Here is a 55,810-nt window from a genome sequence, read left to right as displayed (position 1 = left end):
GGACGCCGCCCGGGCGCAGCTGGCCCAGCAGAAGGCCCGGTTCGAGGTGGCCCGCGCCAACCTCGCCCGTGTGAAGCCGCTGGCGGCGCGCAACGCGCTCTCGCAGAAGGATCTCGACGACGCCAACGGCAACTTCCACGAGGCCGCCGCCGGCGTGGAGCAGGCCCAGGCCGAGGTGAAGACCCAGGAACTGAACCTGTCCTACACCTACGTGCGCTCGCCCGTGGATGGCGTGTCCAGCTTCGCCGTGCTGCCGGTGGGTGCCTATGTCAGCACGTCCAACAGCCTGCTGACCACGGTCTCCACGCTCCAGCCGATGCGGATCAACTTCAGCATCTCCGAGCCCCAGACGCTCGAGTTCCGCGCCCAGCGCGAGGCGAAGTCGCTGGTGGTGCCGCACGACGATCAATACACGGTGACCGTGATCATGGCCGATGGCAGCGAGTACCCACAAAAGGGCCGCATCACCTTCGCCGATGCCACGTACAACCAGAACACCGGCACCTACCTCGTGCGCGCGCTGATGCCGAACCCGGGCGGCCAGCTGCGGCCCGGCCAGTTCGTGCGCGTGCTGGTCAGTGGCGCGAGCCGGCCCGGCGCCATCGTCGTGCCGCAGCGCGCGGTCATGCATGGCCCCAAGGGCGATCTGGTCTACGTGGTGGACAAGGACAACAAGGCCCAGCCGCGGCCGGTGATGGTGGGCGAGCTGTCCGGCTCGATGTGGCGCATCGCCAAGGGGCTCGAGCCGAACGAGACCGTGGTGGTGGACGGCGCCGGCAAGCTGGCGGCCGGCGCACCGGTGCGCGTGACCGGCGAGGCCCCGCCGGCGGCGGTCGGCGAGGGCAGCCGCCCCGTCAGTGCCCCGGCCAGTGCCCCCCCGGCCCCGGCCAAGACCTGAACCGGAGCGCCCCATGATTTCCGCCTTCTGCGTCAAGCGGCCGATCTTCGCGGTGGTGATGTCGATGATCATCGTCATCGGCGGCGGCGTGGCGATGTTCGCGCTGCCGATCGCCCAGTACCCGGACATCACCCCGCCCCAGGTCACGGTCAGCGCCACCTATGCGGGCGCCGACTCGGACACCGTCGCCCAGACCGTGGCCGCGCCCATCGAGACCCAGGTGAACGGTGCGGACAACATGATCTACATGCAGTCCACGTCATCGCCCACCGGCTCGATGACGCTCAACGTCTACTTCGACATCGGCACCGACCCGGACACCGCCCAGGTGCAGGTGCAGAACCGAGTGAACCTGGCGCTGCCGCAGCTGCCCGAGGCGGTGCAGAAGACCGGCATCAACGTGGAGAAGCGCTCCACCAGCTTCCTGCTGCTGATCGGGATCTATTCGCCGGATGGCCGCTTCGACCAGCAGTACATCAACAACTACGCGAACCTGTACGTGCTGGACGCCATCAAGCGCGTCAACGGCGCCAACCAGGCGCAGATCATGGGCTCGGCGGACCTCGCCATGCGCATCTGGCTGCGGCCGGACCGCATGGCGGCGCTCGGCATCACCAGCAAGGACGTGCAGAACGCGGTGCAGAGCCAGAACGAGCAGTTCGGCGCCGGCAGCGTCGGCCAGTCGCCGAACGCCAACCCGGTGGAGCTGTCGTTCCCGCTGGTGACACCGGGCCGGCTGACCACGCCCGAGCAGTTCGAGAACATCATCCTGCGCGCCGATGCCACGGGCGCCGCCATCGTGCGGCTGCGGGACGTGGGCCGCGCCGAGATCGGCCAGCAGCAGTACATGCTGCGCTCGGCCCTGAACGGCAAGCCGGCGACGATCATCGCGGTCTACCAGCAGCCCGGCTCCAACGCGCTCCAGGTGGCCAACGACGTGCGCAAGACGCTCGACGAGATGGCCAAGACCTTCCCGGCCGGCGTGGCGTACAAGGTCTCGCTGGACACCACCGAGTTCGTCAGCGCCTCCATCGAGGAAGTGGTCCATACGCTGGTCGAGGCCGTGATCCTGGTCGTGCTGGTGGTCTTCATCTTCCTCCAGAACATCCGGGCGACGGTGATCCCGGTGCTGGCCGTGTTCGTGTCGATCATCGGCACCTTTGCCGGCCTGCTGGCGCTGGGCTTCTCGATCAACCTGCTGACGCTGTTCGCGCTGGTGCTGGCCATCGGCATCGTGGTGGATGACGCCATCGTGGTGGTGGAGAACGTCGAGCGGAACATGGCCGAGTTCAAGCTCTCCCCACGCGAGGCCACCCTGCGGGCGATGGAGGAGGTCACCGGGCCGGTCATCGCCATCGTGCTGGTGCTCTCGGCGGTGTTCATCCCGGTGGCCTTCGTCTCGGGCACAACCGGGCAGCTCTACCGGCAGTTCGCGCTGACCATCGTCATCTCGGTGGTCATCTCGGGCTTCTGCGCGCTCACGCTCTCGCCGGCGCTGGCGGCGCTGATCCTGAAGCCGGGGCACCACACGCCGTGGCGCGGCTTCGTCTGGTTCAACGAGCGGTTCGACCGCCTGGTGCACCACTACGGCGGCTGGGTGCGCACGATCATGCGGCGCGCGGTGGTCGCGCTGGCGATCTTCGGGGCGATGCTGCTGGCTACGTGGCAGCTGTTCGCGCACATCCCCACGGCCTTCGTGCCGTCCGAGGACCAGGGCTACATCCTCGTGGCGGTGATCATGCCGGACTCCGCGAGCCTGGACCGCAGCGAAAAGGTCACCTCGCAGGTGGCCGAGATGTTCCGCAAGCACCCGGCCGTGGAGGATGCCTCCGCGCTGACCGGCTACAGCTTCATCGACAGCCAGTACAAGACCAACGCCGGCACGGTGTTCGTCGGCATGAAGAGCTTCAAGGATCGCGGTTCCGCCGATCTGGGCGTGCCGGCGATGCTGGCCGAGATGACGCCCAAGCTGCGCGCGATTCCCGAGGCGGTGATCATTCCGGTCAATCCACCGTCGATTCCCGGGCTGGGCTCGCAGGGCGGCTTCGAGTTCTGGATCCAGAACCGGGGCACCGGCAACACGGCCGAGCTGGAAGGCGTGACGCGCCGCTTCATCCAGGCAGCGGCCGCGCACAAGGAACTGGGCCGGTTGACCAGCACGATCCAGTCGGCCTCGCGCCAGATGCGGGTGGAGGTGGACAAGGAAAAGGCCGAGACCATGGGCGTGCCGATTGCCGATGTCTACGGCACGCTGCAGACGCAATTCGGCTCGCTCTACGTCAGCCAGTTCACGCAGTACAGCCGCGTCTGGCAGGTGATCCTGCAGGCCGAGCCGCAGTACCGGGCCACGCCGACGAATCTCGAATACCTGTACGTGCGCGGGCGGGACGGCAAGATGGCGCCAGTCTCCGGGCTGCTGAAGACCTACTACTCCAGCGGGCCGGACCTGCTCTCGCGCTTCAACAACTTCCCGGCGGCCAAGATCACCGGCGATGCCGCGCCCGGCCACAGTTCCGGGCAGGCGCTGGCGGCCATGGAGGCGGTGGCGCGGGAGGTGCTGCCCGCCGGCTACAGCTTCGCCTGGAGCGGCGAGGCCTTCGAGCAGAAGAAATCCGGCAATACCACCACCATCGTCTTCGTGTTCGGCATCGTCATGGTGTTCCTGATCCTGGCGGCACAGTACGAGTCGTGGTCCTTGCCGCTGTCGATCCTGACCGCCGTGCCGTTCGGCATCTTCGGCGCCCTGATGGCGATCCTGTTGCGGGGCTTGTCGAACGACGTGTACTTCCAGATCGGCATGGTGACGCTGATCGGGCTGGCGGCGAAGAACGCCATCCTGATCGTGGAATTCGCGGTGATGAAGCACAAGGAAGGGCTTTCCCACGCCGATGCCGCCGTGGAGGCCGCCAAGCTGCGGCTGCGGCCGATCGTGATGACCTCGCTCGCCTTCATTCTTGGCGCGGTGCCGCTGTTCATCGCCTCGGGGGCGGGGTCGAATTCGCGGCATTCCATCGGCACCGGCATCATCGGCGGGATGATCGCGGCCACTTCGCTCGCGCTGCTGTTCGTGCCGCTGTTCTCGTGGCTGGTGGGCACGGCCGCCGACAAGTGGGCGGCGCGCCGCCCGCGCAAGGTCGCGGCGCCATCCACTTCGCATCCTTCACCGAGCGCCGGGGAGCCATCATGAATGCCGTACTGCGTAGCACTGCGATGTCGGCCGCCTGTCTGGCGATCCTGGGCGGCTGCGCCATCGGCCCGGACTACGCGCGGCCGGAGGCGGCCGAGCCGCCCAACTACCGGATCGACAGCGGCGTGCTGACCGTGGCCGCCGACAGCGACTGGTGGAACAGCTTCAACGACCCGGTGCTGACCGCGATGGTCGAGGCGGCGCTGCGCAGCAACTACGACGCGCGCATCGCGGCGGCCCGCATCGACGAATTCCGGGGCCAGCTGATGGTGGCGCGCTCGGGCTTCTATCCGCAGCTGAACGCCACCGCCTCGGCGGCGCGGCAGAAAAGCGGCTCGTTCAACGGCACGCCGTTCGCGGCGCTGGGCGGCCCGCGCAACAGCTACGAGGCGCTGCTGAACGCCAGCTGGGAGATCGACCTCTGGGGCCGCATCCGCCGGCAGGCCGAGTCGGCCGAAGCCAGCCTGTGGAATGCCGAGTACACCCGGCGCGGCGTGGTGCTGGCGCTGGCGGCCTCGGTGGTGCAGGGCTACGCCACGCTGCGCGGGCTCGATGCGCAGCTCGAGGTGGCGCGCGCCACGCTCGACGCACGCGGCCGCGCACTCGACATCTTCCAGCAACGCTATCAGGGCGGCGTGATCTCGCAAGTGGAGTTGTCCCAGGCCGAGAACGACTTCTATTCGACCGAGGCGACCATCCCGCCGCTGCGCACGTCGATCGCCCAGACCGAGAACGCGTTGTCCGTGCTGCTGGGCCGCGAGCCGGGGCCGGTGGAGCGCGGCAAGCCGGTGAACGAGCTGACGGCGCCGGCCATCGGCGCCGACCTGCCTGCCGCGCTGCTGGCGCGCCGGCCGGACGTCCTGCAGGCCGAGCAAACCGCCGTGGCCGCCAACGCGCAGGTGGGCGCCGCGCTGGCGCTGTTCCTGCCGTCGGTCAATTTGTCGGGGTTCTTCGGCGCGCTGGCCACCTCGCCGGCGGGCCTGTGGCAGAGCGCCTCGCAGATCTGGGGCTTTGGCGCCAACCTCGCCCAGCCGGTGTTTCAGGGCGGGGCGATCCGGGGGCAGGTGAATACGGCCGAAGCGGTGCGCGACCAGGCCATGCTCGGCTATCAGTTCAGCGTGCTCAATGCGCTGGCCGATGTGAACAACCAGCTGTCCAACGGCATCGAGACCCGTAACCGGCTCGGCAGCCTGCGCCGGCAGGAGCAGAGCCTGCTGATCTACGCGGACCAGTCCAGCGCGCGCTACGAGGGCGGCTATTCCAGCTATCTCGAAGTGACGGACGCCCAGGAGAAGCTGTTCACGGTGCAGTTGGCGGCGATCCAGGGGCAGGTCGATGTCCTGACCGGCACCGCCTCGCTGTACAAGGCGCTTGGTGGCGGCTGGCCCGCCATCCCGAGCGATGTGCGGGACGCCGGCCTGACCGGCGACGCCCGCGCTACTGTGCCGCCTCCGCCCCCTCCCGCTAAATAGAAGTCCCTTCCCTCAGCGCGGCGACCACTCGCCGCGCCGCACGCCCAGCGCCGTCACCAGCCCGTAGGCCGTGATGCCGAGCGCCACGCCGAGGAAATGGCCGTCGATGCCCATCCCCGCCACATTGGCGAGCAGCCAGCCGCCACCGGCCGCCAGCGCGATGCGGCACAGCCCGGCGGCGATGGGGCCGCGCATCCGCCCGGCGCCCAGCGAGGCGAAGTAGAGCGCCATGCCCAGCCCGAAGCCGCCGAAGGCCGGCCCCACCCAGGACAGCGCCCGCGCGGCAATCTCGCGGACTTCGACATCGTCGGTGAACAGCGACGCGAACGACATCGGCGCCAGTCCCACGGCGGCGCCCACGGCCCCCGCGATGACCAGTGCGATCAGCGCGCCCACCCACGCCGTGCGGCGCGCGGTATGCCAGTCCCCGGCGCCTACGGCACGGCCGACCAGCGCGGTCAGCGCCGAGCCCACGCCGAACGCGAGCGGAATCATCAGGAATTCCAGGCGCGCCGAAATGCCATACGCGGCCACCACCGAGGTGCCGTAGTGGCGCAGCTGCGCGGTGACGAGGATGGTCGTCAGGTTGGCCACCGAGGCCAGCGCGCACGCCACCAGCCCGACCGACAGGATGCGATGGAACAGCGCGCCCGAGGGCCGCACGCGCAGCGTCGGCACAAAGCCGGCGCCCCCGCGCATCACCACCCAGGCCATGGCGAGCGAGGCCGCCCAGGACACCGCCGCCAGCGCCGCGCCGATGCCGGCGAGACCCATGCCCATACGCTCGGCGAAATACCACGACAGCACCGGGAACACGATCCACATCACGCACAGCACGCGCGCGGCCAGCGCGTGGCGCCCGCCGCCGCGCAGCACCGAGGCCAGCGTGTTGGTCAGCCAGGCGGGAATCGCCCCCACGCCGAACAGCCAGATCGCGTAGGTCGCGGCGGCCTCGGCGGCGGTGGGGCCGGCCACGGCGCCGAACACGGCATGCGGGAAGCCGGCCAGCGCCACGGCGAAGACCAGCCCGGCCACCACGGCGATGATCACCGCGTGCATGACCAGCGACGAGGCGTCCTCGCGCTTGCCGGCCCCGAGCGCGCGGGCGATGGCCGACACCACGCCGCCGCCCATCGCGCCGGCGGACATCTGCTGGAGCAGCAGCGCAAAGGGCAGTACCACGGCCCAGCCGGCCAGCGAGGCGGTGCCCTGGCGCGCGGCCAGCCAGGTTTCGATCAACTGCGCGCCGGCCTGGAGGAAGGCCACCAGGCTGGTCGGCGCGGCCAGCACGGCGATGCGGCGGGCGAGTTCGGAGGCGGGAACGGGGTCGGCAGGGGCCTGGGCGCTCGCGCCGAGGGTGAGGGCATCGGGCTTATTCATGGTCGATGGCCTCGCTGCCTGCGCCGGCTTCGATCTGGTCGTCCGCGTCGCCGAAGCGCGCGCGGATGTAGCGGCCCGCGCCGGGGCCGGGCCGCACGCGCAGGTCGTCCGCGGTGATCGTGCTGCCATCGGGCCGGGTCAGGCCGCCGGCGACGATCTCGCCGCCGTCGCGCTCGTCCTCGAAGATCGTCGGCGGCCCTTTCTCATCGGCCAGCCAGCGCTCCGCCCACTGCTTGAGCGACACGTACACGGGGAAGAAGTCGCGGCCCATCTGGGTCAGCGTATAGATATGGCGCGCGCCGCCGCCCGGCGCGGGCGACTTCTCCAGCAGGCCATGGCTGACCAGCGTCTTGAGCCGCGCGCTGAGAATGTTCGGCGCAATGCCGAGGTGCCGTTCGAATTCGTCGAAGCGCGTGCTGCCGTAGTAGGCCTCGCGCATCAGCAGGATCGCCCAGCGCTCGCCGAGCATCGCCATCGAGCGCGCCACGGGGCAGGGCATGTTGGAAAAATCGGTGGGGGCCATGTCTCCTCTTTTACTTTTGATCTGCAAGTTGAGGAGAGAATAGCTTGCAAATTGAAAGTTTGCCAGCCCGTTTTCTAGGAGGTGCGGAAGACGTCGAGCCCGGCCACCGCCTCCCGCAGGAACGAAATCAGCGCCCGCGTGGCCATCGACGGATGCGGATTCGGCGTGGTGATGATGTAGAGCCGATTGCCCAGTCCTTCGGGCTTCCAGTCTGGCAGCACCGGCACCAGTGAGCCGCGCCGCACATCCTCCCAGCCGGCGTAGACCGGCAGCAGGCTGATGCCATGGCCCTCGCGCACGGCCCGGATCAGGAAGGGAAAGTGTTCCGATTGCAGGTAGGGGGTGATCTCGACGCTACATCGTTCCGGCCCATTGCAGCTATCGCGGCCCAAGGTCAATGAGAATCGTCTGGTTGTGTAGGGCGGACAGAGAAATCGGCATGCGGCGAGATCGGCCGGCTCCCGCACGGGCGGCACCTGAGCGAGGTAGCCCGGCGAGGCGCACAACTGCCAGCGGATGGCGCAGACCTCGCGCGCCACGGTGTCCAGCGGCGGCTCGGAGGTCACGCGCAGCGCCACGTCGATCTCGGCGGCAATCAGGTCCGTCACGCGGTTGGCGAAGAACACGCGCAGCGAGATGCCCGGGTGCCGCTCGGCAAACTGCAGCAGCAGCGGGGCGATAAAGGCGTCCCCCAGCCCGGTGGGCACGCTGACCCGCACATGGCCGCGCAGCGTCTTGCCCAGGCTGTCGATCTCGGCCTGCGCCGCCGCCACTTCCTGCAGGATGCGCAGGCCATGCTCGTAAAGGGACTGCCCCGAGTCCGTCATCTCCAGCCGCCGCGTGGTTCGCCGCAGCAGTTGCGTGCCGGCCTGATCCTCGAGCTGCCCGAGTTGCCGGCTGATCTGCGAGCGCGTGACGCCGCGCCGCCGGCCCGCCTCGGCGAGGTTGCCGGCTTCCACGATATCGACGAAGGCCTGAATCAGGTTGAGGTCCATGCGAGGTGTCTGAAAGATTGTAAAGTCTGGCGCAACATTGTGATTCCGAACTACCGGATTGTCGATCTCAGCGATGGGCTTTACGATGGACCGCTTGTCGAATGTTGAGATGGAGACCGCATGCCCGCAGACCTTTGGTTCGAATCGCTGCACCGACCCGGCGCGGAGGTACTGGCACGCGGCACGCACCTCGCGGGCGGCTTGCGACGGCTGGGTTTGCAGGAGGGCGACGTGGTGGCCGTGCTGCTGCGCAACGACCCGGTCTTCGCCGATGTGATCTTTGCGTGTCGTACCGCCGGCACCTATTACTGCCCGATCAACTGGCACTTCACGGCCGAGGAAGTGCGCTTCCTGCTCGAAGACAGCGGCGCGCGCGTGCTGATCGCCCATGCGGACCTGCTGCCTGCCCTCAACGCGGTGATCCCCGCCGGGGTGGCCGTGCTGGCGGTGGGTGGCACGCATCCCGGCACCTCCGCTGATGCCATCGAATACGAACCCTGGCTTGCCAGCCAGACCCCGTACGACGGCCCGCGTGTGGCCCCGCGCGGCCATCTGGCCTACACCTCCGGCACCACCGGCCGCCCCAAGGGCGTGTTGCGCGAAGCCGTGCCGCTGGACCAACTCGACGACCAGCTCACCCGCATGCGCTCGGTGGTGGCCAAGGCCATCGGCGTGGTGCCCGGCTGCCGCGCGCTGATGTCCGCGCCGCTCTATCACAGCGCGCCGGGCGTGTTCATCCAGAACGCCCTGCAGATGGCCGAGCGGCTGGTGCTGACGCCGCGCTTCGACGCCGAGCAGGTGCTGGCGCTGGTGGAGGAACACCGCATCGACGTGCTCTACCTCGTGCCAATCATGTACGTGCGGCTGCTGAAGCTGCCGGCCGAGGTGCGCGCGCGCTACGACCTGTCGTCGATCCGCTTCGTGGCATCTACCGGCTCGCCGTGCTCGCCCGAGGTCAAGCGGGCGATGATCGAATGGTTCGGGCCGGTGATCCACGAGACCTATGCGTCGAGCGAGGCCGGCATGATTACCGTCGCCACGCCCGAGGACGCCGCGCAGCGCCCCGGCACGGCGGGCCGGCCTGTCGATGCCGCCAGCGTGCGCATCCTCGACGAAGCCGGCCAGCCGTGCGCGCCCGGCGAAACCGGCCTGGTCTACGTGCGCCAGCCGGCCTACCCGGACTTCACCTACCTGAACAACGACGCCGCGCGCCGGGCCATCGACCGAGAAGGCCGGGTCACGCTGGGCGACCTCGGCTACCTCGATGCCGATGGCTACCTGTTCATCTGCGACCGCGCCTCGGACATGGTGATCTCGGGCGGCGTGAACATCTACCCGGCCGAGATCGAGCATGAACTGGTGCGCTATCCGGGCGTGGCCGACTGCGTGGTGTTCGGCGTGCCGGACGACGAATACGGCGAGCGGCTCCACGGCGTGATCGAGCCGATGCCGGGCGCGGAGATCGTGCCGGCGGCCGTGATCGACTGGCTCAAGGCGCGGCTGTCGGGCTTCAAGGTGCCCCGGACGATCGAGATCACCGCGCGCCTGCCGCGCGACGAGACCGGCAAGCTGGCCAAGCGCCGGCTGCGCGACCAGCACTGGGCGGGGCGCCAGCGGCGGGTCTGAACCCCGGCCCGGCGCACCCGCCCTCTATATAAATACAACAGGAGACAACCATGCATCGCACATTCGCCCAACTGGCGGCGGGGGCGTTCGGCCTTGCGCTGGCCATCGGCCACGCACCGGCCACCTTCGCGGCCTGGCCCGAGCGGCCGGTCAAGCTGGTGGTGCCCTACACCCCGGGCGGCTCCACGGACCAGTTCGGCCGGGCGCTGGCCGAAGGCATGGCGCGCGACCTGAAGCAGCCCGTGGTGGTGGAGAACCGCCCCGGCGCCAACACCATGGTCGGCACGCAAAGCGTGGCGCGCGCGCAGCCGGACGGCTACACCATGCTGATGGGGACCAGCGCGAGCATGGTGCTCAATCCCATGCTGTACAAGAAGACCGGCTATGACCCGAAGGACTTCAAGGTCATCGCCATCGGCATCGAGGTGCCGCTGGTAGTCGTCACCAACACGCAGGTGCCGGCGGCCAATATCCGGGACTTCGCGGCCTACGCCAAGGCGGCCGGCGGCAAGCTCAACTACTCGTCCGTGGGGCTCGGCAACCCGCTGCAGCTGGCCACCGAGATGCTGAAGTCCGAGCTGGGCATCGACATGACCCACGTGCCTTACAACGGCAGCGCGCCGGCGTTGTCGGCGCTGCTGGCCAATGACACCCAGTTGATGGTCGATGTGGTCAGCACCTCGCTGCCCCATATCAAGGCTGGCAAGCTCAAGGCGCTGGCCGTGACCAGCAACGCGCGACTGGACGTGCTGCCCAACGTGCCGACGGTGGCCGAAAGCGGCTATCCGGGCTTCCACGCCGCCACGTGGTTCGGGCTCGCCGTGCCGGCGCAGACCCCGCCCGAGGCCGTGGCCCGGCTCCAGGCCGCCGCCGCGCGCGTGCTGGTCGATCCGCAGTTCCGCAGCACCTTCGGCGCCTTGGGGCTGGTCGTGCAGGCGCCGCGCACGCAGGCCGAGATCGACCGCTACGTGGCCGCCGACCGCGACAACTGGGGCAAGGTCATCCGGGCCAACCACATCAGCCTGGACTGAGCCAACGGGGCGATCGGGGGCAGCTTGGGGGAGGGTGGGGGCGTATAGTACGGGGACGTTTCGATCCTCACCGCCCCCGCCATGACCGATTCCGCCGAGCCGCCAGATCCGTCCGCTTCGTCCGATTCGCCTGCATCGCCGCCTTCGTCCGCTTCGCCTCCCTCGTCAGATTCCCCGACGTCCCCCCCGTCCGCCGATTCCCGCGCCGCCGCCGAGACCGGCCGCCTGCGCGCGCTGCACCTGCAGGCCCGCCACGCGGCCCGGCGCAAGACCCGCCAGGTCAGCCGCATCTCGCGCACGTCGCTGCGCTACGGCGTGTTTATGTGCGGCGCCGGCTGCGTCGCGCTGTTCTCCATCGTCTTCGCCTATATCGCCGAACTGGCGTTGCGCTGGAACGCGCAGGTGACCACGGCCACGCCGTGGCTGGCGTTCGTGCTGCTGCCGTTCGGGCTGGCCGCGTTGCGCTGGCTGACCATCCGCCTCGCCCCGCAGGCGCGCGGCAGCGGCATTCCGCAGGTGATTGCCGCCGTCACGCTGCCGCCCGATGGGGTGGCGCAGGGCGTGCTGGTGTCGTTCCGCCAGTCGATGTGGAAGGTGCTGCTGACCACTGGCGCGCTGATGGCCGGCGCCTCGGTGGGCCGCGAGGGGCCCTCGGTGCAGGTCGGCGCGGCGGCGATGCTGGCCTGGGGCCGCTGGTGCCAGGACAAGTTCCGCTTCCGGATCGGCTTTCATCCCAATGCGCTGATCGCCGCCGGCGCGGCGGGCGGGCTGGCCGCCGCGTTCAATACCCCGCTGGCCGGTGTGGTGTTCGCCATCGAGGAACTCGGACGCGGTACCGCCGTGCGCTGGGACCGCCTGGTGCTGTCCGGCGTGCTGACGGCCGGGTTCCTGTCGCTGGCCGTGCTCGGCAACAACCCGTATTTCAACGTGAAGGTGCCGATGCTGGTGCTCCACGACGCCTGGGGCCCGGTGCTGCTCTGCGCCGTGGTCAACGGCGTGTTCGGCGGGCTGTTCGCCAAGGTGTTGATTGCGGGCGTGCCGGGGCTCACGCCGTCGCGCTGGCGCGCGTGGGTGGTCGACCATCCCATCTGGGTGGCATTCGGCTGCGGGCTGGTGGTGGCGGCGCTAGGCTGGGCCACGGCCGGCGCTACTTTCGGCACTGGCTACGAGCAGGCGTCCGCGCTGATCAATGGCGAATCCCACCACACGCTGTGGTTCGGGCTGGCCAAGCTGGGGGCCACGGTGGTGTCGTACTTCGCCGGCATTCCGGGCGGGATCTTCACGCCGGCGCTGGCCATCGGGGCGGGCATCGGGGAGACCGTGTCGCACTTCCTCTCGGGCATGACCGAGCCGCGCGTGCTGGCGCTGGTGTCGATGGCCGCCTTCCTGGCCGCCGCCACGCAGGCGCCGATCACCGCCAGCGTGATCGTCATGGAGATGACGCGGACGCAGGACCTGACGCTGTTCCTGCTGGCGTCGTCGCTGCTGGCGTCGTTCCTGTCGCGCCAGTTCAACCCGCATCCGTTCTATCACCACATGGGTCACGCGTTCCGGCGCGAGGCCATGGCGATCGGCCGCAAGGCCGCCCCGGGCTGACCTCCTGGCGGGCGCGTTTCCGCGGGGGTGTCTCAGTTTCGCATCGCCCCCCTTGGCCGTTGTGGCGTGGGGGCTGGCGATGGCATACCATGTGCCGCGCGCGGACCGGCAGCAGCAGACTTCCCGGCCGCGCTGTGTACCGGCGGCACACCGCGATGCGTCGGGAATCTTCTGAGGGGGAGCTGGAATGGGATCGCAACGACCGGCCGGCACGCGCCCGGCCACCAAGCCGACGACATCGACCGCCACACATCGTCCGATCGTGCAGGATCTGGGCGCCGACACGGCGATCTGGCACACGCGCGGGCTGCAAACCAATTCCCGCATGCGCACGCCGCTGGTCCAGCGCACGCCGTCGACGCAACTGCCGCCGAGCATCGTGCCGCGCCTGATGCTCTGGGCCGTGGTCATCGGCATCGCCCTGGTCGGCTGCCATTACCTGAAACAAGTGCTCTATTAAGTGCGTTATTAAGCGCTCTTGCGCGCCGTGGTAAGGTCGCGGCTGGAACCCCTGCCACGGGGTGGGCTCCAATGCGGAGCCGATTTCAGGAGTCAGTTTTGAGAGTTTCCCTCGCCGGGCTGGCCGCCGCCGCCCTGCTGGCGGCCACGGCCGCCCATGCCGCACCGAAGGCCGCTGCGTCGCAGCCTGCCGCCACCCCCGCCGCCCCCGCCGCTCCGTCCACATCCGCCACGCCGTCCGCCAATGACTTGCTGGCGCCGATGCTCCACGTGCTGGAGATCGGCAATCCGCTGCCCACACTGCCCGATTGCGCCGACCATCGCACCCCCGATGGCCGCGACGTGACCGCGTTCTGCGTGGAATTGCGCGGCGACGGCGTGATGCGCCAGGTGGGCGTGCCGCGCGACAAGCGTCCCGCGTTCATGGATGGTGCGCGCCTGGTGGCGTTCGTCGATGGCAACGCGCTGGTCGGCGTAATCGTGCCGACCGACGGCATCCGCTCGCAGGACGCCGCGGTCCAGTCGCTGACCGCGCGCTATGGCAAGCCGTTCCGGCAGGAACAGGAAGACATGAAGGACAAGGCCGGCAAGCCCGTGAAGGCGATCCACGCCGGCTGGATGCGTCGCCCGCTCACCGTGGAGCTGTACGCGATTCCCGAGAATCCGAACGAGGGCACCATCGAGCTGATGCTGCCGCAGGCGCGTGCGTTGATGGCGAACCGCGATGCCGAGGTGGACAAGGCGCTCGCCCCGCCGGCTTCGGCGCCGGGCGCCAAGAAGCCGGAAAAGTCCGAGAAGTCCGACAAGTCGAAGAAGGAACCGGCCAAGCCGGTGAACCCGGGTTCCTGGTGATTGGGGGGTGATAGGGTAGCGGGCGCCGGCCCTCTCCCCCGACCCCTCTCCCAAAGGGAGAGGGGAGGAACACCGCCGGTTTGCTCCCCTCGCCCGCTTGCGGGAGAGGGGCCGGGGGAGAGGGGCGGCGCATCCAATTCGCGCCGGCCTTCCCCGGTGCCTACAGCCCCTCCATCACCTTATCCAGCCCCCGCACCAGACCGCGCAGGCCGCGCACCTTGCGGATGGCCAGCAGCGCGCCGGACACATACGGCTTCGAGCCATCGCCCGCCTCGTGCTTGAGGTGCAGGCGCTGGCCGTCCGCGCCGAAGATCACTTCGACGCCCAACTGGTACCCGGGCAGCCGCACGGCATGGACCTGCGAGCCGGACATCGTCGCGCCGCGCGTTTCCTTCGGCCCGTTGACCTGATCCACCGGCACGACCTGCGTGGCGGCCTTGATCTCGCCGAGCCGGAAGGCCAGTTCGCGCACCGTGCCGGACGGCACATCGACCTTGCCCGCCTTGGCGTAGTCGATGATTTCCCAGTGGTCGAGGTGGCGCGCCGCCAGCTCGGCGAACTTCTGCAACAGCACCACCGTGATCGCGAAATTGCCGCAGGCGAGCACGCCACGGTCGGCCTGCCGCGCGGCGGCGTCGATCTCGGCGTAGTCGTCGTCGGTCAGCCCGGACGTGCCCACCACCACGTGCGCGCCATGCGCCAGCGCCTGCAGGATGTTGTGCTTGGCGATGTTCGGCTTGGTGTACTCGACGTAGACATCGTAGGGCGTGGCGCCCAGCGCCTCGATGCTGGCGGCGGCCACGCCGGGGGTGTCCGCATGGCCGGTCACCTGCGCCAGCGGCTGCCCGGCGGCGCCGCGCGAGAGGCCGGCCACGAGCGTCATGTCCGGCGCGTGCGCCACGCCGCGCGCCAGTTCACCGCCCGCCCAGCCGGTGACGCCGCCCACGGCAACGCGAATCCGATCGCTCATCGTCATCTCCTTAATGTTGGCCAAAGCGCCTGACCAAAGCGCCCAAGCATAGCGCGCTATCCGGCCGCGCGCCGGCGGTCGATCTTGCGCGCCAGCACGATCGACGTGGTGGTGTGATTCACCCCATCGAGCATGCCGATCTCGTCTAGCAGTTTGTCGAGGCGGGCGTGGGTATCGCAGCGGATCACGGCCATGTAGTCCACCGGGCCGCTGACCGAGTTCAGTTCCTCGATCTCCGGAAAGCGCTGCAGCGCCCGGACCACCGTGGGCGCGGCCTTCGGCTGCACGGACAGGCCGCAGAAGGCCAGGATCGCGTTGTCCTCCATCCGCCCGCCCAGCCGCACGCCAAAGCCGGCGATCACGCCGGACTTTTCAAGCCGGGCGATGCGCGCCACCACTGTGGTCCGGGCGATGCCCAGCACGCGGGCGAGATTGGCTGCGCTCTCGCGCGCGTTGCCCTGCAGCAGGGACAGCAGGTGCCGGTCGGTCTGGTCGAGGTCTGCCATGGTGTTCGCTCGGGGTGACGTTTCGTCAGGATGGATCGTCGATACGTCCGATTATGGGGCGTTTTCGTCGATCTTGCAGCTACAAAACGTGCGCGCCGCTGCCCATACTTCCCTCACGGATTCACGCATTTTTGACGGGGGAGCCATCATGCAACCATCCAACCTCGGTCCCGGCGCAGCACGGGACCTGACCCAGTCGCCCCGGCCGCTGTCGGTCGTCGTGCTCGGCGCCGGCAAGATCGGCCGTGTGATCGCGACGATGCTCGCCGACACCGGCGACTACCGCGTCTGTCTGGTCGACCATGACCCGCACCGGCTGGACGGCCTGCCGCGCCAGATCGCCGTGCGCGCCGGGGACCCGACCGAGCCCGGCACTTGCGCCGCCTTGCTGGCTGGCGCCGATGCCGTGCTCAACGCGCTGCCGTTCCACGCGGCCATCCACGTGGCCACCGTGGCCGCGCGGCTCGGCGTGCATTACTTCGATCTGACCGAGGACGTGGCGGCCACCCACGCCATCCGCCAACTGGCCCAAGGCGCGCGCTCGGTGCTGATGCCGCAGTGCGGCCTGGCGCCGGGATTTATCGGCGTGGTGGGCAATGATCTGGCGCGGCGCTTCCTGCGGGACGGCGGCGACCTGCTCGACCTGCGCATGCGCGTGGGCGCGCTGCCGCGCTACCCGAGCAACGCGCTCAAGTACAACCTCACCTGGAGCACGGAAGGGCTGATCAACGAGTACTGCAACCCGTGCGAAGCCATTGTCGATGGCCGCCGCGTGGAGTTGGCGGCGCTGGAGGGCCAGGAGTCCTTCGCGCTGGACGGCATCGAGTACGAAGCCTTTAATACCTCAGGGGGCCTGGGCACGCTGCCGGATACCCTGGCGGGCCGCGCGCGCCATGTCGATTACAAGTCGATCCGCTACCCGGGGCACTGCGCCCAGATGAAGCTGCTGCTGAACGACCTGCGGCTGCGCGAGCGCCGGAGCTGGCTGCGCGAGATCTTCGAGCACGCCATTCCGGTGACCGAGCAGGATGTGGTGATCGTGTTCGCGAGCGCCACGGGGCATCCCGGCGCCAAAGCCGGGCAGGGTGGCCATGGCGGACAGGGTGGGCGGGGGCCGCTGACGCAGGCGTCCTTCTCGGCGCGGATCGGCGGGATGGAGGATTTTGGCGGCATCGGCCACGTCAACGCCATCCAGCTCACCACGGCCGCTGGCATCTGCACCGCGCTGGACCTCGTGGCGACGGGCGTGCTGCCCCGGTCCGGCTTCGTGCCGCAGGAAGCCATGCCGCTCGATCGCTTCCTGGCCAACCGGTTCGGCCAGCATTACAGCCACCACCCGCTACAGGAGACGCTCGCATGAAAGCGCAGGACATAGCCGCATGCTGGCAGGCCATGGGCCTGCGCCAGCCTTGGGACGATTCGCATGGCGCGGGCGAGGCCCTTGCGCTGCGCTCGCCCGTCGATGGGGAAATCTTCGGCCACCTGCCGGCCTGCCCCGTGGCCGACGCCGATGCCCGCATCGCCCGCGCGCACGCGGCGCAGACCACCTGGGCGCTGACCCCGGCCCCGGCGCGTGGCGAGGTGGTGCGGCGCTTCGGCGAGGCGCTGCGCATGCACAAGGCCGCGCTGGGGCGGCTGGTGGCGCTGGAGTCCGGCAAGATCCTCCAGGAAGGACTCGGCGAAGTGCAGGAGATGATCGATATCTGCGACTTTGCCGTCGGACTCTCACGCCAGCTTCACGGGCTGACGATTGCCTCGGAGCGCCCCGCGCACGCGATGCGCGAGACCTGGCATCCGTTCGGGCTGTGCGGGGTGATTTCGGCGTTCAACTTCCCGGTGGCGGTGTGGGCGTGGAACGCGGCGCTGGCGCTGGTCTGCGGCAACGGCGTGGTCTGGAAGCCGTCGGAGAAGACGCCGCTGTGCGCGCTGGCCGCGCAGGCGCTGCTCGATCGGGTATTCGATGAGGCGGCGCCCCAGCACGCCGGCCTCTGCGTAGTGCTGCCGGGCGGGCGCACGCTCGGCGCGCAGCTCGTGCAGCATCCGGCCGTGCGGCTGATCAGCGCCACCGGTTCCACGCGCATGGGCCGCGAGGTGGGCATGGCCTGCGCCGGGCGGTTCAAGCGCACCATCCTCGAGTTGGGCGGCAACAACGCGGCCATCGTCGCGCCATCGGCCAACCTGGAACTGACCATCCGCGCGATGACCTTTTCGGCAGCCGGCACCGCCGGCCAGCGCTGCACCACGCTGCGACGCGCCTTTGTCCACGTCGACCTGATCGAGACCGTGACCAACCGGCTGCGCCAGGTCTACGCGCGGCTGCCGGTGGGTGATCCGCTGCAGGCGGGCACGCTGGTCGGCCCGCTGATCGACATGGCCGCCGGCGACACCATGGCCAACGCGCTGGCCGCCTGCCGCGCGCAGGGCAACGTCGTGCACGGCGGCGAACGGCTGCTGGCGGACCGCTATCCGCACGCCTGCTACGTGCGGCCCGCACTGGTGCTGACCGACACCCAGCACGACACCATGCTGACGGAGACCTTCGCGCCCATCCTCTACCTGATGCCGTACACCTCGCTCGACGAGGCCATCGCGCTGAACAACGCGGCGTCGCACGGGCTGTCGTCCTGCCTTTTCACCGAGTCCCTGCGTGAGGCCGAACTGTTCGTCTCGGCGGCGGGCAGCGACTGCGGCATCGCCAACGTGAACATCGGCACCAGCGGCGCCGAGATCGGCGGCGCCTTCGGCGGGGAGAAGGCCACCGGCGGCGGGCGCGAGTCCGGCTCCGATGCGTGGAAGGGCTACATGCGCCGGGCGACCAATACCATCAACTACGGCGATGCATTGCCGCTGGCACAAGGCATTCGCTTCGATCTGTAATCGCTCCCGTGCCGATCGCGTCCATCGCTGTTCGCCGATTTACGTGCAGGAAGATGTTGCGACTCGTAACACGGGTTACAGCAAGTTGACGCTGTATTACCAGACCGGCCCGTATAACGTTTATGAGGGTAGGCGCTGCCGCAGGCAATGCCTGGCACTCTCAAGGACGATGCGATGGGAACGACAAGAACGATTGTGATGGGTCTGGCCGCCGCAGGCGCGGCGCTGCTGGGTGGCTGCGCGGTGTATCCCACGCCGTATGGCCCGGCCATCGAGCCAGCCCCGGTGGCCGTGGCGCCAGCGCCGGTCTATGTGGGCCCGCCCGCCGTGGTGGTGCGCCCCGCGCCGTACTACTACGGCGGATACGGCGGTGGCTACCATCGCGGCTACTACGGTGGCGGCCGACGCTACTATCGCGGCGGCTGGTAAGCCGTCGCCAAACTAGCAGGTGGAAGAAGCGGGTAGAAGAAGAAGCAGAAGAAGCAGAAGCAGAAGCAGGTAGAACAAGCAGAAGCGGGCAGAGCCCTAGTTGCCGGCGTCGGCCGCAGCCGGGTTCAGCCCGCCCCAACTTGGCGTGAGCGACTGACCGATCTCTGGCAGATCGACGAGATCGAGCACGCGCCCGACCGTATGGTCGACCAGTTCCGCAATCGTCTGCGGCTTCTGGTAGAAGCCGGGCACCGGCGGGAACACGATCCCGCCCATCTCCGTGACCGCCGTCATATTGCGCAGGTGCGCCAGGTTCAGCGGCGTTTCACGCACCATCAGTACCAGCTTGCGCCGTTCCTTGAGCGTGACGTCCGCCGCGCGGGTGATCAGGTTGTCGGAGAGGCCATGGGCGATGGCGGCCAGCGTGCGCATCGAGCAGGGCGCCACGACCATCGCATGGGCGCGGAACGATCCGCTGGCGATGGTCGCGCCGATGTCGCGCACGTTGTGCACCACGCCTGCCAGCGACTCCACCTGGGCGCGGCTGATATCGAGTTCGTGCTGGAGGTTCATCACGCCGGCGGGCGAAATCAGCAGGTGGGTTTCCACCCCCGCCACGCCTTGCAGCACCTGCAGCAGCCGGACGCCATAGATGGCGCCCGTTGCGCCCGTGATGGCGACGATCAGCCGTTGCGGCACGGCGCCATCCGGTACGGGCATGATTACGACTTCAGCAGCGATTGCAGTTCGCCGTTCTGGTACATCTCCATCATGATGTCCGAGCCGCCGACGAACTCGCCGTTCACGTAGAGCTGCGGAATCGTGGGCCAGCTCGCATATTCCTTGATGCCCTGGCGGATGCCTTCGTCCTCGAGCACGTTGACCGTGGTCGGGGTGTCCACGCCGCAGGCCTTCAGGATCTGGATGGCACGGCCGGAGAAGCCGCACATCGGGAACTGCGCCGTGCCCTTCATGAACAGGACCACGGGGCTGCCCTTCACGATCTGGTCGATCTTCTGTTGTACGTCACTCATGGTGTGTAGCTTCCGGTTGCGCGCGGCGCCGTGTGGCGTCGCCAGTGTCTGGGGATGGGGATTTCCGCCGAAGCGGATGTCAGGTCGGAATTTTACCGGATTCGCCCGACCATCGCCCGCCGCTGCACCGCTCCTGCCCGGCGAGGTCGCGGGCGGTGGCCACCTCGGTAAATCCACCCGCCTCAAGCAGCGCCCGCGTGGCCGCGCCCTGGTCGTAGCCGTGCTCCATCAGCAGCCAGCCGCCGGGCAGCAGGCGATCCGCCGCGCCGGCCACGATGGTGGCCAGGTCGGACAGGCCGTCCTCGTGGTCGGTGAGGGCGTCGATCGGCTCGAAACGCAGGTCGCCCTCCACCAGATGCGGGTCGCCGGAGGCGATGTAGGGTGGATTGCTGACGATCAGGTGGAAGCGCAGGGTGTCCGGCACGGCTTCGTACCAGTCCGACACCAGGAAGTGGATGCCATGCGCCTCGAGCGCGCGGGCGTTGTCCTGGGCCACCATCAGCGCACCCGGCGAGATATCGGTCGCCCAGACCTCGGCGTCGGAGCGCTCGCGGGCAATCGTCACAGCCAGGATGCCGGAGCCGGTGCCGAGGTCCAGCACACGCGGCGCGTGCACATGGGCCACGCGCGCCAGCGACATTTCCACGGCTATCTCGGTATCAGGACGCGGAATCAGCACATCGGGCGTCACGCGGAAAGTGCGGCCGAAGAATTCGCGCTCGCCCAGCAGGTAGGCCATCGGCTCACCGGCCAGCCGCCGCGCCATCAACGTGGAGAATGCATCACGTTGTGCTGCATTGAGATGGTCGGTATCACGCGTGATGAGTTGCGTACGCGTGAGGCCGGTCACGTGGGACAGCAGCATGCGGGCTTCGAGCGCCGGCAGGCCGGTCATCGCAGCCAGCGTCTGGGCTTCGCGCAGCGTGGGGGCGGGCGACAGGGCGCCCGACGGTGTGGAAGACATCGGAAATAGATGGCTGAAACTGGGAGAGCGGGTGCAAAAAACCCCGTCGGGGCCTGGCGCGACGGGGTTCTTTGCTGGCGCCACAAGGGCGCCCGGTATTAGCCGCTCAGTGTAAGCCGATTTGGCAACGCGCGGGCGCGCGAGCGGCGTGATTCCATATGGACCAATTACTTATTGACGGTTTCCTTGGCCTTGTCTGCCGTGGTGTTCACGGCATCGCGTGCGGCTTCCTTGGCGTTGGCCATGGCGTGGCCGGCATCGGTCTTGGCCTGTTCGGCGGCGGCCGAGACATCGGCGGCGGCACCGCTCGCGGCGGCCTTGGCGGCGTCCGCGGCGTTTGCTGCGGCGGCGGCGGCATCGCTGGCGGCGGCCTTGGCCGATTCGGCAGCGCTCTGCATGGCGGCGTCGGCGTTGGCGGCCGGGGCGTCTTCCTTCTTGCTGCAAGCCGCCATGGCGGCGGTGATCATCAACAGGGCGAGCAGTTTCTTCATGATTTCATCCTTGGTGTCTGTTTTGAGGAGTCGACTTCAGCCCAGACTTCGTATGCCACCAGGTGCGGAAAGTGACGCATGGGGGCGGTCTGGTCGAATCGATTATAGACACCGCCTTTTGGCGGGCCAGTGCTGTTTCAAGCATTTACCTCCGTTACAAACACTTGCCCACGGGTGATGAAATCATCACTGCGAGATGAAAATCAGCCCTCGTCGCCGAGTGCGGCGAGCTGGTCGGCCTGGTGTTCGGCGGAGAGCGAGGCGAGCAATTCGTCGAGGTCGCCGTCCATGATCATGTCGATCTTGTAGAGCGTGAGGTTGATGCGGTGGTCGGTCACGCGGCCCTGCGGGAAGTTGTAGGTGCGGATGCGGTCGCTGCGGTCGCCCGTGCCGATCAGGTTGCGCCGCGTGCTGGCTTCCTTGGCCTGCGCCGCGCGCAGCTGCATGTCCTTGATGCGCGCCGCCAGCACCTTCATCGCCTTGTCCTTGTTGCGATGCTGGCTGCGGTCGTCCTGGCACTCCACCACGATGCCGGTGGGCAGGTGGGTCAGCCGCACCGCCGAATCGGTCTTGTTCACGTGCTGGCCGCCCGCGCCGGACGCGCGGAAGGTATCGACGCGCAGGTCGGACGGGTTGATCTCCACCTCGCCCACCTCGTCCGCCTCCGGCATTACCGCCACGGTGCAGGCCGAGGTGTGGATGCGGCCCTGCGCCTCGGTGGCCGGCACGCGTTGCACGCGGTGCCCGCCCGACTCGAACTTCAGCTTCGAGAACGCCGCGTCGCCGGCAATCCGCACGATCACTTCCTTGTAGCCGCCCAGGTCCGACTCGGACTCGCTCATCACCTCCACCTGCCAGCGCTGCCGTTCCGCATAGCGCGTGTACATGCGGAGCAGGTCGGCGGCGAACAGCGCGCTTTCCTCGCCGCCGGCGCCGGCGCGGATTTCCAGCAGCAGGTTGCGGTCGTCGTTGGGATCCTTCGGCAGCAGCAGGGTCTGAAGGCTGGCGGCGAGGTCTTCCAGCCGCTGGCGCGCCGCGTCGATCTCGTCGGCGGCGAACTCCTTCATCTCGGGGTCGTCCAGCAACGCCTGCGCCGTGGCCAGATCCTCCTGCGCCTGCCGGTACTGGCCGTATTGCTCGGCCACCGGCGACAGCTCGGCATGCTCCCGCGAGAGCTTGCGGTACTGGTCGATGTTGGCCGTGGCGTCCTCGCGGGCAAGCAGGGCGTTGACTTCATCGAGTCGCTCGGCCAGTTGGTCGAGCTTGTTGAGCATGCTGGCTTTCATGGGGATCCGAAAGGAAACTGGGGCGCGATGAGGGGGGAGGCCTGCGCGGCGCCGTGGAGGGCGAACCGAGGGGCGCTGGCAGGGACGCCAGCGGGCCGGCGCGGCCGGCCGGGGACGAGCGCGGCTAGCGCTCGGAGTGGCTGCTGTGGCGGAACAGGCCCGGTACCAGGCGCAGCAGCGCCTCGCGGTCTTCGCCCTGGGTGTGGTTCAGCGCGTGGGTGGGGCCGTGCAGGAACTTGCGGGTCAGCGCGCCGGAGAGGGCTTCCAGCACGGCTTCGGGGTCGTCGCCACGCGCCAGCATGCGGCGCGCGCGTTCGAGTTCGGCCTGGCGCATGGCCTCGCCGTTGGACTGGATCTCGCGGATCACCGGCACCACGCTGCGCGTCTCCAGCCAGTGCATGAAGTTCTGCACGCGGCTTTCGATGATCGCCTCGGCCTGCGCCACGGCGGCCTGGCGCAGCGCGCTGCCCTCGCGCACCACGGCGCCGAGGTCATCCACGGTGTACAGGAACACGTCGTTCAGGCGCGCTACCTCGGGTTCCACGTCGCGCGGCACGGCCAGGTCGACCATCATGATCGGGCGATGCTTGCGGCGCTTGACCGCGCGCTCCACGGCGCCCAGGCCGATGATCGGCAGCGAACTCGCGGTGCAGGACACCACGATGTCGAACTCATGCAGCCGCTCGCCCAGATCCTGCAGGCGGATGGCCTGCGTGGTCAGGCCCTGTTCGGCCAGTTGCTCGGCCAGCCGCTCGCCACGCTCGACGGTGCGGTTGGCCACCACGATCTGGCGCGGCATCTGCGCGGCGAAGTGCGTGGCGCACAGCTCGATCATCTCGCCCGCGCCGATGAACAGCACGCGCTGGGTCGAAACACTTTCGAAAATCCGCTGGGCGAGCCGCACGGCGGCGGCAGCCATCGACACCGAATGGGCGCCGATCTCGGTCTGGCCGCGCACTTCCTTCGCCACGGCGAAGGTGCGCTGGAACAGCTGGTTCAGGTAGGTGCCAAGCGCGCCGGCCTCGCCAGCGGTGCGCACCGCGTCCTTGAGCTGGCCCAGGATCTGCGTTTCGCCGAGCACCATCGAGTCGAGTCCGCTGGCCACGCGGAACGCGTGACGCACGGCTTCGGACTGGGGCAGGGCATACAGATGGGGGGCCAGTTCGCCGGCCGGCACGTTGTGGTGCTGGGCCAGCCAGCGCAGCGTGTGCTCGAAGCCGTCCGCACCGGGCTGCAGCACATCGGTGGCGCAGTAGATCTCGGTACGGTTGCAGGTGGAGAGGATGGCGGCCTCGGTGCCGCTGCGGCCGGCCAGATGGGTGCGCAGGGCGCCCAGGGCCGGTTTGATCTGCTCAAGCGGAAACGCCACACGCTCGCGGAGCGAGACGGGTGCCGTAGTGTGATTGATGCCGATCGCGAGCAGTTGCATTTGTGGGGTTCGTTGCCATCCGGATCGTAGCCGGAAGCGATGGCCATTATACCGCCGGGCCGCGATTTTGCAGGGCGAGGGGGCGTTTTGTTCCAAGTGCGCCAAAACGCCAGTATTGTTACGGCGCGGTCACGCGGTGCTGGCCGAATCCGGATCAAATAGGGGGTGCCGATGCTCGGCTTGGTGGTGGTGGGGGCGATCGTGGGCCTGGCGGGACGCCAGATGCACCCGGCCGGGCGGGTCGTGAGCCTGCCGGCCGCGCTGGTGCTGGGTGTGCTCGGCGCGCTGGGCGCCTTCTACGGCGGGCGCGCGGCCCACTTGTTTACCGACGGCCAGCTCTCGGGCTGGACCGCCGCGATCGTCGGCGCGGCGCTGCTGGTCGGCGTCTGGGGTGTGGCGCGCCCGCGACGGTAGGGCTGTCCGCCCCGCCGGCTGCCTAGGCTTGACCCCGCGCGGACAGGAAGCGCCGCAGGATCGCGCTCGAATAGTGGCTCGCCACGTCGCGCAAAAATGCCGAAAAGTCCACATGCGCGACATCGTCGGCCCGGTCCGATACGGTACGCATGACTGCATAGGGCACGCCGTACTCGTAGCAGATCTGGGCCAGCGCCGCGCCTTCCATCTCCACTGCCTGCACGCCCGGCAGGCGCTCCCGCAAGTCAGCCACGGCCGCCGGGGCGTTGATGAACTGGTCGCCGCTGGCCACCATGCCCACGTGCAGGCGCGGCGCGGCCACGCCGAAGCGGGCCAGCACGCCGTCCGGCACTTCGGTGGCGAGGTCGAGGCGCAGGAAGTCGTCGGCCGCCGTCCGCAGCGCCGCCGTCAGCGCTGCATCGGCCGGAAAATCGGCGCGCGCCAGCAGCGGCACCTCGTGGCGCGGGAACAGCGGGCGGGCGTCCAGGTCGTGCTGGAGGGTGCGGTCTGCCACGACGATATCGCCCACGCGCACCTCGGGCCCCACGCCGCCCGCCAGCCCCGTGAACACGATCTCGTCGACGCCGAACTCGCGGATCAACGTGACCGTGGTGGCCGCCGCCGCCACCTTGCCCACGCGCGCGAGCACCAGCACCACGGACTGCCCGTGGAGCGTGCCGGCGTAGTAGTCCCGCATGCCGATGGTGCGCACGGTGGCGCGCGCGTCTTCGTGCCGCATGGCGGCGATCAGTCCATCGACTTCGTCGTGGAGCGCGGCAAGGATGCCGAGGGTCATGGCTGCCCGGATTGGATGAGAAAGGCGCCAGCATACCGGCGCCGGGAGCGCGGCGGAAGCGGGGCGCCGCGTTTTCAGAACCCTCTCATAGGCACGGGCAGGCCGCTTTGCTACAGTGCGCTTGCGTTCGCATTCCATCGTTTTCCATCGCATTCCAGCCCGGGAGAATTCCGTTGGAACCCCTTTCAGATCGACGCATGGCCCAGCAGGCGCTGGCCGACTGGCGCGCCCAGGATCGCCTTGGCGCGGAAAGCCTTGCGCCCGCGTGGGCCCGCACCTTGCCGGCGCGGGCCGACTGGCACCGCTGGCTCGAGCGGGCGCTGCTGGCGCTCGGCACCGCGCTGCTCTGCGCCGGCGTCATCGTCTTCTTCGCGTTCAACTGGGAGGCGCTGCACAAGTTCGCCAAGTTCGGGCTGCTGGCGGGCCTGCTGACCGGGCTTGCGGCGCTGGCGGCATGGCGGCCGGCCGGGGACGGCATCGGGCAGGCCGCGCTGGCCGGCGCGCAGGTGGTGTCGGGGGTCTGGATGGCCGTGATCGGCCAGACTTACCAGACCGGCGCCGATGCCTGGCAACTGTTCGCCCTGTGGACGCTGCTGGCCGTGCCATGGGCGCTGGCCGCGCGGGCGGCGCCGCACTGGTGGCTGGTGATCGTGGTCGGCAACGTGGCGCTGCTCCGTTATGGCAGTGTGCGGCTGGGCGTGGGCAGCATGTTCGACCTGCTGTTTTCGGGGCGCCATGCGCGCGAGACCACGATGTTCCTGCTGCTGGCGTGTTGCATCCAACTGGTGATCTGGTACGTGCTGGCGGCCCGCGCGGCCCGCTGGGGTTTTCGGGGCGATGCCGGCCCGCGCCTGATCGCCGTGCTCGCCTGTGGATATGCGGCCTGGCTGGGCCTGACGAGCGTGCTGGTCCATCGCGTGGAGGCGGTGGGGCTAGTGGCCGGCGCGGTGGCGCTGGCCGGGCTCGGCGCCTGGTTCCGGCGGCGCGCGTCGTTCGACATCGTCGTGCTGAGCCTCGCGTGTCTCGCCGGCATCGGGCTGGTGGTGTCGGCGCTGGGGCGCCTGCTCGCCGAGGGCCATGGCGACTTCGGCATCTTCCTGCTGCTCGGGCTGGTCACGGTAGGGCTGGCTGCGGTGGCGGCGGCATGGTTGCTGCGGGCATGGCGTGACGCCAGCGGGAGGCCGGCATGAGCGCGCAAGCGGTGGAGCGAAAGCTCTGGGACGACCTCACAGCACAGGGCGTGGTCGAGGGAGAGTACGTGGCCACGCAGCGCACGCCGTGGCCCATTCGCCTGCTGATGGGCGCGGCGGGCTGGCTCGGCGCGCTGTTCTTCCAGGTATTCCTGCTCGGCTCGGTGTTCGCGGCAACAAGCGGCAACGGCCCGGCCATGCTGGTGACCGGGCTGCTGATGCTGGGCGGGGCCGTGCTGCTGTACCGGATGGCCGGCGAGGGCAGCGGGCGCATCGCGCTCGGCCAGTTCGCGTTGGCCCTGAGCCTGGGCGGGCAGGGCATGGCGATCTTCGGCACGGCCCAGATGCTCGGCGGCGAGTGGCTGGTGGACCGCGCGGCGTTCTGGCTCGCGGTGGCCGTGTTCGAGGTGGCGCTGTACGCCATCGTGCCGAACCGGCTCCATCGTTTCGTGGTGGCGCTCGGCGCGTGGACGGCGCTGGCGTTCGCGCTGAATATCGCGCTGGCCGGCGCCCGGCACTACGGCTGGGTCGTGCTGCCGTGGTCGCTCGGATGGCTGATGCCGCTGGCCTGCGCGGTGGTCACCGTCTTCGTGCTGAAAGAGCATTGGCTGGCGGCGCGCGGCGACCATGGGCGATGGGAGCCCGGCGCGGACGCCACGCTGGTCTTCGCGCTGGCGGCGGCGCTGCTGGTCACCGGGGCAAACCATCCGCTGGCTGGGGTTTTCGATGAACGTGGCGCACCGCGCCTGCTCGCGCCGTGGCTGGCCGGGGCGCTGACCGAGGCGGTGCTGCTGATGTTCGCGTTGTTCGAATGCCGGCGCCTGCATGTCGAGCCGCGCATCGGTGCGGCGGTGCTGGGTGTGACGCTGGCCTTCGCCACGCTGATGGTGATGGCGCCGGCAGTCGGTGCCGGCGTGCTGGCACTGGCGCTGGCCCTGCGGCGCGGGTCGCTGGCATGGCTCGGGCTCGGCATCGCGGCGGTCATCGCGGGCTTTGTCTGGTACTACGGCTCGCTCCAGTGGACGCTGCTGGCCAAGTCCGCCACGCTGGTGGCGGCCGGCGTGCTGCTGCTGGCGGTTCGGATCGTGATGCGACGGATGGAGGCGCGACCATGAAACGATGGATCGTGGTGGCATGGCTGCTGGTGATCGGCGTGGCCGGGGCGGTCATCGTCGGCAAGGAACGGGTGCTGTCGCATGGGGAGGTCGTCTACCTTCGGCTGGCACCCGTGGACCCGAGGTCCCTCATGCAGGGCGACTACATGGCGCTGAATTTCGCCCTCGGGCTGGAAATCGCCGCCGCCCAGGCCCGCGCCCAGTCCCCGCGCGAGCGGGAGACCGAAGTGGTGATCCGCCGCGACGCCGCCGGGGTCGGGCAACTGGTCCGGCTGCAGAACGGCCAGCCGCTGGCCGAGGGCGAGCGGCGCCTGCGCGTCCAGAACGTCCCCTCGCGCTGGGGCGGCCCGATCGTGCAGGTCTCCACCGACGCGTGGTTCTTTCAGGAAGGACAGGCGGAGCGGTTCGCCAAGGCCCGCTACGGCGAATTCCGGCTGGATAGCAGCGGTCAGGCGCTGCTGGTGGGCATGCGGGATGAACAGTTGAAGCCGTTGTAGCCGCGAGCGAGGGCTCGCGCTGCGCCCTAAAGCAAAAAACCCGGCATCTGCCGGGTTTTCTCGGGTTTGTTACGCCTGCCTCAGACGTTGAACAGGAAGTTCATCACGTCCCCGTCCTTCACCACATATTCCTTGCCTTCGGCGCGCATCTTGCCGGCTTCCTTCGCGCCCTGTTCGCCCTTGAACTGGATGAAGTCATCGTAGGCGATGGTTTGCGCGCGGATGAAGCCGCGTTCGAAGTCGGTGTGGATCACGCCGGCGGCCTTGGGGGCGGTGTCGCCCACGTGGATCGTCCAGGCGCGGACTTCCTTCACGCCTGCCGTGAAGTAAGTCTGCAGGCCCAGCAGCGTGAAGCCGGCGCGGATTACGCGGTCCAGGCCGGGTTCTTCCATGCCCAGGTCGGCAAGGAATTCGGCCTTGTCGGCGTCTTCCAGGTCGGCAATCTCGGCTTCGATGGCTGCGCAGACGGCCACGACCGGCGAATTGGTCAGCTTGGCGTGCTCGCGCACTGCGTCGAGGTGCGGATTATTCTCAAAGCCGTCTTCGCGCACGTTGGCCACGTACATCGTCGGCTTGGCGGTGATCAGGCAGAACGGGCGGATGGCTTCCCATTCCTCCGGCGACAGGTCCAGCGTGCGCACGGCCTTGGCCTGGTCGAGCACGGTTTGTGCCTTCTCCAGCACTGCCACGAGGCGCAGCGCTTCCTTGTCACCGGCGCGGGCGGGCTTGATATAGCGCGCGTGGGCCTTTTCCACCGTGGCCAGGTCGGCCAGCGCCAGTTCGGTGTTGATGACTTCGATGTCCGACAGCGGATCGACCTTGCCCGCCACGTGGATCACGTTCGGATCCTCGAAGCAGCGCACGACGTGCGTGATGGCGTCGGTTTCGCGGATATTGGCCAGGAACTGGTTGCCCAGGCCTTCGCCCTTGGACGCGCCCGCCACCAGGCCGGCGATATCGACGAATTCCACCGTCGCCGGCAGGATGCGCTCTGGCTTGACGATGTCAGCCAGCTTCGTAAGCCTCGGATCCGGCACTTCCACGACGCCCACATTGGGTTCGATGGTGCAGAACGGATAGTTTTCGGCGGCGATGCCGGCCTTGGTCAGGGCATTGAACAGCGTGGACTTGCCGACGTTGGGCAGGCCGACGATGCCGCATTTGAGGCTCATGGTGTCTGGCTGGAAATAGCAAAGGCTGTATTCTAGCGGATGGCCACCCTTGGCCAGCCTTTATCCCTCGGCGGGCGGCCCGCCACGGCTTGTGCGATGTCCCCGATGGCGCGCACGTCACGTCGCTATAATCGAGGCATGACCGGATCAGCCGCACCGGCGCGTCGCGCCGCCTCCCATTCCATGCCCTCGACTCCATCCTCCCGCTTTCAGATTGCCGTGGTCGGCGGCGGTATCGTCGGCAAGGCCTGCGCACTGCTGCTGGCCCAGCAGGGCATGCAGGTGGCCCTCGTCGCGCCGCGCCCCGTGGGCGAGACCGCGCGCACCGGGGAGGACGACTGGGACAGCCGCATCTACGCGTTCTCGTCCAGCTCGCAGCAGTTGCTGGAGCGGCTGCGCGTCTGGGAGGCCCTCGACCCGGCCCGTGTGCAGCCCGTGCGTGACATGCGCGTCTTCGGCGACGTCAGCGCCGCGGAGGCCAGCCCCTCGCCCCATGGCGATCTCCATTTCTCGGCTTACGCCGCCGCCGTGCCGCAACTGGCGTGGATCATCGAGTCGAGCCATGTGGAGCGCGTGCTGGACACCGCGCTGCGCTTCCAGCACCAGGTGCAATGGTTCGACGAAGCCGCCGATGGGTTCGAGCGCGACCTCGACGGCGTGACCCTGACCCTCGCCAGCGGCGCCCGCGTGCGCGCCAACTGCGTGGTCGGCGCCGACGGCGCGCGCTCCTGGGTGCGCCAGCAATGCCATATCGGCACCAGCCAGCGGCGCTACCGCCAGCTTGGCGTGGTGGCGAACTTCGCCTGCGAACTGCCGCATCAGGAAACCGCATGGCAATGGTTCCTGGGCGCGCCCGAGAAGCTTATGGCCGACGAGGAACTCGCCAATGGCGAGATCGTCGCCATGCTGCCGCTGCCCGGCAACCGCGTGTCGATGGTCTGGTCCGCCGATGAAGCCCACGCGCAGGACCTCGTCGCGCTGTCCCCCGAGGCCCTCGCCGCCACCGTGGCCCAGGTGGCCAACGGGGCGGTCGGCGCCCGGTTCGGCGCACTGCGCTGCCTGACGCCGGCCAAGGGCTTCCCGCTGGTGCTCCAGCGTGCCGAGCAGTTCGTCCAGCCGCACGTGGCGCTGGTCGGCGATGCCGCGCATGTGGTCCATCCGCTGGCCGGGCAGGGCATGAATCTTGGTTTACGCGATGTGACGGAACTTGGGCGCGTGATGGCCGACAAAGAACCGTTCCGATCGGAAGGCGACTTGCGCCTGTTGCGCCGCTACGAGCGTGCACGCGCCACGGACCTGCTCTCCCTGACTGCCGCCACCGATGGCTTGCACCGGCTGTTTTCGCTGCCGGGCGCGCCCGCGCGGCTGATACGCAACGCCGGCATGCGCGCCGTGGGCGGCCAGGGGCTGCTCAAGCGCTTCCTGATCGGCCGCGCGCTGGGCTGAGCCGGCCAACCACTATTTAAAGATTCTGCCGACAAGGCACCCGAACCCTGGAGTCACCATGTTGCAACTGTTCCGCCGCCGTTCCGCCCGCATGGGCGCCCTTGCTGCCCTGGCCGGTGGCCTGGCCCTGGGCGGCTACGCCCTGCACGCGCTGGCCGCGGACGAGCCGGGCACGGACCGCATCAAGGCGTCCATCCAGAAGATGCTGGGCGGCCGCGCCGAGGTGAAGAGCGTGACCAAGGCGCCGGTACCGGGTTTGTATGAAGTCAACGTGGCTGGCCAGATCGTGTACACCGACCCCACCGGGCGCTACATCATCAATGGCGAGGTCATCGACACCAAGACCAACACCAACCTGACCGAGGAGCGTCTGGCCGAGCTGAACAAGATAAAGTGGTCCGATCTGCCGCTGGCGCGCGCCATCAAATGGACGAAGGGCGATGGCAGCCGCACCGTGGCGGTGTTCTCGGACCCGAACTGCGGCTACTGCAAGAAGATCGAACAGACCTTCCAGCAGATGGACAACATCACGGTCTACACCTTCCTCTACCCGGTGCTGTCGCCCGATTCGACGACCAAGGCCAAGCAGGTCTGGTGTGCAACAGACCGTACCAAGGTGTGGCGCGACTGGATGCTGAACCACGTGGCCATCACCGGCAACGGTAGCTGCAAGACGCCGGTGGACGAGAACCTGGCGCTGGGCCAGAGCCTGAATATCTCGGGCACGCCGGCAGTGTTCTTCACCGACGGCACGCGCATCCCGGGCGCGGCGGACATCGCCACGCTGGAGCGCAAGCTCGCCAGTCTCAAGAAGTAACGCGCGGCGCCGGACCCTCCCGGCTGTTTGAAGCGGCCGGCACTGTCCGGCCGCTTTGCTTTCCGGCGCCTGCGCTGCGTTACCAAATTCCCTGAAAAATCAAAGAGATCGAGGAGATACCATGACGTTCCAGGCTTTGCTGCTGACCCAGGCCGATGGCAAGACGGCCGCCGCCGTCACCCAACTCGATGAATCCGCGCTGCCGGCGGACGGCAACGTGCTGGTGGCCGTCGACTATTCGACGATCAATTTCAAGGACGGCCTGGCAATCACGGGCCGCGCGCCGGTGGTGCGCAAGTGGCCGATGGTGGCGGGGATCGACGGCGCCGGCACGGTGCTCGATTCGAGCGACCCGCGCTGGCGCACCGGCGACCGCGTGGTGCTGAACGGCTTCGGCGTGGGCGAGACGCACTGGGGCTGCCTGGCGCAGCGCGCGCGGCTGCAGGGCGACTGGCTGGTGCGGCTGCCCGATGCGTTCACGTCGCGGCAGGCCATGGCGATCGGCACGGCCGGCTACACGGCCATGCTGTCGGTGCTGGCGCTGGAGCGCGGCGGCGCGCTTGGGCCCGTGAAGCCCGGCGATGGCGAGGTGCTGGTCACGGGCGCCTCGGGCGGCGTGGGCTCGGTGGCCATCGCCATCCTGTCGAAGCTCGGCTATCGCGTGGTGGCTTCCACCGGCAAGACCGCCGAGGCGGATTTCCTGCGTGCGCTGGGCGCCGCCGACGTGATCGACCGGGCCGAACTGGGCGCGCCGGGCAAGCCGCTCCAGAAGGAGCGCTGGGCGGGCGTGGTGGATTCGGTCGGCTCGCACACGCTGGTCAACGCCTGCGCCCAGGTGCGCTACGGCGGCGTGGTCACGGCGTGCGGGCTGGCGCAGGGCATGGATTTCCCGGCCTCGGTGGCGCCGTTCATCCTGCGCGGCGTGACGCTGGCCGGCATCGATAGCGTGATGGCGCCGATGTCGCTGCGCGAAACCGCGTGGAAGCGGCTGGCGCGGGATCTGGCCCCGGACCGGCTCCAGGCCATCACGCGTGAGATCCGGCTGGGCGAGGCCATCGACGCCGCCAGCCAGATCATGGCGGGCGGCATGCGCGGCCGCGTGGTGGTCGATGTGAACGCCTGAGGGAACGTCCGAGGGAACGCCCACAAGACAAGTCCACGTTCGAAGGGTGACGGGGCGTGGCGCTACAATCACAACCATGACGCCGATCCGCTACGCCATCGCCCCGCTTCAGCCCGAAGCCCATCTGTTCGCCGTGACCGTGACGGTGGACGTCCCCGACCCCGCCGGCCAGGTCTTCACGCTGCCCGCGTGGATTCCCGGCAGCTACATGATCCGCGACTTCGCGCGCAACATCGTCCGCATTCGGGCCGATGCGGGCGGGGTGGCGGTGCCACTGACCAAGCTCGACAAGCAGAGCTGGCAAGCCGCACCGGTGGCTGCCGATGCCGGGCCGCTGGTCCTGCAATACGAGGTCTATGCCTGGGACCTGTCGGTGCGCAGCGCGCACCTCGACACCACCCACGGCTTCTTCAACGGCAGCTCCGTGTTCCTGCGCGTGGTGGGGCAGGACGACCAGCCGTGCACCGTCGATCTCCATGCGCCCGCCGGCGAGGCCTATGCCGACTGGCGCGTCGCCACGGCGCTGCCCGAGGCGCGCGGCCCCGGCGGCGCGCGCCGCTACGGCTTTGGGCGCTATCAGGCAGCCAACTACGACGAACTGATCGACCATCCGGTGGAGATGGGCACGTTCGCCATGGCCAGTTTCCGTGCCTGCGGCGCCCAGCACGACGTGGTGTTCACGGGCAAGGTGCCGAACCTGGACCTGCAACGCGTCTGCCGCGACCTGAAACAGATCTGCGAGGCCCAGATCCGGCTGTTCGAGCCGCGCTCGGCCCGCGCGCCGTTCCTGGACAGCAATCGCCGCTACGTCTTCATGACGATGGTGACCACTGACGGCTACGGCGGCTTGGAGCACCGCGCCAGCACGGCGCTGATGTGCGCGCGCGGCGACCTGCCGGTGCGCGGCAACGCCCAGACCAGCGAGGGCTATCGCACCTTCCTGGGGCTGTGCAGCCACGAGTACTTCCACACCTGGAACGTCAAGCGGATCAAGCCGGCGGCGTTCGTGCCGTACCAGCTCGCGCAGGAAACCTATACGCCGCTGCTGTGGCTGTTCGAAGGATTTACGAGCTACTACGACGATCTGATCCTGGCCCGGACGGGGCTGGTTTCGACCACCCAGTACGTCGAGATGCTGGCCAAGACCTGGAACGGCGTCTTGCGTGGCAACGGCCGCACCAAGCAGAGCGTGGCCGACAGCGCCTTCGATGCCTGGACGAAATACTATCGGCAGGACGAGAACGCGCCGAACGCCATCGTCAGCTATTACACCAAGGGTTCGCTGGTAGGGCTGGCGCTGGACCTGACCATCCGCGAGAAGACCGGCGGGCGGAAATCGCTCGATGACATCATGCGCGCGCTCTGGCAGCGCTACGGCCGCGACTTCTACGCGCCGGGCGCCACCCAGCGCGGCGTGACGGAAGCCGAGGTCCACGCGCTGTTCGATCAGGTGACCGGGCTGCGGCTCGGCACGCTGCTGCGGGCACTGACCGAGGGCACGGGCGAGATCAACCTGCCGCCGCTGTTCCGCGCCTTCGGCATCAAGGCCGAGAAGGTCGAGCCGGGTAAGCCGTCCGCCGGCGCGGCGCTGGGTATCAAGACCCGCAACGAGGAAGGCTGGGTGCGCGTGAGCCAGGTGCTCGACGGCGGGGCGGGGCAGGCCGCCGGCGTCTCGGCGGGTGACCTGCTCGTGGCGCTGGACGGCCTGCGGCTGGCGCCCGGCCAGCTCGACAAGCAACTGGCGCGCTACCGGCCCGGCGACGCCGTGCAGCTCCACCTGTTCCGGCGCGATGAACTCCAGGTGCTGCCCGTCACCCTGGCGCGCGAGCCGGCCATGCAGTACAAAGTGAACGTGGAGCCCGGCAAGCATGCGGCCCGCACGCGCTGGCTGGGGCAGTAACCGGCCGATGACGGCGCCCGGGTCCTGACACCGGGCGCCAGTCGACAGTCGACAATCGCCCCCCGCTGCCCCAACGTCGCCATCGTCCGCCAGCCCAACATCGCCCCATGGAATACGCGCACGATCCCCGCACGTTTCTCTTCTCGCACTATATCTACCGTGGCCTGCGCTCGGCCACCGGGGTCATCGGCGCCACGCTGCTGGCCATGCAGGTCATGGACCTGCCCAGCGCCATGGTCGTGTCGATGGGCGCGCTCTGCACCAGCCTGATGGACCTGCCCAGCCCGCTGAACCACAAGTTCAACGAGATGCTGGCCAGCGTGCTGCTGTGTACCGCCGTGACCGCCGTGGTGGCGCTGGCCACGCCGTTCCCGCGCGTGCTGCCGTGGGTGCTGGTGCTGGTGACCTTCCTCGCCGGCATGATGACGGTCTATGGCAACAAGACCATGCCGTTGCAGTTTTCGGCATTGTTCGTCATGACGCTCACCGTCAACGAGGACTTCGTGCTCCAGAAGGCGTTCGTCCATGCCGGGCTGTTCGGGGCCGGGGCGGTGGCCTACATGGCCTATGCGATGGCGGTCAGCTGGGTCATGGAGCGGCGCACGCGCCAGCAGATACTAGCCGAGTCGCTGTACGAAATGTCTCACTACCTCGAGATCAAGGCAGGTTTCTACGATGCCGGCACCGACTACGAGGAACAGTTCAACCAGCTGGTGCGCCAGCAGATCGTGGTGGCCGAGCGCCAGCAGGCGGCGCGCGATCTGGTGCTGCGTGGCAACCGCACCAAGCGTGACGGCCTGCTGGTACGCGTGCACCTGCGGATGCTCGATCTCTACGAGTACATCCTTTCCACCAACACCGACTATCCCTTGCTGCGCCAGACCTTCGGTGGCACGCCGGCGCTGGACGCGATACGGCGGCTGGTACGTGGGCTGGGCAAGGATCTCGAGGAAATCGCCTACGACGTCACACGCGGCAAGCCTTCGTACAGCGCCCATGACTACGGCCCCGACCTGCGCGCCGTGACGACGGAAATCGAACAATTACGACATCACCACGTGTCGGCGGCGGCCATGACGGCGGTCGCGGAGACGATTGAGATGATTCGCGGTGCCATCACGCTGGTCGGCCAGTTGCACGAGGCGTCCCGCACACCGGTGGAGCCGGCCAAGGTGATGCCGGGGTCGGACATGACACCGTTCCTGACCCGCCAGAAGTATGAGCTGGGCGTGATCCTGGACAACCTGCGCTGGCGCTCGCCGGCGTTTCGCTACTCGCTGCGCATCACGATGGCGGTGGCGGTGGGGCTCTGGCTGGGCGACCGGCTGCCGTATGCGTCGCACAGCTATTGGATTCTTCTCACGATTGTCGTAATCCTGAAGCCGAATTACAGCCTGACCAAGCAGCGCTACAACGACCGGCTGATCGGCACGCTGATTGGTTGCCTGATCAGCGTGGTGGTGCTGCGCGTGGTGACGGAGCCGCTGGCGCTGCTGGCGGTGCTCTACGTGGCACTGGTGGCCAGTTCGGCGTTTTCCACCATCAAGTACCGCTACACGGCCATCGCCGCCTGCGTGCAGGTGCTGATCCAGATCAACCTGCTGATGCCGGGCAGCCAGACCGTAGTGGGCGAGCGGCTGATCGATACGGTGATCGGCGGCGTGATCGCGTCCATCTTCAGCTTTGTGCTACCGAGCTGGGAGTACCGGGCGATTCCCAAGCTGGTGGAGAACGTGCTTCAGGCCAACCGGCGCTATATCGCCGCCACGCGCGACCTGCTGCTGCGCCGCGCCCAGGACGACTTTGCCTACCGCGTACAGCGCAAGCAGTTCATGGACAACCTGTCGGCGCTGATCGCCTCGTTCCAGCGCATGCTCGACGAACCGCGCAGCCGGCACCGCGCCGTGGACAACCTGAGCCGCTTCATCAATCAGAACTATCTGGTGGCGGCGCATGTGGCGGCGGCGCGCATCCAGGTGCGCCAGCACTACGAGGAACTGGACGTGCCGGCGGCCGAGGCGGCCATCGAGCAGGCCACGGAAGCCGCCACGCGCAGCCTGACGCTGGCCAGCGAACGGCTGGCGGGCGAGGAGCGGCACGGGCCGCGCGGCGCTGGCTTTATCCGCACGCCGACGGAAACTGCCGTCGCCGGGGTGGGCCTGCCGCCGCACGAACTGGTCGCAGGGGCCGCCGCCGATGACGACGAAGCCAGCGAGCGCCGCGCACGGATCGCCGATTCGGCGGATCGGCGCAAGGCGGACGTGCTGGTCCAGGCCGCCGCGGCGGGCGAGATCGGCGCGGACGAGCGCGATGCCGCCGCGCAACCTGCCGAGTCGGGCGCGAGTTCGACCGGCCGCGCCGCCAACGCGGTGCTGGAGCGCCGCCTGCGCGCGCTGCGCGAAGACGCCGCCAAGATCGCGCTGCGCACCGGCGCGATTGGCCGGTCGATGGCGGAGAAGGATTGAAAGAACCGTGCGACTGGATGCGCCGACCCTCTCCCCCGGCCCCTCTCCCGCAAGCGGGCGAGGGGAGACCACAGGCAGCGGCTGAAGGGTAATGGTTTGCTCCCCTCTCCCTCCGGGAGAGGGGCTGGGGGAGAGGGCAGGCGCCCGCAGCACCTCAAACGGAGAATCACCGATGACAGCCATTCATGAAACCTGGCATCTCATCGCCCATGGCCGCGTGCAGGGCGTGGGCTATCGCGCGGCCTGCGCGGACCGCGCCGTGGCGCTGGGGCTGGTGGGATGGGTGCGCAACCGGACCGATGGCACGGTCGAGGTGATCGCGCAGGGGCCGCGCGACCCGCTTGAGGCGCTGCGGACGTGGATGGCGGCGGGCCCGCCGGCCGCGCAGGTGTCGAAGGTGGAGATGACCCCGGCGGACGACGAAGGGCCCTTCAGCGGGTTCCGCTGGCTGCCGACTGCTTAAATATTAGACAGCGCTTAGTCGGCCTTCAGCCAATCAATCGGCGCCCGGCCATGCCGTTCCAGCCAGTCATTGGCCTGCCGGAAATGCCCGCAACCCAGGAATCCGCGATGCGCGGACAGCGGCGACGGATGCGGCGCCTCCAGGACGCAATGCGTGTGCGCGGTCTGCCCATCGAGCAGTGCCCGCTTGGCCTGCGCATGGCTGCCCCATAGCAGGAACACGAGATTGGGCTGCGACGCCGCCAGCGCGTGGATCAGGCAATCGGTCACCGCTTCCCAGCCGCGCTTGGCGTGGCTGGCCGCCTGGCCTTGCTCCACGGTCAGCACGGTGTTCAGCAGCAGCACGCCCTGACGCGCCCAGCCCTCCAGATTGCCGGAGGCGCGCGTGGGCTCGGCGCCGTACTCGGCACCGATTTCCTTGAAGATATTGCGAAGGCTCGGCGGCACCTTGACGCCCTCGGGCACCGAGAACGCCAGCCCGTGCGCCTGCGGAATCTCCGCGCCAGCGACCACGCCGGTGCCGTGATACGGGTCCTGCCCCAGGATCACGACCTTGACGGCATCGGGCGGGGTCAGGTGCAGCGCGTGGAAGACCGCGTGCGGAAACACCGGCTTGCCGGCGGCGCGCTCGCCATCGACAAAGCGCGCCAACTCGTCCCACGCGGCATGGCCGAGGCACGGCGCGAGCAGGGTGCGCCACGCGGCGGGCAGCGCATCGACCTGGGTTTGCAAAGGGGCGATGGCAGGAGGCTCGGCGGCCACGGGTGCAGCAAAGAAGTCGGCTTGCATGCGGGGAGGGGAGAGAGTCAGGAGAGTTCGCCGCCCGTCAGGCGATAGCCGCGCGCGGCCTTGCTCAGATCGGACGGGGTGAGCGGCGCCACATGGGACAGCCGCGCGGCGAACGCACGCAGCGCGGCTTCGGCAAGCTGGCTGTCGTCGGCCCCGCCGTTGTCATCGCCCGGCAGCCATTCGAGTTCGAGTTCCTGGATGGTCTCGACCTGGGCCTGCCCCGGCGCGGTGATCTTGCCAGTATCGAGCGCGGCTTCGATGCGCGCGCCGTCCTGCATGACGATCCATGTGCGGCGGACGAAATCGGTGCGGAATACCGGCGCCAGATGGTCGGCCAGCGGCGCCAGCACGGCGCGCGCCTCGTCGGGGAAGCGGGACAGCTCGATGGCCTCGCCGGCCACGTCGCACTCCCACTCGTTGCGCGAGGCCATCCCGCCCTGGCTGCTGCCGGCGGTCTTCAGCGTCTGGAGCCACTGGCTGCCCTTCTGGTCGCCCTTTTGGCGCAGTCGGAGCGCGGCACGCTGGCGGGCGAGGTCGCGCGCGGGCGTGTCCAGGTAGACGTTGAGCAACGTGGTTTCGCCGCGCGCCTCGCCGTTGGCATCGAGCCACGCGGCCACGGCCGCCAGCGCGGCGTCTGGCACGGCCAGCTTCAGTTCGATTTCACGCGGCATGGCAGCGATCCGTCGTTATGCGAACAGCCGTGCCAGTTCCACGCCCGGATCCGGCGCGCGCATGAACGCCTCGCCCACCAGGAACGCGTTGACGTTGGCGTCGCGCATCCGCTTCACATCGGCCGGGCCGAGGATGCCGGACTCCGTGACCACCAGCCGCTCCGGCGGCATCGACGGCAGCAGGTCCAGCGTGTTCTCCAGCGAGACCTCGAAGGTGCGCAGATTGCGGTTGTTCACGCCGACCAGCGGGGTCTTGAGGCGCAGCGCGTGGTCCAGTTCGTCGGCGCCGTGCACTTCCACAAGCACGTCCATGCCCAGTTCCAGCGCGCAGGCTTCCAGTTCGGCCATCAGGCCCGGGTCCAGCGCGGCCACGATCAGCAGGATGCAGTCGGCGCCCCAGGTACGGGCCTCGTAGACCTGATACAGGTCGACCATGAAGTCCTTGCGCAGCGCCGGCAGCGGGCAGGCCCCGCGCGCGCGCTTCAGGAAATCGGCATGGCCCTGGAAGAAGTTCACATCGGTCAGCACGGACAGGCAGGCCGCGCCGTGGCTGGCGTAGCTCTCGGCAATGGCCTCGGGCACGAAATGCTCGCGCAGCACGCCCTTGGACGGCGATGCCTTCTTGACCTCGGCAATCACGCCCGCGTGGCCCGCCGCGATCTTCTCGCGCAGGGACCGCTCGAAGCCGCGCGGCGCCAGGCCGGGCTCGGTGCGCAGGGCCTCGGCCTCGGCGCGCAGGCTGGGCAGGTCGCGCTTCTTGCGCGCGGCGGCCACTTCGTCGGCCTTCACGGCCAGGATTTTTTGCAGGATGTCGGACATGGCGGATTACTTGAATTGCTGCGTGGCACGCACGAACTGGTCGAGCTTCTCGCGGGCGGCGCCGCTGGCGATGGCCTTGCGGGCGCGTTCGATGCCGTCCTCGATCGAGCTGGCCACGTTGGCTGCGTAGAGCGCGGTGCCGGCGTTCAGCGTGACGATCTCGCGCGGCGTACCCGGCACATCGGTCAGCGCTTCGAGCAGCATCTCCTTCGATTCCACGGCATCGGCCACCTTCAGGCCCCGGTTGGAGATCATCGACAGGCCGAAGTCCTCCGGGTGAATCTCATACTCGCGCACCTCGCCATCCTTGAGTTCGCCGACCAGCGTGGCGGCACCGAGCGAGACCTCGTCCATGCCGTCCTTGCCGTACACGACGATGGCGTGCTTGGCGCCCAGGCGCTGCATCACGCGCACCTGAATGCCAACGAGGTCCGGGTGGAACACGCCCATCAGGATATTGGGGGCGTCCGCCGGGTTGGTCAGCGGGCCGAGGATGTTGAAGATGGTGCGCACGCCCATCTCCTTGCGGATCGGGGCGACGTTCTTCATGGCCGGATGGTGCGTCGGCGCGAACATGAAGCCGATGCCGGTCTGCTCGATGCACTGGCCGACCTGCTCCGGCGTGAGCATGATGTTCACGCCCAGCGCCTCCAGCACATCGGCGCTGCCCGACTTGGACGACACGCCCCGGTTGCCGTGCTTGGCGATCTTCGCGCCGGCGGCTGCCGCCACGAACATCGACGCCGTGGAGATGTTGAACGTATGCGACCCATCGCCGCCCGTTCCCACGATATCGACGAAATTGTCGCGATCCGTCACCGGCACCTTGTTGGCGAACTCGCGCATCACCTGCGCCGCCGCCGAGATCTCGCCGATGGTTTCCTTCTTGACGCGCAGCCCGGTCAGGATGGCGGCCGCCATCACGGGCGAGATCTGCGCCTGCATGATCTGCCGCATCAGGTGCAGCATCTCGTCATGGAAGATCTCGCGGTGTTCGATGCAGCGCGTCAGCGCTTCCTGCGGCGTGATGGACATGGCGGATTCTTGAATAGGGTCGGGGGCGGGGGCGAACGTTGCGGGATCGAGCCGCCTCATCACGGCACCTTCAGGAAGTTGGCCAGCAGCGCATGGCCGTGTTCGGACAGGATCGATTCCGGGTGGAACTGCACGCCTTCCACGGCCAGCGTCTTGTGGCGCACGCCCATGATCTCGCCGTCCGGCGTCCACGCGGTCACTTCCAGGCAATCGGGCAGGGTCTCCCGCTCGATCGCCAGCGAATGATAGCGCGTGATGTCGAAGTGCCGGGGCAGGCCGGCGAACACGCCTTCCTGGGTGGTTTCGATGGTGCTGACCTTGCCATGCATCACCTGCTTGGCGCGAATCACTTTTCCGCCAAATGCCTCGCCGATGGCCTGGTGGCCGAGGCACACGCCCAGCAGCGGGATCTTGCCCGCGAAGTGTTGCAGCACGGCCACCGAGATGCCGGCTTCCTTCGGGCTGCACGGGCCGGGCGACACGCAGATGCGCTCCGGGTTGAGCGCCTCGATCTCCTCGAGGGTGATCTCGTCGTTGCGGTAGGTCCGCACATCGGCGCCGAGTTCGCCGAAGTACTGCACCAGGTTGTAGGTAAACGAGTCGTAATTGTCGATCATCAGCAGCATGGTCGTTTCTCCAGTTCCTGGGGTCAGAGGTCGGCGTCCAGGCCGTCCTGGACTTGCTCGGCGGCGCGGATCACGGCGCGCGCCTTCGCCTCGGTTTCCCTCCATTCGGCCTCGGGGTCCGAGTCCGCGACAATGCCGGCGGCAGCCTGCACATAGAGATTGCCGTCCTTGATGATGCCGGTGCGGATGGCGATGGCGAGGTCCATTTCGCCGCCGAACGACAGGTAGCCCACCGCGCCGCCATAGATGCCGCGCTTGCGGGGCTCCAGTTCGTCGATGATTTCCATCGCCCGCACCTTGGGCGCGCCGGACAGCGTGCCGGCCGGGAAGGTGGCACGCAAAACGTCCAGATTGCTCATGCCCTCGCGCAGCGTGCCTTCCACCGAGCTGACGATGTGCTGCACGTGCGAGTACTTCTCGATGACCATCTTGTCGGTCACCTTGACCGTGCCGGTTTCGGCAATGCGCCCGATGTCGTTGCGCGCCAGGTCGATCAGCATCACGTGCTCGGCAATCTCCTTCGGATCGTTGAGCAGTTCGGTGGCGAGCTGGGCGTCACGCTCGGGCGTGCTGCCGCGCGGGCGCGTGCCGGCCAGCGGGCGGATCGTCACGATGTGCTTGCTGTCGGCATCGCCGTTGGTGCCCATCTTGCGGGTTTCCTGGCGCACCAGGATCTCCGGCGAGGCGCCCACCACCTGGAAGTCGCCGAAATTGTAGAAATACATATAGGGCGACGGGTTCAGCGAGCGCAGCGCGCGGTACAGCGACAGCGGCGAGTCGCGGTACGGCTTGACCAGCCGCTGGCCGATCTGCACCTGCATCATGTCGCCGGCCATGATGTATTCCTTGGCCTTGTGCACGGCGGCGATGTAGTCCGCCTTGGCGAATTCGCGGTAGACCTCGGACTGCACGGACGGGCTGGTCACCGGCACGTCCACCGGCTGGCGCAGCTTCATGCGCAGTTCGCGCAGGCGCTGGCGGGCGCGCGGGTAGGCTTCGGGGGTGGTCGGGTCGGCGTAGACAATCAGGTACAGCTTGCCGGACAGGTTGTCGATGACCGCCAGTTCCTCGCACAGCAGCAGCTGGATGTCGGGCAGGTCGAGATCGTCCGGCTTCTGCCTGTCGGCGAGCTTTTTCTCGATATAGCGCACCGCGTCGTAGCCGAAGTAGCCGGCCAGGCCGCCGCAGAAGCGCGGCAGGCCGGGGCGCATGGCCACCTTGAAGCGGCTCTCGAACGTGGCGATGAAGTCGAGCGGATTGCCTTCGTGGGTCTCGACGACCTTGCCGTCGGTGACCACCTCGGCGCGCTGGCCGTAGGCGCGCAGCAGCGTACGGGCATGCAGGCCGATAAACGAATAGCGGCCGAAGCGCTCACCGCCCACCACCGATTCCAGCAGGAAGGTGTTCACGCCGCGCGTTTGCGACTGAGCCAGCTTCAGATAGAGCGAGAGCGGCGTCTCCAGGTCGGCCAGCGCCTCGGCGATGATCGGAATACGGTTGTAGCCCTGGTCGGCCAGCGATTTGAATTCCAGTTCGGTCATGTCGATCCTCTTCTTGCGGCACCCGCGTATCGGATGTGGGGCGCGGCACCGCTTGTGTCGGCAGGGGAGGGCTGGCAACGCTGGCAACCCGCCCCGGGGGCGGACCGTGGTGCGAAGGGCTTGCACGAAGGCGCACAAGCGCGCACACGGCCGGGCGTGGCGTGCGGCGCGTTCTTGAGCTAACCGTAGCACATGCGGCTACGGCGCTGGCGGAGGGATCTGGGGATCGGCGCGGAGGCCGGCCTGGTGTGGCGGGGCCGGGTCCGGCGGAACCGGAACTCGTCGGGGGCGGCTGGCCGCGTGAAGCAGCTTGGTCCGGCCCGGCAAGTCCGTCAGGTGACTCGCGAACGCACTTTACGCCTGTTCAGAGGCGCGCCAGCGACGCCAGGGCCAGGCCTGCCGATCACTGCCAGAAAAGATGCGTTTGCGGTTGAGAAACATGGAGTTTTCAGCGTGGTACCCGCTGTGCGCGCTGTGCGGTAACAAGCGCTGCGGCGCGGGCAATGTCGGGGACTATACCATCGGCGTCAACGCCTTGTACAGGGTTCCCATGGTTGTAGCCATATGGCACCAACAGCACACCCATGCCGGCCGCGCGGGCCGCCTGCGCGTCGTTTTCGGAGTCGCCGATGGCCAGCACGGCGGCCGGATCGAGGCGGAATGCCTCGGCCACCCTGAGCAGCGGGAACGGATCGGGCTTGCGCAGCGCGAAGGCGTCGCCGCCGTAGACCAGTTCGAAAAACGGGGCCAGGCCGGTCTTGGCCAGCAGCGGTTCGGTGAAATTCCAGGGCTTGTTGGTCACGCAGGCCAGCCGCAACCCGGCCGCCTTCAGCGCCGCCAGCCCCTCGCGCACATTGGGGTAGAGCGCCGAGAACTGGCCGTTGATGCGCACGTACTCGCGGTCATAGAGCGCGTAGGCCTCGGCGAACAGCCCGTTGGCGTGCAGCGGCGAGAAGCGCGCGTCCAGCACCCGGCGGATCAGGTTTTCCGAGCCCTTGCCGACGAAGCTGACGATCTCCTGGGTGGACATCGGCGCCACCGGCCCCAGGTGCGGATGCAGGTGCGCCAACGCCAGCAGCATCGCGTTGACGGAGGCGTGGAAGTCGCCCGCCGTATCGACCATGGTGCCGTCCAGATCGACGATCACCGCCTCGATGCCGCTCCAGTCCGTGCGGCGCAGGATTTCAAGACCCATCTGTCCGGCCCGCCCGCTCAACGGCCAGCCGTGGCCAGCGCGTCGCGCAGCTGGCCGAGGACGCCGCGGTAGCCGCCATCGGCGTCCGGCTTGCTGAACACGGCGGAGCCGGCCACGAAGGTGTCCGCGCCGGCCGCGGCGATCTCGGCGATGTTGTCCACCTTCACGCCGCCGTCCACTTCCAGCAGGATCTGCCGGCCGGTGCGGGCCGTGTAGGCGTCGATGCGGGCGCGCACGGCGCGCAGCTTGTTCAGTGTCTCGGGAATGAACGACTGGCCGCCGAAGCCCGGGTTGACGGACATCAGCAGGATCACGTCCAGGCGGTCCATCACATGGTCCAGGTGGTGCAGCGGCGTGGCCGGGTTGAATACCAGGCCGGCCTGGCAGCCGTGGTCGCGGATGAGGGCCAGCGAACGGTCGATGTGATCGCTCGCCTCCGGGTGGAAGGTGATGATATTGGCGCCCGCCTTGGCGAAGTCCGGGATGATGCGGTCTACCGGGCGCACCATCAGGTGCACGTCGATCGGGGCGGTCACGTGCGGGCGGATGGCCTCGCAGACCAGCGGGCCCACGGTCAGGTTCGGCACGTAGTGGTTGTCCATCACGTCGAAATGGATCCAGTCGGCGCCGGCTTCGGTGACGCGGCGCACTTCCTCGCCCAGGCGGGCGAAGTCGGCGGACAGGATGGACGGGGCGATGCGGTAGGTGGGCGTGCTCATGGTGTGGGGCGGTGCGGGCGGGGCGGGTGGCCCGGCCGGCATCCGGATCGTCGGCATGGGAATGGCGCGTATTTTACGCCGGACCGGGCCCCTGGCGCCGGCGTCGCCCAGAATCCCGCCCAACCACGCCCAAAATCCGCCCGCTTGCCCCTGCCGGGGCCTTGCCGCACAATGCGGACACCCGACCGTGGCGCCTGGCGCCGCAGGCCGCCCCGATCCTCCATCCGATCCGTCGATCCCGGTCGACGCATGAGCCAGCAATGAGCGAGTACGCTTTTTCCGTGGCGGTACGCACCCAGTACCTGCCCGACCAGTCGGACCCCGATCGCGGACGTTTTGCGTTCGCGTACACCATCACCATCCACAACACCGGCGAAGTGGCCGCGCAGCTGATTTCGCGCCACTGGACCATCACGGACAGCGACAACGCCGCGCAGGAAGTGGCCGGCCTCGGCGTGGTGGGCCATCAGCCGCTGCTCAAGCCGGGCGAGCACTTCGAATACACGAGCTGGGCGACGATTTCCACCCCGGTGGGGTCGATGAAGGGCCTGTACTTCTGCGTGGCCGAGGATGGCCATCGCTTCGAGGTGCCGATTCCCGAGTTCGCGCTGGTGCTGCCGCGCATGCTCCACTAAGACTGGCGGGAACTCAGGCGGCGGGCGGCGGGTCTGCGTCCTTCGGTGCCTCGGCGGTCCGGGATGGATGATCCTTGGGCGCGCGGCTCGGGCGCGGATGCTTGCGCGCCGTGCCCATGGTCCAGACCACGATGAAGATCAGCAGCAACAGCGCCACGCCGGCTTCGGCCGCGAGCAGCAGGGTGGGATGGTCTTCGAAGAACTGGCTCATCGGGATCAGGATCGGGATCGAGGCGTGGATCGGTCAGACAGGTACGAGATTGTAGGACATGCGTGCCGCCGTGCAGCGCGCGCACGGTGTTAACAACGAAGACGATGGCATATCAGGAATCCTTTGGGGCGGTATCTCCGTGCAACCGGCCGGCAACGGGCGGGAAATCGGTGACATCCATGGCTGGATGGCGCACGTGGCTGGCGCTGGCCGGGGCAGCCGTGCTGCTGGCCGGCTGCATGAGCGGCCCGCCGCCGCGCGTGGAAGGCCCGGGCGGCACGCCCGGCACCCCGACGCCGCCGCCCTCCGCCAACGCCGGCCGGCTGCAGCCGGCGAGCTGGGCCGAGATCGGCGGCTGGAGCCAGGACGACGTGCGCGCCGCCTGGCCCGCGCTGCAGGCCAGCTGCCAGGCCCTGAAGAAGCGCGCTGACTGGAACCGCGTCTGCGCGGTCGGCCTGATGGTGGATGCCGGCGACCTCGCCGCCATGCGCGAGTACTTCGAGACCCATTTCCAGCCGTTCCGCGTGATCAATGGCGACGGCACCGATAGCGGCCTGATCACCGGCTATTACGAGCCGATCCTGCACGGATCGCGCACGCGCCAGGGCACCTTCCAGATTCCGCTGTACCGCCGTCCGCCGCAACTGGGCAAGGGCGCGCTGCCGGCCCGGGCCGAACTGCTGCGCAACCCGGCGCTGCGCGGCAACGAGGTGGTCTGGGTGGACGACGCCGTGGAAGCCGCCTTCCTCCAGATTCAGGGTTCGGGCCGTATCCGGCTGCCCGATGGCTCGGTGATGCGCGTCGGCTTCGGTGGCACCAACGACCAGCCGTTCCGGTCCTTCGGCAAATGGCTGCTCGACCGGGGCGAGATCACGTCCGCGCAGGCCACGATGCAGGGCATCAAGGCGTGGGCGCGCGCCAATCCGGCCCGCGTGGAGGAGATGCTCAACGTGAATCCGCGCTACGTCTTCTTCCGCGAACTCCCCGCGAACAACGACGGTCCGGTCGGCGCGCTGGGCGTGCCGCTGACGGCCGAGCGGTCGATTGCCGTCGATCCGGCCACGATTCCGCTGGGCGTGCCGGTGTTCCTCTCGACCACCCGGCCGCTCTCGACCGAACCGATCCAGCGCCTGATGTTCGCGCAGGACACCGGCTCGGCCATCAAGGGCGGCGTGCGGGCCGACTTCTTCTGGGGTGCCGGCGACGCCGCCGGCGAGACGGCCGGCCGCATGAAGCAGGGCGGCCGGATGTGGGTGCTGATGCCGCGCAGCTAAGCGGCAGCCTTCCACTTCGGGCTAGCGCGGCCGTTGATCCACGATGCGCCGCGCCTTGCCCACCGACCGCTCCACGCCGCCTTCGGGCAGGATCTCGATGGCGGCGGTGACGCCGATATACGCCTTGATATCGTGGACCAGCCCCGACCGGGCGTGCTGCGCCCCCTCGGGCTCGGCGCCGTGGGCGCATTCCACGCGCACCGTCAGCGTATCCATCGGCCCTTCCTTGCCCAGCACGCACTGGTAGTGCGGCGCCAGTTCGGCGTGCTTCAGGATCAATTCCTCGATCTGCGACGGGAACACGTTCACGCCACGCACGATCATCATGTCGTCGGTGCGGCCGGTGATCTTCTCCATCCGGCGGAACGCGGCGCGCGCCGTGCCCGGCAGCAGCCGCGTGAGGTCGCGCGTGCGGTAGCGGACCACCGGCATCGCCTCCTTGGTCAGCGAGGTGAAGACCAGTTCGCCGAACTCGCCATCGGGTAGCACTTCGCCGGTGTCCGGGTCGATGATCTCGGGGTAGAAGTGGTCCTCCCAGATCGTCGGGCCGTCCTTGGTCTCGGCGCATTCGTTGGCCACGCCGGGGCCCATCACCTCGGACAATCCGTAGATATCGACCGCCGAGATGCCCATGCGGCGCTCGATGGCCAGGCGCATCTCGGGCGTCCACGGCTCGGCGCCGAAGATGCCGATGCGCAGCGAGGTGCTGGCCGGGTCGATGCCCTGCCGCTCGAATTCATCGGCAATCGCCAGCATGTAGCTGGGCGTGACCATGATGATTTCGGGCTTGAAGTCCTGGATCAGTTGCACCTGGCGCTCGGTCTGGCCGCCGCCGAACGGGATTGCCGTCAGTCCGGCCTTTTCCACCCCGTAGTGCGCGCCCAGCCCGCCCGTGAACAGGCCGTAGCCGTAGCTGACGTGGACCTTGTCGCCGCGCCGCGCGCCCGAGGCGCGGATCGAGCGCGCCATGACCGTGGCCCAGGTATCGATATCGCGCAGTGTGTAGCCGACCACCGTGGGCTTGCCCGTAGTGCCGGAGGATGCGTGGATGCGCGCGATCTGGTCCTGCGGCACGGCGAACATGCCAAACGGGTAGTGGTCGCGCAGGTCCTGCTTGGTGGTGAACGGAAAGCGCGCCAGGTCCGCCAGCGACTGGATCTGGTCCGGATGGACCCCGGCGGCGTCGAACTTGCGCCGATAGACCGGCGAATGGTCGTAGGCATGGCGCACGGACCATTTCAGGCGATCGAGCTGCAGGGCCTGGAGGTCTTGCCGGCTGGCGGTCTCGATGGGCTCCAGCGGCAGGTCGGTGAGGCGCGCGCTCATGTCGGCTCCACCACGTGGCCCTTGATCTGGGCGGACTTGCCCCGGAACATCGCCACCGGCTCGCCGGCCTGGTTGGACACGCGGATGTCGTAGACGCCGTGGCGGCCGGACAGCACCTGCTCCTGGGCCTCGGCCGTCAGCACGTCGCCGCCGTGCACCGGGCGCAGGAACTCGATCGAACAGCCGGCGGCCACGGTGTTGATGTTGTGGCTGTTGCAGGCGAACGCGAAGCTGGAATCGGCGAGCGTGAATATCAGCCCGCCATGGCAGATGCCGTGGCCGTTGAGAAATTCGGGCCGCACCGGCATCGAGAGCCGGGCGTACCCGGGGCGCACGGCTTCCACGACGATGCCGAGCCAGCGGCTGCACGCATCGGCCTCATACATGGCGGCGGCGGCCGCTTCGGCCAGGGCCTGGGGGTCTTGGGGCAAGCGGGTCTCCTCGGGCTGTCTATATATATAGGGGGCGATGTTGGGCAGCGGGCTATCGGCCGGTGAAGTGCGGGGCGCGTTTCGCCAGGAAGGCGTTCACGCCTTCCGTGTAGTCGTGCGACTGGCCGAGGTCGTGCTGGAGGTCGCGTTCGAGGTCGAGCTGGGTGTCGAGCGTGTTCGTGGCGCTGGCGTACATCGCCCGCTTGATCGCCGCCAGCGCGCGGGTGGGCTGGGCGGCGAGGTGGGTGGACAGCGCCATCGCCTGTTCGGCCAGCAGGGGGTCGTCCATGACTTCCCAGACCAGGCCCCATTTCTCGGCCTCTTCGGCGCTGAGTCGGTCGCCGGTCATCGCCAGCCCCATCGCGCGGCCCATGCCGAGCCGCTTGGGCAGCAGCCAGGTGCCCCCGGAGTCCGGCACCAGGCCGATCTTCACGAAGGCCTGGATGAAGCAGGCCGAGCGGGCCGCCAGCACCATGTCGCAGGCCAGCGCGAGGTTGGCGCCAGCGCCGGCTGCCGTGCCATTGACGGCCGCCACCACGGGCAGCGGGAGCGCCTGGAGGCGGCGGATGAGCGGGTTGAACCAGGTGTCGATCAGTTCGCCGAGGTCGGTGCTGTGGCCGGGCGTGAAATCGAGATCGGCAAGATCCTGGCCGGCGCAGAAACCGCGTCCGGCACCGGTCAGCAGCAGGGCGCGGGCGCCGCCGGCTTCCACGTGGTCGAGCGCGGCGACCAGCGCCTCGTGCATCTGGTGCGTGAAGCTGTTGAGCTTGTCGGGGCGGTTCAGCGTGACCACGGCCACGTCGCCCTGCCAGCGCAGCAGGATCGGGCCGGCGTCGAGCGTCGCCCGGGCCGTGGCCGACGATGAGGATGGGGGCATGGTTGTCTCCTGCGCCATATTGTTCTCCGGGTCGGTGAGTGGATCTGACGCCACGATGCGCGCCCGGCCATTGTAGACAGCCATCGCGCGCAATTAAATAAACCGACCAGTCGGTCGGCAAATAATAGTAGGCCTGCGGATTGGGCGCAAGATGGGGTTACGCGCAGCCGCCTCGATCAGGCCGACTGCCATCCCCTCGCAGATTTGACAATTCTTGCCCTTCGACTACGGTTAGCGCGTGAGCTAGCGCTTTCATCACCTCTGCGAGGCCCGTATGCGCAAATGGAATCCATGGCTGGCCGTCCTGATGGCGGCGCTGGTATTACCCGTGGTGCCCGCCACGGCCTCGGCCACCGAGCAGGCCCAGCAACGCCGCGAAGGGCGCGACGTGCGCCAGGACACCCGTCAGGGATCGCGGGAGACGAAGCAGGATTGCCGCGCCAACGACCAGAAGAGCAATCCGCAGTGCCGGCAGGACAAGCGCCAGACCAAGCAGCAGGGCCGGGAGACCGCGCGCGACATCAAGTATTAATAGGCGGATCTCTGGATCTAGCGCGCCGGTTTCGCCAGTTCCTCGTCGATATAGCGCAGCAGCGCCTCTGACAGCGCCTCGCGCGGGTAGGCGTTCTGCGTGACGAACAGCGCGGCGACGGTGGTGCGCGTGCGGGCGATTGGCACGGCGAGTGCCCAATGGTCCGCATTGACGTAGGCCAGCAGCGTGCTGCCCGGAATCACCTGATCGTAGAACAGCATCTGGCTGTCATTGCGGGGATCGATCTGCGCCAGCTTCTCATGGCTCGACGTCAGGATCGACGAAATACGCCCCGGCTGGGGAAACGTCACCAGTGAGTAGTAGCGCGGCCCCGCCGGCAACGGATGTGCCGCCAGCCAGGCCTTGCGGACGGCCGGCCGCAGGCTCATCACGCCGCCGCCATCGCCGGGCTGGCAGGTGGAGCCGGGGAAGTGCTGGAGCAGGTCCGCCTGATATTGCTCGGCATCGTTGGCGAGCGGCGAGCCGCCCACCGCGCCCGCCGCGCTGACCACCGCCGCCACGCGGCCGAGGATCTCCGGGTAGTTGACCAGGGCCTCGAGGATGTCCGGCGCGCCCTTCGAATAGCCGATCAGTACGAGTCGCGGCCCAGCGGGGTCGAGCGGCGTGGCCATGACCGCGTCGCGGATCTGGCGCGCGTTGTAGGCCGAACTGGACAGCGCATCGACCGACAGCATCGCCCCGTCATAGCCGAACTCGCGCAGGTGCTTGCCCACGGCATCGGGCGGATTCAGCCACGGCGCGAAGCAATTGAAGCCGATGCCGGGCACGACCATCGCCACCAGTGGCCGGCGCGCAGGGCCGAGGTCGGCCGGCTTGCCGGTGCCGGACGGCTCCGTGCCGACGCGCGTCAGGGCTTCCTCGCACGGGCGATAGTCGGGCACAGTCTGCTGGCGGGTCTGCAGGATCGCGCAGAAGATCTCGCGGAAGCGCGCCCGCCCATCGCCCACGCCGGCGGCGGCGGCGGGCAGCAGGACCAGCGGCGGGGTCTCGGTGGAGTAGGGCACCAGCGGCTTCGAGGCGCAGCCCGCCAAGGCCAACGCCAACGCCAGTACCAACGCCAGGCTACTCGCGCGCATGGGACTCCCCTTCGACGATCGGCTCCCAGTCCAGGATGTCGATGTCCGACAGGCTCAGCGGGCGGAGCACGAAGAACATCACCGCCCGCCGCCCGTCGGTGTGGTAGTGGGCGCCGCTGAAGGTGGCCCGCTCCTGCGCCAGCGGCACCGGCGTGGGGCCCCGGACGAAGGCCAGCTTCTCCAGGCCCTCCGAATACATGCAGTCCTGGACCATCAGGTTGCGCGCCTCATCGACATCCCCATGCATCAGCTGCGCGACATCGGCCGCCGCGAAGCGCCCCCCCACCGGGCGGCCAACCTGCAGCAGGTACACCGGCCGCCCCTGATAGCTGATGGGCGCCAGCCAGACGCGGATCCACGTGGCCGGCGCCCCCGCCTGCGCCTGCTTGCGCAGCACCGCGTCCGGAATCCGGCCGAACACGCGCTGGGCGTTGTCGAAGTCCTGCTGGTTGCGCCGATAGTTGCGGCGGATCATGGCCGCGCTGAAATCCGCCACGGCGCCGACGACGATGCCGTTCAGCGGCTCGCCCACGCCCTGCCCGGCGGCGTCCGTCGCACAGCAGGGCAGGCGCTCCAGCGCGGCGCGCAGGCTGCCGAGGTCGGGATAGTCCGTCACGGCGGCGGGCGGATAGGCGAACAGCTTGCGCGAGAAGTCCGGGTGGCTGGCATCGTCCGGCACGCTCAGGAACAGCGTGAAGGCGATCAGGGTTTGATCGCCGAGCAGATCGACATTCAGCAGCTTGGTGCCGCGCGACGGATTGGTGAACACCACGCCGGAGCGGGTGGCGCCGGCCGGGATCGGATTGCGGAAGCCCTGCCGGTTGAACCACTCGTCCAGCCGCGCGTTGGACTTGCGGTCGAACCAGCTATGCACGGACCACGCCACTTCGAGCGGCGAGAAGTAGTCCGGATCGGTGCCGGTGCGGAGCAGGATCATCGACCGCTCGGAGGCGTTCTCCACCTCGATCCATACCGGCTGGACCCCCGTGCCCCGGATGTCGATGCCGAACATCCGGTCGGTGTCGGCCTGGCTCAGCACGGCGGCGCGGAGCGTGATGCCCTGCTTGGACGTGGTCTCCGCGCGGGCGCGCAGCGCGGTCACCGCGTCTGTGGTTGGCGGCTGCCAGGTGGAGCAGCCGGCCAGCAGCCAGGCGAGGAACGTCATCGGGAAGAGCGCGGGCAGCCAGCGCAGGGAGAATCGCCGCAGGGTCATCGGCCGATCCCCGGGGTGGCCCGGCGCTGGGCGTCGTGGTCCTGCCAGCGGAAGAACTGGATGCTGTCCAGCGACACGGGCCGGCGGTCGAACACCATCACCAGGCGGTCCCCATCGGTGTAGTACGGGTCCGTGGTCAGGTTCTGGCGCGGCTGCTCGGGCGGGGCGGCGCCGACGCCCGAGGCGTAACCGATCATCACCAGGCTTTGCGAATACGCCATGTCCTCGGCCAGCGCGGTGCGGGCTTCATCGACATCCGGGTCGATCTTGTGCGTGGTCAGCGTGGGCGAGTGGATGGTCAGGCGGCTGCCGATGTCGCGGCTGATCTGGCCGACCCAGACCGGCTTGCCGCGATAGCGCAGGGGGCTGAGCCAGAGCCGCAGGTGGTTGCGCTGGTGGATGGTGTCGCGCGCCTTCTGCAGCGCGAGGTCCTGCGGGCGGCCGAACAGGTAGAGATCGCTGACGGGCGCGTTGAGGTAGCGCTCGCCTGAGAGTGCCGATGAGACAACTCGCATGATGGCGCCCGACCATTTGGTCTCCGTCGGCCGCCAGCCGCGGCGCACGAGGGCCGGGAAGGCATCGTCCAGCCCGCCAACGATCACCAGGTTGAGCGGATCGGCGGGCTTGCTGCCGCCCTCGTTGGTGGCACAGCAGGGCAGGGCCTCGAGCGCCGCGCGGAAGGCGTCGTCATCGTCGTAGTCCCGAATCTGGTCGGGCGGATAGACCTCGCGGCGGAAGACGGCGCTGGTCTGGTAATCGCCGCGAAAGCCCGGCACGACGGTGAAGATCGAGAAGGCGTGGGCGTGGTCCTTGGCGACGAGGTCGAGCTGGATCAGCTTGACGCCTTCCTCGAGGTGGGTCAGGACCATGCCCGAACGGGTTTGGCCGGGGAGTACCGGGTTGCGGAAGGCGAGGCGGCCAAATCGCTCGGCGGCCTCGCGCCGCGCTTCGCGGGAGGCATCGGCGGCAAAGATATCGGCGGCTTCGGAGCTGGGGAAGAAGCTGGGGTCCAGTCCTACGTACATGAGCCAGATCGGGCGATCTGTCTCATTGTCGATCTCGACCCAGACCGGCTGCATGCCCCGCTTCGCCAGCGGCACCCCGTAGAGCGCTTCGCTCTCCGTCGCGGACAGGACCGAGACGGACACGTTGACGCCGCCATCCGAACGTGACCGCATGCGGTCCCGGTAGCCGGCGCCGGACTCGGGCGCCGGGCCGGCGCAACCGGTCACGAGCACGGCCATGCCGATGGTCGCCGCCACCCAGGCGGCCAGTCCGGCCCGCGAATGCCCGGGCGACATGGCGGCGCACGCGCAGGGCGACTCAGTTCAGGTCTTCATCCTTGTAATACTTGGTGCCCTTGGCCGTCAGTTCGACGGCCAGCCCGCTGTCCGTGATCTGGTAGACCCAGATCCCCGGCGCGACGGCCACCGCGCCCTGGAAGGCGCTGCCGCTGTCACCGGTTTTCGCGGCGGCGGTGGCTTGCCCCCCAATCGTCCAGCCAGAGTTGATGAATTCGTTCAGCGCCTTGTCGTTCTCGAACACCCAGACCATCTGGAATTTCTTCACGCCGATGCCCAACCCGGCCTGCAACTCGACCATCTTCATATAGACCATGGACTTGGTCTTGTTGTTGACGGCGATGCCTTCCCCCTTGCCGCTCCCCGCCAGCAGGATCTTCATGCCGAAGTTACTGAACGCGGCGTAGCCGGCGGCGGACTCGACCTGCTTGCGCGCCGCCGGCTGCGCCTTGTAAAGCGCATTCAGGGCATTTTGCGCAGCCTTGCGTACTTCAGCCTGCTCTTCCGCCTTGCTCGCGCCAAAGGCGAGGCCTGGGAAGGCGATCAGGGGGATTAAGGAGAATGTGGCCGTGCGACGATTCATGATGGCTCCCTTCTCCGCATCGACGGGGTCGAATGCGGATGCTGGCAAAGCATCTGGGATGCCGCTCGGCGCAATAGGAGGTGCGGCGCTTTTTGTAAGTGTTACCGCAAAATCGTGGGTTCAGATTAGGCGACGGTATGGCGCCGCGCAAGCGTCGCGCCGGTCTTCCCGCTTGACCGCCACGCCGCCCGCGCGCCAGTATCGTGGGCTGGCAGCAGACCTAATCCCATTGATAGAGAGAGAGGAGCAGACATGTCGTACGAGAACATCCTGGTGGAAACGCGCGGGCGCGTTGGCCTGGTGACGCTGAACCGCCCCAAGGCGTTGAACGCGCTGAACGACGCGCTGATGGACGAACTCGGTGCCGCGCTGACCGCATTCGACCAGGACGAGGCGATCGGCTGCATCGTCATTACTGGCAGCGAGCGCGCCTTCGCGGCGGGTGCCGATATCGGGATGATGGCGAAGTATTCGTTTATCGACGTCTACAAGGGCGATTACATCACCCGGAATTGGGAAACCATCCGGCGCATTCGCAAGCCCGTGATTGCCGCGGTGGCCGGTTACGCGCTGGGTGGCGGCTGCGAGCTGGCGATGATGTGCGACATCATCCTCGCGGCGGATAGCGCGAAGTTCGGCCAGCCCGAGGTCAAGCTCGGCACCATGCCCGGCGCCGGCGGCACCCAGCGCCTGCCGCGCGCGGTCTCCAAGGCCAAGGCGATGGATTTGTGCCTGACGGCCCGCATGATGGACGCGGCGGAGGCGGAACGTGCCGGGCTGGTATCGCGCGTGGTGCCCGCCGACAAGTTGCTCGAGGAAGCCTTCGCCGCGGCGGACGCCATCGCGAGCTATTCGCTGCCCGTGGTCATGATGATCAAGGAATCCGTGAACGCCGCCTATGAGACGACACTGAATGAAGGCGTCCACTTCGAGCGCCGGCTGTTCCATGCCACCTTCGCCACGGCAGACCAGAAGGAAGGCATGGCCGCGTTTGTGGAGAAACGCGCACCTGATTTCAAGCATCGTTGAGTACTGACTAGGGAATACCCGAGGCCAGTTGAGGGGTATTATCCCGCGGCAAAAATATTCTGCGGAGTGGAATTTCCTTATCGATCAAGGGTTTGTCTGGATAATGCGCGCTTGTCACGCACGGTGGCATGACAAGCGTGTTGCAAAGCCTTGGAAACGGGCCTACTATTCGTCCCCTCGCAACACAAACCGCGCTGCAAACGCAGCAGCGACAAGGGTTGCGGGGTTGATGGGTGGTCGGGCTGAGGAGTTTTTCAGCGCTGACCGCGGCGAAAAAAACTTCGCTGACCTGTTGACGAAACGCAGGTTGTTCTTCATAATCTCGTTTCTCTGCTGCGACGCAAACGACGCAGCGCAGACAAGCAGTACCGCCCCCGGCAAAGCCGGTGTGGCCAGTTCTTTAACAACCAAACAACCGATAAGTGTGGGCGCTTGATGGCGAACGCCACGCAGACTCCGGTCTGCGTGATGCTTCAAAAGTTATTAAGTGCTCGCACAGTAAAA

General features: G+C 68.4%; 54 protein-coding genes (1 of these 54 cut by a window edge). 25 read left to right on the top strand and 29 right to left on the bottom strand.

The genetic code is table 11. The features are described 5' to 3' along the window. The 3 genes in view from BM115_RS21875 to BM115_RS21865 are tightly spaced (at most 13 nt apart) and all read left to right on the top strand, a layout consistent with a single transcriptional unit that may run on beyond the window. Window positions 1-898, top strand: partial view of an efflux RND transporter periplasmic adaptor subunit gene (locus BM115_RS21875; RefSeq protein WP_092299143.1) — the 3' portion only. The gene continues 296 nt to the left of window position 1, outside the view; 898 of the gene's 1,194 nt are visible here — the last part of the coding sequence; its start codon lies off the left edge, out of view; the stop codon is at window positions 896-898. 13 nt (window positions 899-911) lie between these two features. Continuing rightward, entirely contained in the window at window positions 912-4,085 is a 3,174-nt protein-coding gene (locus BM115_RS21870; RefSeq protein WP_092299140.1) for an efflux RND transporter permease subunit, read from the top strand. After that, window positions 4,082-5,557, top strand: coding sequence for an efflux transporter outer membrane subunit (locus BM115_RS21865; RefSeq protein ID WP_092299463.1), 1,476 nt, complete (start codon window positions 4,082-4,084; stop codon window positions 5,555-5,557). The genes BM115_RS21870 and BM115_RS21865 overlap by 4 nt, the downstream gene beginning before the upstream one ends. 12 nt (window positions 5,558-5,569) lie before the next feature. On the opposite strand, the gene BM115_RS21860 is transcribed toward BM115_RS21865, so the two are convergent. The 3 genes from BM115_RS21860 to BM115_RS21850 form a co-directional block, all read right to left on the bottom strand. Continuing rightward, window positions 5,570-6,937, bottom strand: a complete 1,368-nt coding sequence (locus BM115_RS21860; RefSeq protein WP_092299137.1) for an MATE family efflux transporter — start codon at window positions 6,935-6,937, stop codon at window positions 5,570-5,572. Beyond that, window positions 6,930-7,460, bottom strand: a complete 531-nt coding sequence (locus tag BM115_RS21855; RefSeq protein WP_092299134.1) for a winged helix-turn-helix transcriptional regulator — start codon at window positions 7,458-7,460, stop codon at window positions 6,930-6,932. The genes BM115_RS21860 and BM115_RS21855 overlap by 8 nt, the downstream gene beginning before the upstream one ends. A 74-nt stretch (window positions 7,461-7,534) precedes the next feature. Further along, window positions 7,535-8,455, bottom strand: a complete 921-nt coding sequence (locus BM115_RS21850; RefSeq protein WP_092299131.1) for a LysR family transcriptional regulator — start codon at window positions 8,453-8,455, stop codon at window positions 7,535-7,537. Between the two features lie 120 nt (window positions 8,456-8,575). Between BM115_RS21850 and BM115_RS21845 the strand changes: the two genes are divergently transcribed. From BM115_RS21845 to BM115_RS21825, 5 genes are all read left to right on the top strand, one after another. After that, window positions 8,576-10,081, top strand: a complete 1,506-nt coding sequence (locus tag BM115_RS21845; protein WP_092299128.1) for an acyl-CoA synthetase — start codon at window positions 8,576-8,578, stop codon at window positions 10,079-10,081. A 50-nt stretch (window positions 10,082-10,131) separates the two neighbouring features. Then, window positions 10,132-11,112: a Bug family tripartite tricarboxylate transporter substrate binding protein gene (locus BM115_RS21840; RefSeq protein ID WP_092299125.1), complete on the top strand. Its 981-nt coding sequence runs from the start codon at window positions 10,132-10,134 to the stop codon at window positions 11,110-11,112. 81 nt (window positions 11,113-11,193) lie between these two features. Beyond that, entirely contained in the window at window positions 11,194-12,708 is a 1,515-nt protein-coding gene (locus BM115_RS21835) for a chloride channel protein (RefSeq protein ID WP_092299122.1), read from the top strand. A 187-nt stretch (window positions 12,709-12,895) separates the two neighbouring features. After that, window positions 12,896-13,168, top strand: coding sequence for a hypothetical protein (locus tag BM115_RS21830; RefSeq protein WP_092299119.1), 273 nt, complete (start codon window positions 12,896-12,898; stop codon window positions 13,166-13,168). Window positions 13,169-13,266: 98 nt separating this feature from the next. Beyond that, window positions 13,267-14,019 (top strand): hypothetical protein, encoded by a 753-nt coding sequence (locus BM115_RS21825; RefSeq protein WP_092299116.1) that lies wholly within the window; start codon window positions 13,267-13,269, stop codon window positions 14,017-14,019. Between the two features lie 160 nt (window positions 14,020-14,179). Here BM115_RS21825 and dapB read toward each other — a convergent pair whose 3' ends face one another. Together dapB and BM115_RS21815 are read right to left on the bottom strand one after the other, a co-directional pair. Further along, complete coding sequence (gene dapB / locus BM115_RS21820; RefSeq protein WP_092299113.1) at window positions 14,180-14,989, bottom strand: 4-hydroxy-tetrahydrodipicolinate reductase; 810 nt, start codon at window positions 14,987-14,989, stop codon at window positions 14,180-14,182. 56 nt (window positions 14,990-15,045) lie between these two features. Beyond that, window positions 15,046-15,495 (bottom strand): Lrp/AsnC family transcriptional regulator, encoded by a 450-nt coding sequence (locus BM115_RS21815; protein ID WP_092299110.1) that lies wholly within the window; start codon window positions 15,493-15,495, stop codon window positions 15,046-15,048. Between the two features lie 148 nt (window positions 15,496-15,643). Between BM115_RS21815 and BM115_RS21810 the strand changes: the two genes are divergently transcribed. The 3 genes from BM115_RS21810 (at window position 15,644) to BM115_RS21800 (ending at window position 18,801) form a co-directional block, all read left to right on the top strand. Next, on the top strand, window positions 15,644-16,855 hold the full coding sequence (locus BM115_RS21810) for a saccharopine dehydrogenase NADP-binding domain-containing protein (protein WP_092299107.1): 1,212 nt from the start codon (window positions 15,644-15,646) through the stop codon (window positions 16,853-16,855). Beyond that, on the top strand, window positions 16,852-18,372 hold the full coding sequence (locus tag BM115_RS21805; RefSeq protein WP_092299104.1) for an L-piperidine-6-carboxylate dehydrogenase: 1,521 nt from the start codon (window positions 16,852-16,854) through the stop codon (window positions 18,370-18,372). Before BM115_RS21810 ends, BM115_RS21805 begins: the two co-directional genes overlap by 4 nt. A gap of 198 nt (window positions 18,373-18,570) precedes the next feature. Continuing rightward, complete coding sequence (locus tag BM115_RS21800; protein WP_092299101.1) at window positions 18,571-18,801, top strand: hypothetical protein; 231 nt, start codon at window positions 18,571-18,573, stop codon at window positions 18,799-18,801. 96 nt (window positions 18,802-18,897) lie between these two features. Here the strand turns inward: BM115_RS21800 and BM115_RS21795 are convergent, their stop codons facing one another. The 6 genes from BM115_RS21795 to hemA form a co-directional block, all read right to left on the bottom strand. Beyond that, entirely contained in the window at window positions 18,898-19,521 is a 624-nt protein-coding gene (locus tag BM115_RS21795; protein WP_092299097.1) for a UbiX family flavin prenyltransferase, read from the bottom strand. Between the two features lie 2 nt (window positions 19,522-19,523). Then, window positions 19,524-19,835: a Grx4 family monothiol glutaredoxin gene (grxD, locus tag BM115_RS21790; protein WP_092299094.1), complete on the bottom strand. Its 312-nt coding sequence runs from the start codon at window positions 19,833-19,835 to the stop codon at window positions 19,524-19,526. Between the two features lie 79 nt (window positions 19,836-19,914). Further along, window positions 19,915-20,799, bottom strand: a complete 885-nt coding sequence (gene prmC / locus BM115_RS21785; protein ID WP_092299091.1) for a peptide chain release factor N(5)-glutamine methyltransferase — start codon at window positions 20,797-20,799, stop codon at window positions 19,915-19,917. Between the two features lie 167 nt (window positions 20,800-20,966). Then, a complete protein-coding gene (locus tag BM115_RS21780; protein WP_092299088.1) occupies window positions 20,967-21,290 on the bottom strand; it encodes a hypothetical protein in 324 nt (107 codons plus the stop codon). Between the two features lie 203 nt (window positions 21,291-21,493). Further along, entirely contained in the window at window positions 21,494-22,576 is a 1,083-nt protein-coding gene (gene prfA / locus BM115_RS21775) for a peptide chain release factor 1 (RefSeq protein ID WP_092299085.1), read from the bottom strand. Window positions 22,577-22,700: 124 nt separating this feature from the next. After that, window positions 22,701-24,005 carry a glutamyl-tRNA reductase gene (gene hemA / locus BM115_RS21770; protein ID WP_092299082.1) on the bottom strand — a complete coding sequence of 435 codons (1,305 nt, stop codon included), beginning with the start codon at window positions 24,003-24,005 and terminating at the stop codon, window positions 22,701-22,703. A 171-nt stretch (window positions 24,006-24,176) separates the two neighbouring features. Here hemA and BM115_RS21765 point away from each other — a divergent pair, with 171 nt between their 5' ends. After that, entirely contained in the window at window positions 24,177-24,419 is a 243-nt protein-coding gene (locus tag BM115_RS21765; protein ID WP_092299079.1) for a GlsB/YeaQ/YmgE family stress response membrane protein, read from the top strand. A gap of 22 nt (window positions 24,420-24,441) precedes the next feature. On the opposite strand, the gene BM115_RS21760 is transcribed toward BM115_RS21765, so the two are convergent. After that, window positions 24,442-25,215: a 5'-methylthioadenosine/adenosylhomocysteine nucleosidase gene (locus tag BM115_RS21760; protein WP_092299076.1), complete on the bottom strand. Its 774-nt coding sequence runs from the start codon at window positions 25,213-25,215 to the stop codon at window positions 24,442-24,444. 173 nt (window positions 25,216-25,388) lie between these two features. Here BM115_RS21760 and BM115_RS21755 point away from each other — a divergent pair, with 173 nt between their 5' ends. From BM115_RS21755 to BM115_RS21745, 3 genes are read left to right on the top strand one after another with little or no spacing between them, the layout of a single operon-like run. Next, window positions 25,389-26,405 carry a DUF2157 domain-containing protein gene (locus tag BM115_RS21755; protein WP_092299073.1) on the top strand — a complete coding sequence of 339 codons (1,017 nt, stop codon included), beginning with the start codon at window positions 25,389-25,391 and terminating at the stop codon, window positions 26,403-26,405. Next, window positions 26,402-27,520 (top strand): DUF4401 domain-containing protein, encoded by a 1,119-nt coding sequence (locus tag BM115_RS21750; RefSeq protein WP_092299070.1) that lies wholly within the window; start codon window positions 26,402-26,404, stop codon window positions 27,518-27,520. Before BM115_RS21755 ends, BM115_RS21750 begins: the two co-directional genes overlap by 4 nt. Next, on the top strand, window positions 27,517-28,017 hold the full coding sequence (locus BM115_RS21745; RefSeq protein WP_092299067.1) for a GDYXXLXY domain-containing protein: 501 nt from the start codon (window positions 27,517-27,519) through the stop codon (window positions 28,015-28,017). The genes BM115_RS21750 and BM115_RS21745 overlap by 4 nt, the downstream gene beginning before the upstream one ends. 80 nt (window positions 28,018-28,097) lie before the next feature. On the opposite strand, the gene ychF is transcribed toward BM115_RS21745, so the two are convergent. Continuing rightward, window positions 28,098-29,189 (bottom strand): redox-regulated ATPase YchF, encoded by a 1,092-nt coding sequence (ychF, locus tag BM115_RS21740; RefSeq protein ID WP_092299064.1) that lies wholly within the window; start codon window positions 29,187-29,189, stop codon window positions 28,098-28,100. A 138-nt stretch (window positions 29,190-29,327) separates the two neighbouring features. On the opposite strand from ychF, the gene BM115_RS21735 reads away from it, so the two are divergent. The 6 genes from BM115_RS21735 (at window position 29,328) to BM115_RS21710 (ending at window position 37,403) form a co-directional block, all read left to right on the top strand. Next, window positions 29,328-30,635, top strand: coding sequence for a UbiH/UbiF family hydroxylase (locus BM115_RS21735; RefSeq protein ID WP_092299061.1), 1,308 nt, complete (start codon window positions 29,328-29,330; stop codon window positions 30,633-30,635). Between the two features lie 58 nt (window positions 30,636-30,693). Next, the gene (locus tag BM115_RS21730; RefSeq protein WP_092299058.1) at window positions 30,694-31,452 is read left to right on the top strand and encodes a DsbC family protein; all 759 of its coding nucleotides are present in this window, start codon (window positions 30,694-30,696) and stop codon (window positions 31,450-31,452) included. Between the two features lie 121 nt (window positions 31,453-31,573). Beyond that, window positions 31,574-32,575, top strand: coding sequence for an acrylyl-CoA reductase (NADPH) (locus tag BM115_RS21725; RefSeq protein ID WP_092299055.1), 1,002 nt, complete (start codon window positions 31,574-31,576; stop codon window positions 32,573-32,575). 76 nt (window positions 32,576-32,651) lie between these two features. After that, the gene (locus tag BM115_RS21720) at window positions 32,652-34,475 is read left to right on the top strand and encodes a M61 family metallopeptidase (RefSeq protein WP_092299052.1); all 1,824 of its coding nucleotides are present in this window, start codon (window positions 32,652-32,654) and stop codon (window positions 34,473-34,475) included. A 107-nt stretch (window positions 34,476-34,582) separates the two neighbouring features. After that, window positions 34,583-36,940 carry an FUSC family protein gene (locus BM115_RS21715; protein WP_092299049.1) on the top strand — a complete coding sequence of 786 codons (2,358 nt, stop codon included), beginning with the start codon at window positions 34,583-34,585 and terminating at the stop codon, window positions 36,938-36,940. 172 nt (window positions 36,941-37,112) lie between these two features. After that, window positions 37,113-37,403, top strand: a complete 291-nt coding sequence (locus BM115_RS21710; RefSeq protein ID WP_092299047.1) for an acylphosphatase — start codon at window positions 37,113-37,115, stop codon at window positions 37,401-37,403. A 14-nt stretch (window positions 37,404-37,417) separates the two neighbouring features. Here the strand turns inward: BM115_RS21710 and BM115_RS21705 are convergent, their stop codons facing one another. From BM115_RS21705 to rpe, 8 genes are all read right to left on the bottom strand, one after another. Next, window positions 37,418-38,191, bottom strand: a complete 774-nt coding sequence (locus BM115_RS21705; protein WP_092299045.1) for a uracil-DNA glycosylase — start codon at window positions 38,189-38,191, stop codon at window positions 37,418-37,420. A 17-nt stretch (window positions 38,192-38,208) separates the two neighbouring features. Beyond that, window positions 38,209-38,862 carry a CYTH domain-containing protein gene (locus BM115_RS21700; protein WP_092299043.1) on the bottom strand — a complete coding sequence of 218 codons (654 nt, stop codon included), beginning with the start codon at window positions 38,860-38,862 and terminating at the stop codon, window positions 38,209-38,211. Window positions 38,863-38,877: 15 nt separating this feature from the next. After that, the gene (trpC, locus tag BM115_RS21695) at window positions 38,878-39,681 is read right to left on the bottom strand and encodes an indole-3-glycerol phosphate synthase TrpC (protein ID WP_092299040.1); all 804 of its coding nucleotides are present in this window, start codon (window positions 39,679-39,681) and stop codon (window positions 38,878-38,880) included. Between the two features lie 6 nt (window positions 39,682-39,687). Then, a complete protein-coding gene (gene trpD / locus BM115_RS21690; RefSeq protein ID WP_092299037.1) occupies window positions 39,688-40,716 on the bottom strand; it encodes an anthranilate phosphoribosyltransferase in 1,029 nt (342 codons plus the stop codon). A 59-nt stretch (window positions 40,717-40,775) separates the two neighbouring features. Beyond that, a complete protein-coding gene (locus tag BM115_RS21685; protein ID WP_092299034.1) occupies window positions 40,776-41,342 on the bottom strand; it encodes an aminodeoxychorismate/anthranilate synthase component II in 567 nt (188 codons plus the stop codon). A 23-nt stretch (window positions 41,343-41,365) separates the two neighbouring features. Further along, window positions 41,366-42,883 carry an anthranilate synthase component I gene (gene trpE / locus BM115_RS21680; RefSeq protein ID WP_092299031.1) on the bottom strand — a complete coding sequence of 506 codons (1,518 nt, stop codon included), beginning with the start codon at window positions 42,881-42,883 and terminating at the stop codon, window positions 41,366-41,368. A 448-nt stretch (window positions 42,884-43,331) separates the two neighbouring features. Then, entirely contained in the window at window positions 43,332-44,078 is a 747-nt protein-coding gene (gph, locus tag BM115_RS21675; protein WP_092299029.1) for a phosphoglycolate phosphatase, read from the bottom strand. 17 nt (window positions 44,079-44,095) lie between these two features. Beyond that, a complete protein-coding gene (gene rpe / locus BM115_RS21670) occupies window positions 44,096-44,797 on the bottom strand; it encodes a ribulose-phosphate 3-epimerase (RefSeq protein WP_092299461.1) in 702 nt (233 codons plus the stop codon). A gap of 260 nt (window positions 44,798-45,057) precedes the next feature. Between rpe and apaG the strand changes: the two genes are divergently transcribed. Beyond that, entirely contained in the window at window positions 45,058-45,432 is a 375-nt protein-coding gene (apaG, locus tag BM115_RS21665) for a Co2+/Mg2+ efflux protein ApaG (protein ID WP_092299026.1), read from the top strand. A 13-nt stretch (window positions 45,433-45,445) separates the two neighbouring features. Here apaG and BM115_RS21660 read toward each other — a convergent pair whose 3' ends face one another. Beyond that, on the bottom strand, window positions 45,446-45,643 hold the full coding sequence (locus BM115_RS21660; RefSeq protein ID WP_092299023.1) for a hypothetical protein: 198 nt from the start codon (window positions 45,641-45,643) through the stop codon (window positions 45,446-45,448). A gap of 179 nt (window positions 45,644-45,822) precedes the next feature. Between BM115_RS21660 and BM115_RS21655 the strand changes: the two genes are divergently transcribed. Then, window positions 45,823-46,917 carry a murein transglycosylase A gene (locus tag BM115_RS21655; protein WP_255370934.1) on the top strand — a complete coding sequence of 365 codons (1,095 nt, stop codon included), beginning with the start codon at window positions 45,823-45,825 and terminating at the stop codon, window positions 46,915-46,917. Window positions 46,918-46,938: 21 nt separating this feature from the next. Here BM115_RS21655 and paaK read toward each other — a convergent pair whose 3' ends face one another. Genes paaK through paaG form a run of 3 tightly spaced genes read right to left on the bottom strand, consistent with a single transcriptional unit; the run spans window position 46,939 to window position 49,551 of the window. Further along, window positions 46,939-48,243 (bottom strand): phenylacetate--CoA ligase PaaK, encoded by a 1,305-nt coding sequence (paaK, locus tag BM115_RS21650; RefSeq protein WP_092299017.1) that lies wholly within the window; start codon window positions 48,241-48,243, stop codon window positions 46,939-46,941. After that, window positions 48,240-48,674 (bottom strand): hydroxyphenylacetyl-CoA thioesterase PaaI, encoded by a 435-nt coding sequence (gene paaI / locus BM115_RS21645; RefSeq protein WP_092299015.1) that lies wholly within the window; start codon window positions 48,672-48,674, stop codon window positions 48,240-48,242. The genes paaK and paaI overlap by 4 nt, the downstream gene beginning before the upstream one ends. Before the next feature lie 52 nt (window positions 48,675-48,726). Further along, complete coding sequence (paaG, locus tag BM115_RS21640) at window positions 48,727-49,551, bottom strand: 2-(1,2-epoxy-1,2-dihydrophenyl)acetyl-CoA isomerase PaaG (protein ID WP_177219985.1); 825 nt, start codon at window positions 49,549-49,551, stop codon at window positions 48,727-48,729. 307 nt (window positions 49,552-49,858) lie between these two features. Between paaG and BM115_RS21635 the strand changes: the two genes are divergently transcribed. Continuing rightward, window positions 49,859-50,083 (top strand): hypothetical protein, encoded by a 225-nt coding sequence (locus tag BM115_RS21635; protein ID WP_255370941.1) that lies wholly within the window; start codon window positions 49,859-49,861, stop codon window positions 50,081-50,083. A gap of 17 nt (window positions 50,084-50,100) precedes the next feature. On the opposite strand, the gene BM115_RS21630 is transcribed toward BM115_RS21635, so the two are convergent. Genes BM115_RS21630 through BM115_RS21615 form a run of 4 tightly spaced genes read right to left on the bottom strand, consistent with a single transcriptional unit; the run spans window position 50,101 to window position 54,277 of the window. After that, window positions 50,101-51,180, bottom strand: coding sequence for a lipase family protein (locus BM115_RS21630; protein WP_092299009.1), 1,080 nt, complete (start codon window positions 51,178-51,180; stop codon window positions 50,101-50,103). Next, window positions 51,167-52,393 carry an LssY C-terminal domain-containing protein gene (locus BM115_RS21625; RefSeq protein ID WP_092299006.1) on the bottom strand — a complete coding sequence of 409 codons (1,227 nt, stop codon included), beginning with the start codon at window positions 52,391-52,393 and terminating at the stop codon, window positions 51,167-51,169. The genes BM115_RS21630 and BM115_RS21625 overlap by 14 nt, the downstream gene beginning before the upstream one ends. Then, on the bottom strand, window positions 52,390-53,694 hold the full coding sequence (locus tag BM115_RS21620; protein WP_177219984.1) for an LssY C-terminal domain-containing protein: 1,305 nt from the start codon (window positions 53,692-53,694) through the stop codon (window positions 52,390-52,392). The genes BM115_RS21625 and BM115_RS21620 overlap by 4 nt, the downstream gene beginning before the upstream one ends. 22 nt (window positions 53,695-53,716) lie before the next feature. Continuing rightward, window positions 53,717-54,277, bottom strand: a complete 561-nt coding sequence (locus BM115_RS21615; RefSeq protein ID WP_092299003.1) for a lipid-binding SYLF domain-containing protein — start codon at window positions 54,275-54,277, stop codon at window positions 53,717-53,719. 252 nt (window positions 54,278-54,529) lie between these two features. On the opposite strand from BM115_RS21615, the gene BM115_RS21610 reads away from it, so the two are divergent. Beyond that, complete coding sequence (locus BM115_RS21610; protein WP_092299000.1) at window positions 54,530-55,306, top strand: enoyl-CoA hydratase; 777 nt, start codon at window positions 54,530-54,532, stop codon at window positions 55,304-55,306. Window positions 55,307-55,810 lie beyond the last annotated feature (504 nt).

It is taken from the genome of Cupriavidus sp. OV096, assembly GCF_900115455.1.
Classification (GTDB): Bacteria; Pseudomonadota; Gammaproteobacteria; order Burkholderiales; family Burkholderiaceae; genus Cupriavidus.
Note: the sequence above shows the minus strand (reverse complement) of the source record. Positions and strands in the feature narration are given on the sequence as shown.

Coding starts and splice junctions, on each gene's coding strand:
- BM115_RS21870 (WP_092299140.1), top strand. CDS start 912: ATGATTTCCGCCTTCTGCGTCAAGCGGCCGATCTTCGCGGTGGTGATG.
- BM115_RS21865 (WP_092299463.1), top strand. CDS start 4,082: ATGAATGCCGTACTGCGTAGCACTGCGATGTCGGCCGCCTGTCTGGCG.
- BM115_RS21860 (WP_092299137.1), bottom strand. CDS start 6,937: ATGAATAAGCCCGATGCCCTCACCCTCGGCGCGAGCGCCCAGGCCCCT.
- BM115_RS21855 (WP_092299134.1), bottom strand. CDS start 7,460: ATGGCCCCCACCGATTTTTCCAACATGCCCTGCCCCGTGGCGCGCTCG.
- BM115_RS21850 (WP_092299131.1), bottom strand. CDS start 8,455: ATGGACCTCAACCTGATTCAGGCCTTCGTCGATATCGTGGAAGCCGGC.
- BM115_RS21845 (WP_092299128.1), top strand. CDS start 8,576: ATGCCCGCAGACCTTTGGTTCGAATCGCTGCACCGACCCGGCGCGGAG.
- BM115_RS21840 (WP_092299125.1), top strand. CDS start 10,132: ATGCATCGCACATTCGCCCAACTGGCGGCGGGGGCGTTCGGCCTTGCG.
- BM115_RS21835 (WP_092299122.1), top strand. CDS start 11,194: ATGACCGATTCCGCCGAGCCGCCAGATCCGTCCGCTTCGTCCGATTCG.
- BM115_RS21830 (WP_092299119.1), top strand. CDS start 12,896: ATGGGATCGCAACGACCGGCCGGCACGCGCCCGGCCACCAAGCCGACG.
- dapB (WP_092299113.1), bottom strand. CDS start 14,989: ATGAGCGATCGGATTCGCGTTGCCGTGGGCGGCGTCACCGGCTGGGCG.
- BM115_RS21815 (WP_092299110.1), bottom strand. CDS start 15,495: ATGGCAGACCTCGACCAGACCGACCGGCACCTGCTGTCCCTGCTGCAG.
- BM115_RS21810 (WP_092299107.1), top strand. CDS start 15,644: ATGCAACCATCCAACCTCGGTCCCGGCGCAGCACGGGACCTGACCCAG.
- BM115_RS21805 (WP_092299104.1), top strand. CDS start 16,852: ATGAAAGCGCAGGACATAGCCGCATGCTGGCAGGCCATGGGCCTGCGC.
- BM115_RS21800 (WP_092299101.1), top strand. CDS start 18,571: ATGGGTCTGGCCGCCGCAGGCGCGGCGCTGCTGGGTGGCTGCGCGGTG.
- BM115_RS21795 (WP_092299097.1), bottom strand. CDS start 19,521: ATGCCCGTACCGGATGGCGCCGTGCCGCAACGGCTGATCGTCGCCATC.
- grxD (WP_092299094.1), bottom strand. CDS start 19,835: ATGAGTGACGTACAACAGAAGATCGACCAGATCGTGAAGGGCAGCCCC.
- prmC (WP_092299091.1), bottom strand. CDS start 20,799: ATGTCTTCCACACCGTCGGGCGCCCTGTCGCCCGCCCCCACGCTGCGC.
- BM115_RS21780 (WP_092299088.1), bottom strand. CDS start 21,290: ATGAAGAAACTGCTCGCCCTGTTGATGATCACCGCCGCCATGGCGGCT.
- prfA (WP_092299085.1), bottom strand. CDS start 22,576: ATGAAAGCCAGCATGCTCAACAAGCTCGACCAACTGGCCGAGCGACTC.
- hemA (WP_092299082.1), bottom strand. CDS start 24,005: ATGCAACTGCTCGCGATCGGCATCAATCACACTACGGCACCCGTCTCG.
- BM115_RS21765 (WP_092299079.1), top strand. CDS start 24,177: ATGCTCGGCTTGGTGGTGGTGGGGGCGATCGTGGGCCTGGCGGGACGC.
- BM115_RS21760 (WP_092299076.1), bottom strand. CDS start 25,215: ATGACCCTCGGCATCCTTGCCGCGCTCCACGACGAAGTCGATGGACTG.
- BM115_RS21750 (WP_092299070.1), top strand. CDS start 26,402: ATGAGCGCGCAAGCGGTGGAGCGAAAGCTCTGGGACGACCTCACAGCA.
- BM115_RS21745 (WP_092299067.1), top strand. CDS start 27,517: ATGAAACGATGGATCGTGGTGGCATGGCTGCTGGTGATCGGCGTGGCC.
- ychF (WP_092299064.1), bottom strand. CDS start 29,189: ATGAGCCTCAAATGCGGCATCGTCGGCCTGCCCAACGTCGGCAAGTCC.
- BM115_RS21735 (WP_092299061.1), top strand. CDS start 29,328: ATGACCGGATCAGCCGCACCGGCGCGTCGCGCCGCCTCCCATTCCATG.
- BM115_RS21730 (WP_092299058.1), top strand. CDS start 30,694: ATGTTGCAACTGTTCCGCCGCCGTTCCGCCCGCATGGGCGCCCTTGCT.
- BM115_RS21725 (WP_092299055.1), top strand. CDS start 31,574: ATGACGTTCCAGGCTTTGCTGCTGACCCAGGCCGATGGCAAGACGGCC.
- BM115_RS21720 (WP_092299052.1), top strand. CDS start 32,652: ATGACGCCGATCCGCTACGCCATCGCCCCGCTTCAGCCCGAAGCCCAT.
- BM115_RS21715 (WP_092299049.1), top strand. CDS start 34,583: ATGGAATACGCGCACGATCCCCGCACGTTTCTCTTCTCGCACTATATC.
- BM115_RS21710 (WP_092299047.1), top strand. CDS start 37,113: ATGACAGCCATTCATGAAACCTGGCATCTCATCGCCCATGGCCGCGTG.
- BM115_RS21705 (WP_092299045.1), bottom strand. CDS start 38,191: ATGCAAGCCGACTTCTTTGCTGCACCCGTGGCCGCCGAGCCTCCTGCC.
- BM115_RS21700 (WP_092299043.1), bottom strand. CDS start 38,862: ATGCCGCGTGAAATCGAACTGAAGCTGGCCGTGCCAGACGCCGCGCTG.
- trpC (WP_092299040.1), bottom strand. CDS start 39,681: ATGTCCGACATCCTGCAAAAAATCCTGGCCGTGAAGGCCGACGAAGTG.
- trpD (WP_092299037.1), bottom strand. CDS start 40,716: ATGTCCATCACGCCGCAGGAAGCGCTGACGCGCTGCATCGAACACCGC.
- BM115_RS21685 (WP_092299034.1), bottom strand. CDS start 41,342: ATGCTGCTGATGATCGACAATTACGACTCGTTTACCTACAACCTGGTG.
- trpE (WP_092299031.1), bottom strand. CDS start 42,883: ATGACCGAACTGGAATTCAAATCGCTGGCCGACCAGGGCTACAACCGT.
- gph (WP_092299029.1), bottom strand. CDS start 44,078: ATGGGTCTTGAAATCCTGCGCCGCACGGACTGGAGCGGCATCGAGGCG.
- rpe (WP_092299461.1), bottom strand. CDS start 44,797: ATGAGCACGCCCACCTACCGCATCGCCCCGTCCATCCTGTCCGCCGAC.
- apaG (WP_092299026.1), top strand. CDS start 45,058: ATGAGCGAGTACGCTTTTTCCGTGGCGGTACGCACCCAGTACCTGCCC.
- BM115_RS21660 (WP_092299023.1), bottom strand. CDS start 45,643: ATGAGCCAGTTCTTCGAAGACCATCCCACCCTGCTGCTCGCGGCCGAA.
- BM115_RS21655 (WP_255370934.1), top strand. CDS start 45,823: ATGGCTGGATGGCGCACGTGGCTGGCGCTGGCCGGGGCAGCCGTGCTG.
- paaK (WP_092299017.1), bottom strand. CDS start 48,243: ATGAGCGCGCGCCTCACCGACCTGCCGCTGGAGCCCATCGAGACCGCC.
- paaG (WP_177219985.1), bottom strand. CDS start 49,551: ATGCCCCCATCCTCATCGTCGGCCACGGCCCGGGCGACGCTCGACGCC.
- BM115_RS21635 (WP_255370941.1), top strand. CDS start 49,859: ATGGCGGCGCTGGTATTACCCGTGGTGCCCGCCACGGCCTCGGCCACC.
- BM115_RS21630 (WP_092299009.1), bottom strand. CDS start 51,180: ATGCGCGCGAGTAGCCTGGCGTTGGTACTGGCGTTGGCGTTGGCCTTG.
- BM115_RS21625 (WP_092299006.1), bottom strand. CDS start 52,393: ATGACCCTGCGGCGATTCTCCCTGCGCTGGCTGCCCGCGCTCTTCCCG.
- BM115_RS21620 (WP_177219984.1), bottom strand. CDS start 53,694: ATGTCGCCCGGGCATTCGCGGGCCGGACTGGCCGCCTGGGTGGCGGCG.
- BM115_RS21615 (WP_092299003.1), bottom strand. CDS start 54,277: ATGAATCGTCGCACGGCCACATTCTCCTTAATCCCCCTGATCGCCTTC.
- BM115_RS21610 (WP_092299000.1), top strand. CDS start 54,530: ATGTCGTACGAGAACATCCTGGTGGAAACGCGCGGGCGCGTTGGCCTG.